The organism is Sporosarcina sp. QA0331 (genome assembly GCF_055808055.1).
This window is the reverse complement of sequence record NZ_CM147850.1, coordinates 4,057,501-4,115,171: the sequence shown is the minus strand read 5'-3', so window position 1 is coordinate 4,115,171 and position 57,671 is coordinate 4,057,501. Positions and strand designations below refer to the sequence as shown.

Here is a 57,671-nt window from a genome sequence, read left to right as displayed (position 1 = left end):
TGAAGTATCGGTCCTCTTTCGGCAACATAACCGCGTATCCACCGGCCTGGCCGCGAGGGACAATCGTCACCTTATGGACGATTTCTGCGTCATCCAACATGAGTCCGACAACGACGTGACCCGCTTCGTGGAATGCAACGATGTTCTTTTCCTTTTCAGAAATGACACGACTCGTTTTAGCTGGTCCCGCAATAACGCGGTCAGTCGCTTCATCGATATCTGCCATGTCGATTTTCGCTTTTCCACGTCTAGCTGCCACTAATGCAGCTTCGTTCAATAAGTTCTCCAAGTCAGCACCCGAGAATCCCGGAGTACGTTGCGCAAGAGCTTTCATATTGACTGATTCGTCAAGCGGCTTGTTACGCGCATGTACTTTCAGCACTGCTTCACGGCCTTTGACATCCGGACGACCGACTGTAATCTGACGGTCGAAACGTCCTGGGCGAAGAAGCGCTGGGTCAAGGATATCCGGGCGGTTCGTTGCAGCAACGATGATGATTCCTTCGTTACCATCGAATCCATCCATTTCGACTAAGAGTTGGTTCAATGTTTGTTCACGCTCATCATGTCCGCCTCCGAGACCAGCGCCCCGTTGACGTCCAACTGCGTCGATTTCATCGATAAAAATAATACACGGCGCATTCTTTTTCGCGTTCTCAAACAAGTCGCGGACACGGGATGCACCGACCCCGACAAACATTTCAACGAAATCCGAACCGGAGATCGAGAAGAACGGAACACCGGCTTCACCGGCAACCGCACGTGCCAAAAGCGTCTTACCTGTACCAGGAGGTCCAACCAAAAGGATCCCTTTCGGAATACGTGCTCCAAGTTCAGCAAATTTACGGGAATCTTTCAAGAAATCCACAACTTCTTCAAGCTCGGCTTTCTCTTCATCCGCTCCTGCAACGTCTGTGAATCTGACTTTTTTGCGGTCATCAGAATGGAGCTTCGCCTTACTTTTTCCGAAATTCATCACTCGGCCGCCACCGCCGCCTTGTGCTTGATTCAAGAGGAAGAAGAATAGGATGATGATGATGATGAAAGGAACTAATCCTGTGAAGAAGGCTACCCATGCACTTGTTTCTGGTGCAGGTAGAATTTGGATTTCAGGGTTATTCGTTTTACCGGTAGCTTCGATATTTTGAATCACTTCCATAACAGAAGTATCGTTCATCAAAACATTCGTCGTGAATTTCTCTCCCTCTTCATAGCCCTTCAACGTACCTTCAACGGTCAGAACGTTACGAACCGGCTGAAGCGACATGGATTCAACATCGCCTTTTTTCAATGCTTCATAAAATTGATCATACCGAATCTCTTTCGTTTTCGGGTTTGGATTATTTAGTGAACTGAAAATCCCCATAATTGCAAGGAAGATCAATCCGTATAGTAGAAAGTATCGAAGTATACGATTCATCCCAAGCCTCCTCATTTCTTTCAACAGAAAACTATTGTAAATCTTATCATATAACAGATTCAACCTACAAAGGAAAAGCCTTTCTTTCATGCTCAGAAAACGGAATTATCTTTCAACCGTGTAGGTTTAGGGCTTCACAATCGTAGATGATAGTATGCCAACTTCGATCGGAATATGGAAAAAGCTTTCCATCGCCCCTTGTAAAGGTTTGTTGAAAAGCTTTCAGAAAGAGTAGATTTCCTTTTTCAATACACCGATATAAGGCAAGTTCCTATATTTTTCTGCGTAATCAAGCCCATACCCGACAACAAATGCATCTGGCACAAGGAATCCGACATAGTCTGCTTTTAAATCCACTTTTCGACCCGTTGGTTTGTCAAGCAACGTTACGATTTTAATGGATTTTGCTTTCCGGTATTTGAAAAGATCAACTAAATAATTCAATGTCTTACCGCTATCGATAATGTCTTCAATGATCAATACGTCGCGGCCTTCAACGCTTGTATTCAAGTCCTTGACAATTTTCACTTCTCCAGATGATACTGTCGCATTTCCATAGCTTGATACATCCATGAAATCTAATTCGATATACGCATCGATTCGTTTGATCAAGTCGCTCATGAAAGGCAATGCCCCTTTTAGGACACCGATCGCAAGCGGGAATTTATCTTGGTAATCAGCTGTCAGGACAGCACCAAGCTCCGCAATTTTCTCCTGGATCTGTTCTTCTGTGATGAGCACTTCTTCAATATCGTTTTGCAACATCGAGTTCCCTCTCTTTTCCGTTAAAATTTTACTTTACTTTCATTTTGAATATGTACTTTTCCCGTTCTGTTTTCCGATTCTTGAACTGGATGCCATATCGTACGCCAGGAATGGCGCAAATTTCATCGTGTGCAGTTGTGACAATCGGCAGTTTTCGCCGTTTTTCGGCGCCGATTTTTTCGTCAATGAACAATCTGGACAAACGCTTCGGTTGTGTCATACCCGGAAGCAATATGCGATCCCCGTCTTTTCTGCCCCTCACATAAAGCGGCAACTCGGATTCAGGAAAATCGAAATACATCGATTCGGCAGCTTCCACGTCACAGGCGTCCACATCGTTCCAATACAACAGCACATCTCCCCAACTTATCCATTCACCTTTTTGCAGCATTTGAATCGAATTTCCCGAAGCTTCCACATTTTTCACAATCGAAACCGTACCGTATTCTCTTACAAATCGGTATCCTTTTGGAAGGTCAATCGTCATGTTTCCGGCACTTGTGGAAAGATGGTGATGCAATTGATTCAAAAGTGCCGTGTTATATTCTACCTGCGTGGTTTCCCCATGGTAAAGATAATTCAATAGTAGTGGAATGAAGCGCTTTTGTAAAGCAGTGTGCATGGATTTGAACAGATCGGAGGGAAAGGTCGGAAGTCCATCTTTGGTGAACGTCACAATGGATGCAAAACGCTCTTTCGCCAAGCTGTTCAACAGCATTTCATCCTCCTGCAAGCTTGTTGTCATTTTAACGACATTCAGTGCTGCAGAAGGATTTTCAGACAAAATGGCCGGCGCTACACGATGGCGAAGCCGGTTCCGTAAATAGGCGTCACTTTCATTGCTTGGGTCTTCCCTAAATTGCTCTCCATGTTGCTCTACATACATTCGAAGCTCTTCCTTCATTGCAGGAAGAAACGGTCTAATAACGTTCCCTCCATCGACTCTTCGGCTCACCTGGATGCCGAGAGGGGCGCTTCCCTTGGACAATTGCATTAGCACTGTCTCCAACTGGTCCTCGGCATGATGGGCGGTTGCCAGTACATCATAGCACTCCGCCATCATCACATTTTTAAAAAATTCATATCTTCCAGCCCTGCAGACGTCCTGCACATTTCCGCCTTCCTCATTCAAGATGGAGGGTACAGGCACATTCCCTCCGAAAAAAGGAATCCCAAGCTTATCACAAATTCCCTTCACAAACTTGCCGTCATCTGCTGACTCTTTCCCGCGAAGCATATGATCGACATGGACAGCAGCCACTTCAATCCCCAATTTTTCGCGGAATAAAGCCATGAAAAGCAATAGTGCAACAGAATCTACTCCTCCCGAGCAAGCAATAAGAACTCTTCGGCCAGGTGACAGCAAACTCTCTTTATGAATGAAATCAATGATTTTCCTTTCAAACGCCTGCATATTCCGACCCTCCATGATGTTGAACTTTTGTCTCCCCCTATTCTACCCCATAACTTTTTCCCGGGAAATAAATCGATTTGTAGGCTTTATTGTCGTCCACTTCGGTAAAACATGTTCTACTTTCATTGCCAATACTGTTCTGTCATCCGCTACAACGCCAAATCTCCTCTCCATTTCAGACATAATGCGGTCTGCTAGCGGCTCACAAGCCAGATGCTCATACTTTTCCAATATTCCATAGATCGCATCTTCCTGCTTTTCCATCGAAACCGATCCATTGAACACGCCATCCGTCAGCATGACGATAATATCGCCTGATTTTAACTCTTCATTTGTCGCTTCCACGGAAAATGACGGAAGGAATCCGACAGGTACCGATTTACTGTCAAGCCGGAGGAAATCTTGGCCACGCTTAATATACGTACTCATCGACCCCGCTTTCCAAGACCATAGCCGTCCATCCTGTAAGTCGATCAACGCCAAATCCAACGTCGCATACATATCATCAAGCCCATTCAACGACATCATATAATGCAATGTGTGCATCGCCGTTTCCGGATCCATTTTCCGGTCCAAGCATTCTCGCATGAGGCGGATCACTTTCCGGCTTTCCCGATATGCGTTCATATCATGCCCCATGCCGTCCGACAGTAGAACAGCGGTGAGACCATCGTGGATTGGGAACACTTCATAAGCATCTCCAGCATGGAATGTCCCTCCGCCAGCAGTCGCCATAACTCCATATTCCAAAGAAAAACGGACAGCTGAGCAAAGCACGATTTGAATATGCGGGAAAGGATCTTGCAGCACGACAGTCTTCTCCACTTTAAACGGTTCACGATAGACTTCCTCTAAAAGCGGCAAGATGAGACGTTCTGCCACTGTTGTATCTGTTTCGAAATCCGAACGCCTTTCGGGGATTGAAATGACAATTCGATAAGCTCCCTTCTCTTCGGATAAAATATCAATCTGATAATATTCGATTTCCTGTGACTGCAAATGCTTCCCCAATTCCTCCTCTGCAAGATGGTTAACTGACAAATCGCCCTTAATATCATTCATGATTTTCTCTAAATGATTGCTCATATCCCTCAATTGCAACGCTAACATTTTCCGCCCATGCTGAAGCTGCCCCATTAGAAGATGGTTGGAAGCCGATTCCTCCAGTTCGGTGATCAAACCCGCAGAGCGGACGCATTTATATTTAATCCTCTCTTCGACGCGGTGGCGTGCCGCTTTCTTAGTCGCGGAATAGGTCCCTTCCCACTCATAAAGCAGACGAGCCATCCCTTCCTCATTTCCCTCCCAGCATTTCGAATATCTAAAACAGGACTGACAGATCGACGGGATGTTCTGTGCAGCATGTCCGTCATCCGAAGAGAAACGATCATTAACAAGATTGGACATAAATTCGGCAAACTGCTGAAAATCGGATAATTGCTCATCTAGACGATCGGTCAGCCATTGTTGCCGCTTCACTGAAATATCCTGCTGACCGCTAGGTGTAATCATTCGACTAAGCGGCTCCACTTTTTTTGTCGGAATGAAGAAAAATAAAAGTGTAGCTAATCCAATCGTAAAGAAATGGGAATTATCAAGCGGCAATGTAAAATCATATAACAGGAAGAAAACGGATACTGCAAAGCCGCCTGTTGCAATGCCCAATTTCCCGAGCCGGCGTAAAGCACCCGCAAAAAAACCGGTCATTCCATACACAGCCATCATGCCGGTAAATGATAATTCCGCAATTCCAGCAATCGCCGCAATCATCATTGCAATCGATGTGGAAAAAGGAAGACCGCCGGCAAGTGCCGCGAGCAAAATGGTTAGATGCAAAAGTAACCCTGAAATCGATATGGGGCCGACCATAAGATTGCCCATTCCCGTCGTCGCCATAATCCCTACAATGCATACCGCCCCAAGGCGTTCCGGCGACCACTGGCCGAAAAAGATGCGCTCCCGGTGAGGGAAAGCGACGAACAGGAAAAACGTCATGAACAGCGCCAACACTGCTTCGAAGCCAATCGTCAACTGCACGTCGACCGGCGTATGTCCACTATTCATAACAAACTGCCAAAGAAACTGAATTACAATAATCGTCCCTGCAACTGTTAATGGAATGGACTTCCGCATAAAAGGATGCTTGCTCACTACATTGAACAACAGCAATTGCATAAGATGGATCACTGCTTGTCCCACCCCTAGGAAAGCCCCTCCTGCAATTCCCCCGATAAATACATAAATGAGATGATTCCTAAAGCGGATCTGCGCTAACGCCCAAATTGGCAAGAAAAAAGGAACTGCGGCGTCAAACAGAACAGCTTGCGACAAGAAAAATGTACTCAGTAAAAAGAACACTGCCATCAATACATACATCTTCCGCTTTCCCACCGTATCGAACACCTGACGAATCTGCTGGCCCACCGGTCTTTCAAGATTGCCTATCATCTTCATCTCCACATTCCCCCTATGTCTACTTGTCCCTGAGTATACATAGGCCAAGCCAAAGAATTTGTCTGTTCCTGGCAAGCGGCACAAAAAAACTTTCGACTCGTTCCGAAGTCTTTTTCTATTTTCCAACGAAAGGTTGACAGACACCGTCGACCCATGTATTATGATTATTGTCGTTCAGAAACAATTGAACAACATGGCGGCGTAGCTCAGCTGGCTAGAGCGTACGGTTCATACCCGTAAGGTCGTGGGTTCGACCCCCTCCGCCGCTATAATGAAATGCGTAGGCGGCCTGCTTAGATGCGACAGGCATAAGAAAATCCGGCGTGTGGCGCTTTTTGCCACTTAGCCGGGTTTTCTTATGACCCCGAGCATCTGACCGCCGGAGCTAGACAATAACTCAAAAAAGCGTCCAGTCTCATGACTGGACGCTTTTTTTATAGTAGAAGCGCATAAATCACTGGATTTACGCATAAAACGAAAAAACTACGCATAACTTCATCCAAAAACGCATAAACTCCTGCAATCACTCATAAATCCTCGCAGACGCGCATAAACTCTACCAATCACGCATAACTCAATAACGTACTTCCAAACTTATCGAATCGACTCGATTTGTTCCTTATGATGCGAATCATGCCAAACAAAATCCGAGAAATATTCCTTTAATGTCAGAACGTGTTCCCCGATGTTGAACGGCTTCGTCCATTCCACTTCATCCAAACCTTCAAGCCATTCTACAATTTGTTGACGATGCTGTTTCGCCAATGCGATCACTTCGTCAAAGGAGTATTCTTTTGAAAGTTTTGCAGCCCTGTCATTAAATGGCCCCCACTCCACATTCTCAAGCTTCTCTGATTCTTTCATTCGCTGAAGCCGATTCTCCAAAGTGAACCTGTCCCATTCCGCCATATGCATAAGAATCTCTTTCGGCGACCATTTCCCTTCCTGATAAGGCGTATTCGCCTGTTGTTCAGTCAATGAGTGCAATGAATCCGCCCATTCCAAATACTTTCGTAGATTGCTCATAATTTCGTTCATTCCAATTCAGCCCCCTTTTTCATTATGCATTATTCGGCAGCTGTAGATTGAAATCCTTGTGAAATTTGTAGAAGTTTTTATGCGTGAATAAATTCAGTTATGAGCCTTTCAATGGAGTTATGCGCGTTTACCAACATTTATGCGCAACTGGAGCAACTTATGCGCATTTTACGAGATTTATGCGTTTATAAATCAATTTATGCGTACTTTATCGCACTATTGCATTCCGTCCACAAAAAAACGATCTGGCATCTTAAATAGATGCCAGATCGCTTATAACAGATTCACATTTCCACTAATTGAAACAGCCAGCAAGTTACCCTCTTCTTGCGCCACGGCCACCGCGTTTAGATTCTGTTGCTCTTTTCAAAGTTGAAAGGCGTTCTTCACTGTCTTTCATGAATTTCGCCATCTTTTGCTCAAAATTCTCTGGACGGTCATTATGGCTAGGACGGCCACCGCTGTGACGAGGACGTTGAGGGCGTTGAGGACGTTCAGCTTCCGGTTTCGCTTTTCTAATCGATAACCCGATTTTTCCGTCAGTGCCGACATTCATCACTTTCACTTCAACCATATCGCCTACTTTTAGGTGGTCATTGATATCCTTAACATAATTGTCCGCTACTTCACTAATATGGACCAGACCAGTTGAACCGTTCGGCAGTTCGACGAACGCACCGAAGTTTGTGATCCCTGTAACTTTCCCCTGTAACTTGCTGCCTACTTCAATTGACATAAAAAAAATGCTCCTCCTTAAGATTTAAACGGCCCTTTTCAGAAGCCTTTTTACCATATGGCGAGTCCTGCAAGTGCAAGATCCTTACTTTCATTATAGCCAACAAAAAAAGAGTGTCAATAAGACTACTCTTTTCCGTCATCTTTTTCGCCTTTTTTCTTCTTGTTTTCAGGAACTGTAAAGATGATTTCATTTTTATCTGATAAGAAATATTCTTTCCGTGCAAGCTTGGCAATATAGTCATCATCGTCTAATTTCACAAGCTGTTTTTTCAGAAGATCTTGTTCTTCCTTCACTTCTTCCAACTTGGCGAGCGTTTCAACTTTTTGCTGTTCCTTTTCCTGCAGCGTCTGCTGTTGCTGAATATACATATTCGTCAATCCGCCGAGCACTACGATGGCGATCAATGCATAGAGGAACATTTTTCGTTGGAGCCGCTTTTTCTGCTTGTTTCTCCAAATTTCTTTTTTACGCAACGAGCGGATATATTCAGTTTCAATCGATGCAACGGTCGTGGATGATTTCCTTTTCCTTTGCTCCATGTCCTGCACTCCCTCTCATCACTTTACGAAATCCGATAAGTCTAGTAATTATACATCATTTCTCATCGGATTTAAAGAGAGATTCAGAGACTTTATTATAAAGATAGATAAATGGAGAAAGGAGAGTTCGCACAATTTTGACAAGCAGCTTGAACACTTGGCTAATAATTTTTGCCACGAAACTGATGATGAACCATATCGGTTTAATGATCAACATATTCAGGATTCTTCCAAGAAACCTGAAAGGCCGATGGAAAACCGATGCGTAGAGAAGCAAGCCGCAAATTTGTGCGACCGGATCGTACATCCTCCAAGCCCCATCCCGGACAATGAAAAGAACGTAGAACGATGCGCATCCGATCAGAATCCATCCGATTACTTCCAAAGGGACCGAGTACTTCCGGATGATCGATCTCTTGCCGGTCGCATCTACGCCCGTTCCGATCAAGTCCATGAAAACCCCGGCCCCGATGCCTGTCCCAATCATTGCAAGAAGACTAAGAAACTGGACGGAGAGGCTCATCCAAATAATTTATGGAGGAAACCACGCGAACTTGCATCTTCTTCGTCATATTGCATCGTGCTAATCGTGCCTTCTAAAGTAAGAAGCCCTTTATCTACATCCAAATGGACGATACGCAGCTCCTCCCCACGAATTACTAGTACTCCTTGTGATGTCCGGACGATGAACTCCTCTTGGTCGAACCGGTCGATCGTTTTTACAGATGTAAGATCCATTCTTTTTCGGTTCCTCATCGTGACGACATGATCGCCCGATGGGATTGCGTATGTTGGGTTATCCGTCTGGATTTGCATACTATTCCTCCCTTTGCTTGTACGTTCACTGCCATCTTATGCGGGCGCATAAAAAAACATGACAGGAAAAATTCCTGTCATGCTCTCAATCTTCATCATCAATAAACTCAGGTTCCACCTTGTCCAGCTTCTCTTCTTTCAAGATCGTAAACATCGAAGCCGCATCTTCTTTCTTCGTCGATTCCTTCAGCATCTCGACCTTTGCCGTAACAATTTTTTGGCCAAATCGGATAGCAAGTTCATCGCCCGGTTTTACGACCGACGAGGCTTTCGACACTTTGCCGTTAATCGTAATCCGACCTTGGTCGGCCACTTGTTTCGCCAATGTCCGCCGTTTGATCAGACGTGATACTTTTAAAAATTTATCTAATCTCATTTCTTTTCCCTCCCTTTCGCTTCCTGCCAGAACGAGTCCAATTCGTCGAGTGTATAAGCGGAGAATTCACCTCTCCCATCTATTACACTTTGCTCGACGAACGAAAAGCGCCGTTTGAATTTCTCGTTTGCATGCGCCATCGCTTCCTCTGGTGACAGTTTCAAGAACCTCGACAAGTTGACTAATGTAAATAGGACGTCGCCTAGCTCATCTGTCTGGCTCTGCTTCGTTCCATTCGCCACTTCATCTTTGAATTCCTGCCATTCTTCCTCGAATTTATCGAAAGCGCCTGTTATGTCCGGCCAATCGAACCCGACTTTTGCCGCTTCCTTTTGGTAATTAAACGAAGTAAGCAACGACGAGCTATGACGCGCTTGTCCATCTAAGAGCGACTCGACTTGCGGCTTCTCAGTTTTTTTGATTTCCTGCCAATTTTTCAAAACCTCATCCGAATTTTCTACGTCCCGATCACCGAACACATGCGGATGGCGGCGGATCATCTTATCTCCGACTGCTTGCAAGACGTCTTCCATTGCAAAATAACCGTCGTCCTCGCCGATTTGCGCATGCAAGAATACTTGCAGCAGCACATCTCCCAATTCCTCGATGATGCCTTCATCGTCCTCCTGGTCGATCGCTTCGAGCAACTCATGCGCTTCCTCGATCAAATACCGTTTCAGCGATTCATGAGTTTGCTCGCGGTCCCACGGGCAGCCGTCAGGGGCACGCAATGCAGCGATAATTTCCCGGAATGTCGACCATTCCTTCAGTCGCTCTTCACGCTCCATAACCGGAGGCACGTAAACGGTCGTCAAATTATCGATTTCCGTCTCACGGTCTAACTCGAATAATGGTACAGTCCGAAGCATTTCCAATGAAGAGCCTGCCGCTGTCACAATCGTCACCGGATGGTCGTACGCATACTTCTCCATAAGCGAAAGCTTTACTTCAGAAGCGATAAACGAATCATACACTTGGCCGATCAATACGTGCTGCGTCATCATCACATCATCACGTTTCATATCCGTGCCATCTAGCAGCTGGAACCCCTCGATCGGATCGATCCTAAGCGCTGCAAAAATCGGATCAAGGAAGCTGTTGCCGCCCGCGATTTCAAGCCGTACAATCCCTTCCCGCTCTTTTTCAATCAATAATTGCACCGTACGTTCCGCCACAAGCGGATGCCCTGGCACGACATACGTGACTGCCTTCTCTTTTGCCATCAAGACTACTTTCTCAACAATTTCCTCATACACTAGCTCAAATGAATCGTTTTCAATATAAATATCATCAAAGCTCTCAATTGCCAAGCCTTCCGCCCTTAATTCCACAATAGCTGGATGCTGATCCGTCCTCGCAACGACGAACTCCGCTTCCTTGAGCTTTCGGTACGTACCTAGAGATAGCTGGTCAAGATCTCCGGCACCAAGGCCGATAATCGTAATTGTATTCATCCATTCACCTTCTATTTTTAGTAAGACGTAATTGTACTCGGGCCAACCTTTTTCCGAACGGCAGCAAATACCATTCCTTCTCCGCCATTATACGTGATTTCATGACGACGACTAGGAAAACGCCCGCCCCTAATGCGACAGCTGTTAATGCAGTTAAGGTCGCTCCAATTCGTGACGATACGTTGTCGAATAAAATTTGGTCCGCAGCAAGCATCCATGGGAAAATGACTGCCGCCATCGCTACCGTCGCAAGGAAGACCCAACCGTAAAAACGGGAAGGAGCTAGCCTAATCGACCACACCGATTTGAAATAAAGCAACAGTCCAAACGCAATCGCCGCAAAACCAACATTGCCCGCAATCGCAGCGCCTGTTACATCTAAAACCGGCACTAGTAATTGATTCGAAATTATTTTGACGGCGAGGCCGCCGAGAAGCAGCAACGTCGGGATTTTCACTTTGCCGGCCCCTTGCAATATTGCGGTTAACGGCAAGATGAGCGACAGCCAAAAGATCTGAAATGCAAATATGATCAATGCGGCAGAGCCATCCCGCGTCTCAAACAGCATTTCATTCACATACGGCAACACGAACGCAAGACCGATCGCAGCCGCCCATCCAAATAAAACAGCCGTCCGGAACGTGAGCTGAATGAACGGTTCTGCGCCGCGCCCTTCCTTTTTTGCCGCATGATGCGCAATGAGTGGGACGATTGCAAGAGCCAATGTGGAAGCAATCAAAATTCCCATTTGGACGAGCGGCTGCCCACGGTCATACACACCTTTCAGTTCCATGGCAACATCAGACGTGAACCCTTCCGCAAGTAGAATATTGTAAACGGTAAACGAATCCGCCAGCTGGAATAAAAGTAGGATTAGTGAGCTCGCACTGACGCTTACACTGACGAACGTTAATTCCTTCACGACCCGCCATGTATCGACTTTCAAAAGCGGTCCTTTAAAGGCGTTCCTGTAATAGAGCGCAAGAATCACGACTCCTGCCGTCTCACCAACGACCGCACCCCACATCGCCACTTCACCGGCTGTGTAAAGGGAAGCGCCTGCCCTTACAGCGAGCCATGTGCCTATAAGGATGACCGCCACACGGAATAATTGCTCACCGACATTCGAAACGGCAACAGGCGTCATCTGCCCTTCCGATTGGAATGAACCTTTCAATACCGCAAGCATTGGCATCACAAGCACGATATAAGCGCCTGCACGCAGGAGTGAAACAAGTTCCGGATCTCCCATGGAATGTGCGAAAAACGGAGCAAACGTCATGAGAATGATAAAAAACGATACAGACAATCCGGCCAAATAGAGAAAGGCAACCCGCTTGATCGCTTTCGCCTCGCCATCGCTTGTGCTGCCCGCGAGCAGCTTCGAAACAGCCACTGCAAAGCCGTACGATGTCCATACGATGAAAATGCCGATGAACGGATACACTTGCTGGTAAATGAAAAACCCTTTATCTCCGACAAGGTTTTGGAACGGAATCCGGTATACGGCCGCCAGCAATTTGACGATGATGGCCGATATCGTCAAAATCGACGCACCTTTCATGAATGTTTTCATATTCCAATCCGTCTTGGACATAACTGCGCCTCTTTCGATGTTTACTTTGTTTCTAGTATAGCATTTTCGACAAAATCCGTTCCGCAGAATTGCAAGGCGATTGGACAAGGGCTCATTCTTTCACGATCAAGGTCCATTTATCCCCGGCAAGGCTCCATTCTTCCTCGAAGAATTCTCCATCCAAAAAACAGCCACACGCTCCGATGTAAATGAGCGTGTAGCTGTGTCATTTCATTTTCCTTAATAAATACAATAAATACGGCGTTCCAATCAATGCGACGACGAGACCGCTCGGGATGTCTTTCGGCGCAATCAATATGCGTCCAACAAAATCCGCCGTCACTAAGAGCAAACCGCCCAGCAAGCCCGAAACAATGAGCAGCGGCAAATGACGGAAACCTACTAATCTACGGGCGATATGAGGCGCGACAAGGCCGACAAAGCCGACTGTCCCGACAATCGCGACCCCTGCTGCACTGATCGTCACCCCAACGACAAGCGCCCAGACACGCGTCGATTTGACAGACAAGCCGAGACCCGCTGCCACATCATCCCCGAATGTCAACGCATCCAAGCTGCGTGTTAAATAGACGGCCGGACCAATAAGCAGAACGAAAAACAATAACGAGAGCTGCACATCCTCCCAGCCTTTTCCGTACGTACTTCCCGATAGCCAGACAAGCGCCGCTGCAACCGCCAACTTCGCCTTCACGACAAATACTTGCGTTGCGGCGGATCCAAATGCAGAAATCGCGATACCCATCAAAGCGACGAGCATCGGCTGAAAGTTGTTTTTCCACGCTGTCACCATAATGATGCCAAGAGCAACGGCGGCTCCTACTACCGCGCCAAGCGGCATATACTGAACAGGGATTGCCGGTATTGCAACCAATAGCAGCATTGCCCCTGCTCCACCCATAGAAGTGACGCCCAACACACTTGCATCTGCTAACGGATTTCGCAAGACCCCTTGCAATAAAACACCCGCAAGCGCAAGCAGCACCCCGATAATGAAAGCTGTGAGTACACGCGGCACACGGAAATTCCAGACGACCGGTTTCATCCAATCAAGCGACCAGGCCATCCCGTTATAGGAAAATGCCAATGCAAAGACAGCAACGATCAAAACCGCAACGATCGAAATGACGACCGGCAGTCTAACCGGCTTCAACGTGCCGCCCATTTGGCGATCACCTTTCGTATGCGACTTCGCCGTCTTCCAAGCTAAATAAAGCAGCCAAGGTCCGCCAGCCAATGCTGTCATCGCACCGACAGGCACCTCCTGTCCAGGCTGTATCAGCCGGCCGAGCACGTCCGCCCCGATCATCATGACAGCACCCCATAGGAATGACTGAAGAAAGATTTGCAAATGGCCGCGGACGCCTAACATCCGAACAATATGCGGAGCCATCAAACCGATGAACCCGATCGGACCGACGACACTGACCGTCGTTGCTGCAAGCAAAATCGCAGCTGCCCACGCCATCAATTTAACGAATCGAACATTTTGGCCAAGCGAAGAAGCAACATCCTCGCCTAACGATAAAATATCCATCGGCTTCGCAATCCCTAACGCGGCGATGAACAAAATGAGAATCATCGGGCCCGCAAATGTGACGCCGCTCCAATTCAACTGCACGAGCGTACCTGATCCCCATAAAAAGAGACCGTTCGTCTGATTCTCGAACAGAAGCTGCAATGAGCCTGTCATAGAAGAAAATAGCAAGGAGATAATCATCCCTGTTAAGGCAACGCGGACAGGTTCCATTTGCTTCCCTGCCAGAACGACGACGAGTACGGACGAAAGCACAGCGCCCGCAAGCGCAACGAGAAACGGAAAGTCGCCGAGCAACGATGGAAAGAAAATCATCGAAACGACGACAAAGAAATACGCGCCGGCATTGATGCCTAGTGTGCTTGCAGATGCCAACGGGTTATTCGTCAATGTCTGTAAGATGGCACCTGCCACAGCGAGCGCACCACCCGCTAAAATGCCGATTGCCAAACGCGGAAGCCGGAGGGAAAGCACGATATCCTGAATGCGCCCCTCCACCCAAACTTCCTTCAAAAGCTGGGAAACTGTGTAATCAGCTTGGCCTTGTGTTAAATGGATGAAGGATAAAACGACCAACAGGAAAAGACCGATGATCATAACGAACAACGATCTTTTCCCTGAAGCCTTTCCCGCCATTATTTATTTACCATCGTATCTACGATTTGATTCAACAATGTTTCAGCGGACAGCGGACCTCCATACAACCATGTATCCTCACCGAGGTTAAATAGACGGTCTTCTTTTACGAAATTCAAGTTTTTCCAAACAGCGTTATCTTTCAATTGCTTTTCGTATACATTGTCTTCTTCCTGCACCGTGTACAAATAGTTTGCATCCTCGTATTTCGTCAAACCTTCGACATTGAAAGTGCTTGAGCCAAATACTTCAAATTGATCCGGCACATGAACGTTTTTCAAACCGATCTTCTCAAGGATTTGGGAAGCCATGGAGTTCGGGGTGAAAACTCGAATTTCAGGAGCTTGTGGACCCGTGTAAGCGAGCGTCAAGATGACATCCTTTGTCTTCAGGCCAGCTTTCTCGATTTCAGCTTTTGCTTCTTCGTATTTCTCATCTAAGTGCGCCAACACTTTTTCAGCTTCATCCGTCTTGTCTACGGCCTTCGCGATTTCATTGAAGGTCGTCGTCATTTCTTTGTACAAATCAATGGACTCGTCTTCCGGATATGGATTGAAGATGACTGTCGGAGCGATTTTCTCCAAATCTGCCAGCATGGCATCATGACGGAAACTGACACCGATGATCAAATCCGGCTCAATTGCAGCGATCGCTTCCAAATTCGGCTCTTGCCTTCCACCGACATCAACGACATCATCACTCAATTCCGCGTCGATGTTCACCCAATTATGATATTCCTGGATGTCCGCCATACCCGCAGGCTGTATGCCAAGCGCTAGTAGGTCTTCCGCATACGTCCATTCAAGCACGACGACTTTCTTAGCAGGCTTATCAAGCGTCACTTCACCGTTCGAACCAGTGATCGTTACACTTTCCCCAGTTTCATTGACAGGCCCTTTATCTTCATTCTTCTTCGAAGAGCAGCCAACTAACAGAACTGCACTAAGTACTAACAAAAGTACGGTCTTCATGTATTTATTCATATATTCTCCTCCACACTGATAATCATTATCATTTAGTAGTGTAATCTGTCGGTTAGGTATTTGTAAAGTGATTTCATAGATTAATGATTATCATTCTCAATTGTACGAGAATATGGTATGCTACTTAGTAATAAGAGTCGGCTTTCTTTTGGATTACAAATGAAACGGAGGCATTCTATTATGCACCCTACGATAAATACGAAAAACCTGTCGATCGGCTATGAAGATCACCTTCTTTTTGAGAATTTGAATTTAACGATCCCTCGTGGTGAAATTACGGTATTCGTCGGAAGCAACGGTTGTGGGAAATCCACATTGCTTCGTTCGATCGCTCGTTTGTTGAAGCCTTCGGACGGCTCCGTCTTGCTAGAAGGGAAAGACATCCACTCGATGTCTTCCCGCAATGTTGCTAAGAAAATGGGCATCCTCCCACAAGGTCCCGTATCACCTGAAGGATTGACTGTTCATGACCTTGTTAAACAAGGCCGCTACCCTCATCAATCGTGGCTTTCCCGTTGGACGGAGGAAGATACGAAAAAGGTCGAGGCTGCGATGGAAGCGACAAAAATAAGCGATTTGCGCGACCAGGCAATCGATACATTATCTGGCGGCCAGCGCCAGCGTGCGTGGATTGCCATGACACTTGCGCAAGACACGGACGTCATTCTGTTGGATGAGCCTACGACATATCTTGACATGACGCACCAAATCGAAATTTTAGACCTTTTGTTTGAGTTGAATGAGCAAAAAGGCCGCACGATCGTCATGGTGCTCCATGATCTGAATTTGGCTTCTCGCTATGCCCATAATATTGTCGCCATTAAAGACGGAGGGGTATACGCACAAGGAAGACCAGAAGATATTATTACTTGCGATCTCGTCCGCGCAGTGTTCAGCATGGAATGCCAAGTATCGACGGATCCCCTTTTCGGAACGCCGCATTGTGTTCCTTTCGGCCGTGGACGCTGTGTCGTGCAGCAAGTAAGGAGCAATACAGGTGCCTAAGCCGAACGACGAGCAAATTGCATCATTGGAACGTTTCGGTGTCTTTCTGACCAGGCATCCCGATACATTTACAAACGCCAAAGCGATCTTGTCGGAAACAGTGACCGCTGCATTGTTTTCGGAAATTCGTGCATTAACTGGTGCTCCTACAGATGCCGTGGCGGCTTCCGTTTATATGAGGAGACACGGTTTCTTCCTGACGGGACTGTTCCATATGCTCAGCAAGTTCAATTTGCTTTTTACCGGCAAATTGGAGGATGTCTCTTTATATATCGAAAACGGGACGATCCAGTTTACCATTCTGACAGATTCTTTCGAAGACGTCCTTGACCGGCACGAAGCGCTCCATTACATTCTTGTACAATACGGGCATCCTGTCGTCGAATATATGAGCAAGCGCGCACATGTTTCCAAGCTGATCCTGTGGGAGAATGTTTGGGGCTATGTGCTCTGGATGTATTCCATGCTTCTCAACGAAGACTGCCACACTGCACAAAGCGACCTCGATTTTCTAGTGGAAGATGAAATCTGGAAGCCGCATATGAGGCGCTCACCCTTTAAACAGTATTTGCAGAATGAAGAACCGCTTGAAGCAATGGGAAACTACAAACGAACGACTTGCTGCTTAATGAAGGAACTGCCCGATACTGATAAATGTCCATATTGCCCGTTAAATAGAACATAAAACAGCCTACCACACCGATTTTTCAGGTACGTGAAGGCTGTTTTTTATCCTCTATGTGTATAGATTGATTAAACTAACTGATTGCACTGAGATATAGGTCGAAGGAATCTTCTACTTCCTGTTCTACAAGCGCAATAAAATCGCTGTAATCCTCCGTGATATTCCTTAGGGCTATACCTGTATCAATAAGAGGAAGTACCTCACCCGTCGCCTTTTTACTGAGCTCATCTTGAACTATTGTGTTTCGATAAAATAAACTGTCGACCGCAAGCAACAGAAGTAGGAAGATGACTAACAGCTTTTTTTGTCTATACGACTTCAGAATCTCAAACTTTGGCAACAATGCCCCCCTTACTTATTGTTAGAAGCTAGTTCACGATTTATTGCTGTTCCCAAGGATTCGGAATATCTTTCATCTCTGGATGTTCCCAGAATTCAGGACCAGGATAACCTATATACAAATAAAGGTCGTTGTTAGGAGTTTGTGTTGTTGCTTTTATTACTTGATACGTCTCCTCGGAGTAGATAAAACGATCGCTATCATCTTCATGCGATGAAGAAGCAAATTTAACTCCATCATAATCATTAAATAATTCATCAGCATAACTTTTATCTACTTTTCTCAATATAATTGAATTTACTTTATCGTTATAAAAACCGAAACTTGCAACCTCTCCATAATCTAGGTAGAAATCAGATTCACTTACATCAGCCTGCTCGATTATAAAATTATCACCTAATCGTTCAATTACGTTTGATGGTGAATCACCTATCGTCACGCCAAGTAGATATAAGTAACCTTCTTTTTCAGAGAATGTGGGTTTAGCGAAATCCACTTCCGTGTTGGTTGGAGAAGGGTGTTGATTTTTAAGATTCTGTTGCGTCCTATATAGATACTCTGCTTTTTGTTCCCAGTGATCCGGTCCAGCACGAAATAGGGATAAGTATAGATTCCCATCCATAGACATCGTTGATGCATGCAGTAGTTGAGAAGTCTCCTTGGAGTAGAATAAACGATTATCATTATCAAGATACCAATGAAATACAAATTTAAATCCACCATAGTCATTAAATAATTTGTCAAAGTAATCTTCATCTACATTCATGAATGTGATTGAATCTAATTCATCTTCAATAAAAAAGAACTTCGCCTGTCCCCTATAATTCATTACAACGTCTGCCTCACTGCCGTCCTCTTCACTGTCATCCTTTTGCACGATTGTAAAATTCTCACCAAAGACTTCGATTACTTTTGATTGGGAATCACCTAACGTTATTCCTTCGAGATAAAATACCTCTTGTTCTTCGGAGAATTTAGGTTTTGATAAATCTATGTCTACTTCCGCTGGAGACGGTTGGTCGGCTACAGATGGTTCATTTTCAGTCAATACTTCGGTTAATACAAAAAGCATTGCGCTCATTGTTACTACTGCGGCAATTACTGCATATCTCCAATTATGTTTTGGTCTTTTTGATCTGTTTTGGATCTCATTTTCAACGTTTCGCATAACCCTTTTTTTACTTTCCGTTACATCCTTCACTTCAGTAGGAATGAATTTATCCATTTAACAGTACCTCCCATTCAATTCCTATCAGCTGATTTTTTAACAATTCTCTACCGCGTCGCAAGCGGGTTTTGACTGTACTTTCTGGAATGGCCAAAAGACTTGCAATCGCAGCGATCGTCATTTCGTCAAAATAAAAGTAAATGAGGACCTCGCGTTGTTTCAACGGCAATTGAAGGATTGCTTCTCCAATTAGTGTTTCTTCATCTTTTCTAACCAATTCATCTGATTTCATTACAGTTTCTGTTTGGAATAATTTGTTTTGCAATTGTATCTTTCTATAAGTCCAGCTCTTCAAATAGTCTTTACTTTTATTAATGGTCATTTTCGTTAGGAAGGCCTTTACTTCGCCTCGTTCTTCATAATTGTTGCGACTATCGTAAAACTTTATAAATACTTCCTGTACGATATCTTCTGCTGTTTGGAGATTTTTCACGTAATAATAGGCAAGCCTAATTAAATACTCCGTGTATTGAAACATTAATTCTTTTATTTCATTAGTGCCTATCACAGCTTCAACCCCTTTCCCTATATAGTAAACGATTCTCAAACTGCGGTGGTTTGTTTTTTCGGAATTATATTAAAATTGATTGGCAAGTTGGTTTTTTCATGCTCGGCTCAAACCCCTTCAATCTTTAAAAAGTTGAATCGTTTTCGGTGATAGGATGCTCTAATAGATAGAATGATGAAAGGGGGTGCCGATTGGTCTTGAAAAAGAAATTGGTTGCACGCGCGAAAAAAGGGAATAAACAGGCTTTTGAGACGTTGATGCATGATGAGAAAGAAAAGTTGTATAAGATGGCAGTCATTTATATGAAAAATGAAAATGATGCATTGGAAGTATTTCAGGAGACGGTTCTCAAAGCGTTCACATCCATGCATTCACTAAAGGATGACCGTTATTTTTCCACTTGGATTACAAGGATTCTGATCAACACGGCGCTTCATATGCTGAAGAATAAAAAGAACATTGTGCAGATCCATCAGGGGATGATTGAGGAGACTGGACATGATGGACGTGTAGGAGTCGAAGTACAGATCGATTTAATGGATGCGCTTGAAGACATGGAAGAAAAGTATAAGACAGTTTTGTTATTGCGTTACTACGAGGATTTTACGGTAAAGCAGATTGCGGAATTTTTGGAATGCCCAGAAGGAACGGTGAAGACGAATATCCGCAGGGGGCTTGAACAGTTGAAGTCAAAACTGAAGGGAGTGTATATTGATGAACGACAAAATTTCATCATTTAAGAGGGAAGTCGATGAAATCCAAGTGCCTATTGAAAAGCTGGATGCCATTATAGAAAACGTATTGGATGGGGAGATGCCGAAGCGGAAAGGGACTGTGCGGCGAAGAATGGCAATTGGGACAAGTGCTGCCGTCCTGTCATTAGGCATTTTGGTCGGTTCGACGGCTGTTTCGCCTGCAATGGCCAATTTCGTATCACAAATACCACTCATCGGTTCAATCTTTAGCCAGTCTGATGATAAAGGGTTAGTACAAGTAAGCGAAGCGGGCTTAGCTCAAAAGATTGGTGAGACGAAAACGGTCAACGGAAAATCATTGACGATTGATGAGGTGTTCTATGACGGAACCCGGTTCACTTTTAGCTATTCATTTGCTTCGGATGTCCCGATTACTGACAATTACTTAAAGCCTTCCTGGACGATTGATAGGCAACAGTATGCTTCTGGCATGGGAGGAGATGAGGTAGTCATCAGTCCGACAGAAAGGACTGGAATTTACGAATTGGATCACTATCAAGAAGAGACGGCACCGTTAAAGGAAAAATTCGAATTAGGACTGTGGTTTGAAGGAGAAGGTGGAGAAAAATGGGACTTCCACATTCCGGTCGTCAAACAGGCAGTCCAAAGGCAGGTTGCAATCGATGAAGTGCAGCAGCTTGAAGATCTGAAATTGATTGTGAACTCAATCAACTCTGGTCCAGGTGGAATACTTCTTAATTACAAAGTCGAAAGTCCGTATGATCACCGTATAGCGAGCCTAATTCGTTTTGAAGTTTTTGACGAAAACGGAAATGAATATAAAATGAATTATGGTGGTTCAACCGGCGCACGTTATAAAAAAGGAACATTTTTATTCGATCCAATAAAGGACGATGTTACTCAATTGACCATCAAACCGGTTGTTGATATCCCTGAGGGTGAAACTGTTATTGATTATTCGGCATATAGGAAGAAAACATATCCTTTCAAAAGTTTCAAAGTGAACTTACTGAATTAATCAAAATGGTCCACAAATTCAAGCTACAAGTGCATTTCTGTAATAAAGATTAGCAACAATCGAGCCCAATTTTCTTTGATGATTGAGCTAAGAAAACTATATTGCAATAGCCTCAGTTACCGTAGGGTTATTGCGTTTCAGTGTCACGAATATGTTCGCAAAATAATTGATAACAAACAAAAACAGCCCACACGCACCGATTCTTCCGGTACGTGCAGGCTGTTTTTCATTGTTCCATTTGTTTCGCCAAAAAATGAGCTGCAGTTTCTGCTGCTTTTTGTTCGGCTTCTCCGATGAAATGGACTTTCGATAGTAAATAGACAGCGCCAATTGTGTCCCCGCCCGCTACGATTGGAGCGATGCAATAGGATTTCACTTGCTCGACTTGTCCGGGCACCCATTCCACTGCTTTTTCAAGCTTTTCCGTAACAATGGTGCGGCCCTTTAGGATGTCTTCCACGTCCGGAGCCAATTGGCGGTTCAAATAATCTTTTTTCGATAATCCGGATACGGCGATCATTTCGTCCCTGTCACTGATCAGGGCGGGTGTTCCGAGGGTTTCGTATAGTGTTTCTGCGTACTCTTTCGCAAATTGACCGAGCTCGGAAATAGGAGAATATTTCTTAAGGATAACCTCGCCATCCCTGTCGGTGAAGATTTCAAGCGGGTCCCCTTCGCGTATGCGAAGCGTCCGTCTGATCTCTTTCGGGATGACCACCCTCCCCAGATCATCAATTCTGCGCACGATTCCTGTTGCTTTCATGCATGATGCCTCACTTTCCAAAAATTAAAACCGTTTTCCGTTCGGATATAGTATGCATCATGTTTGGACATTTTATGCAACAGTTCCTTTAGACGGAATCTGTGGAAACAGACTCTTTGATGGACGAATGCAAAATTCTCATCATCTCCTCAAGAACGTCGAATTCCGTCTTTTTGCCTGTATGACGTTCATCCACCGTGATGATTAGCCTGCCATCTTCCATCGTAAAACCGACAGCACGTCCGAATTCCATTGAATCGGAAACGATTTTCGCTCCATCTGTTTTGGCTGTTCCTTCTTCGGTTAGACGGATTTCGATGACAGAACGCTGTTTTTTAATTGATTCGACACCCGCTATACGTCCCCATGCTTTTATCCGTCCAACACGCAGCAATAGATCTGCTTCCAATGGCAAATCGCCGAATCTGTCTGTCATCTCATCGACGAGCTCGGAGTAATCCTCTTCGCTTTCGATCGCTTTCACACGTTTGTACATTTGGATCTTCTGGAAGCCGTCTTTGATATATGAATCCGGCAAATACGCATTGACCGGCAAGGAAATCTCGACATCCGGGATTTCCGATTTCACGATACCTGTCTGTTTCTCCTCAATCGCTTCCTGTAGCATTTGCGAATATAGGTCAAATCCGACAGAATCGATGAAGCCATGCTGCTGGGATCCTAGCAAGTTCCCGGCTCCGCGGATCGACAAGTCACGCATCGCAATTTTGAATCCGGATCCGAGCTCCGTAAATTCCTTGATCGCCTGCAAACGGTTTTCCGCCACCTCTGTCAGTACTTTGTCCCTTTGATAGAGGAAATAACCGTACGCGACACGATTTGACCGTCCGACCCGTCCACGCAGCTGATACAGTTGGGATAAGCCCATCCGGTCTGCATCATGGACGATGAGCGTGTTAACATTCGGAATATCAATGCCTGTCTCGATGATCGTCGTCGTGACGAGGACGTCATATTCGCCTTCCAGGAAGCTTAAGATCACGGATTCGAGCGTCGATTCGGTCATTTGTCCGTGCGCAAAGGCAACGCGCGCTTCCGGGACGAGCTGTTTGATTTCATCGACTTTGCGTGTCATATCTTCTACGCGATTATATAGATAAAACACTTGGCCACCGCGCCCCAATTCCCGCTCGATCGCTTCCCTCACAAGAGCGAAGTTATGCTCCATGACGTACGTCTGGACCGGGAAACGGTTAGCCGGAGGCGTTTCGATGACGGATAAATCCCGTACACCAAGCATCGACATATGCAAAGTTCGCGGTATTGGCGTCGCCGTCAATGTAAGGACATCTACATTCGTTTTCAGCTGCTTCAGTTTCTCTTTATGTGTAACGCCGAATCGCTGTTCTTCGTCGACGATGAGCAGGCCTAGATCTTTATAGACAACGTCTTTAGATAGAAGACGATGAGTGCCGACGACGACATCGATCGTACCGGCTTTCAACCCTTTCAACGTTTCCGTCTGTTCTTTACGTGTGCGGAATCGGTTCAATAGCGACACTTCCACAGGGAATCCGGAGAACCGCTCCTTCATCGTCTCATAATGCTGCTGAGCAAGAATGGTTGTCGGGACGAGAAAAGCGACTTGCTTTCCGTCTGCGACCGCCTTGAATGCAGCACGGATCGCCACTTCGGTCTTCCCGTATCCGACATCTCCGCACAGAAGACGATCCATCGGTCGCTCTCTCTCCATATCGCGTTTCACTTCGACGATGGAACGGAGCTGGTCTTCCGTCTCGTCATATGGAAATGCATTTTCGAAAGATCGCTGCAAATCATCGTCTGCTGAGAATGCATACCCTTTTTCAGCTTCGCGCTTCGCATAGAGTTTGATCAGATCATCCGCGATGTCTTTGACGGCGGAAGACACTTTACTCTTCGTCTTCTTCCATTCCGCCCCGCCGAGCTTATGGAGTTTCGGCTCCTTCTCCCCGGAAGCGACATATTTCTGGATAAGATCGATTTGATCTGCGGGGACGAAAAGTTTGTCCTCTCCGCGATAACGGATATCGAGATAGTCTTTATGGACGCCGCCCACTTCGAGCGTTACGACGCCATAATACTTTCCGATTCCGTGGTGAACATGGACGATATAATCGCCAGGTTTGATTTCCGAGTAGCTTTTGATGCGCTCCGCATTCGTCATTTTCTGCGGCCGGGCTTTCCGCTTCGGCTTCCCTTTGAACAGTTCGGCGTCCGTAATGACCGCTAGGCGTTGGAACGGCAGTTCGAATCCTGCTGATAGGTCCCCTTCAATGATGGAGATTGTTCCCGCGTCTTTTGGCTTGCCGTTCAATGCCGCATCCATCTCGTAATCTCTTAGAATCGATTGGACTTTCTTCATCCGTTCTTCGCCATCAGCAACGATGAAGACATTGTATTTCCCTTGCTGCCAACGTTCCATTTCATTTTTCAACAAGTTCATCTGCCCATGAAATTCCTGCATCGGTTTGCAGGAGAACGAAACAGTTTTTTTCAAGACGATGCCAGGAACTGCCCGGACGAACAAGGATAGATAAGATTTCGGCTGATCGAGCATTTTATGCATCTCTTCGAATGAAAACGAGATTTTTGCATCATGGACGATCTTTCCATCTTCAAGAAGCGTCAGAAACCATTCCTTCTCTTCGCTTTCCAGAGAAGAAGAAACTTCAAGAATCCGTCCGATTTCATCGAATAGGACAATGCCGTTTTCCGGAAAATAGTCACCTAGATAGGATGGCACACGGTCTGAAAATGATACATACTTCATCATCCCTTCCGGAGTGATGCCGTCCCGCAAATGGCCAATGTCCCGGGAGATGTTTATTGTCAGGGATTCTTTTGCCTCTTCATTCTTCATCCGCTTCAAACTTGCACTGAGTGCGTCCTCTAAATTCGTGGCGATTTGTGATAGTTCGGCGGCGCTCCAAACATGTTCCGTCGCGGGAAGGATCGTCACCTCTGTCAGTTTGTCGGTCGAGCGCTGATCTTCTGCAGAAAATGTTCGAATGGAATCGACATCCGTGTCAAATAGTTCGATACGGATCGGATTTTCCATATTCAACGGATACACGTCCAAAATACCGCCCCGAAGAGCGAAATCGCCCGGCGCAGTTACCATTTGCTGTCTTCCATAGCCCATTTCCACAAGCTTCCGTGTCCATTCATCCACGTCGATACTGTCATCCAGATGGACGGACAAGGAATTATCGAGCCATCTTTCTTTTGGCGGAAGAAGTTTCTTCATTCCCGCAACCGGCGTAATATAAATTCCTTTCCCAACACGCGCCATATGGTCAAGCGTATCGATCCGGCTTGCTCGAAGTTCATAACTAGCCACAGAAAAATCGGCAGCAACCAATTCCTCTGCAGGATACAAGTGAACGAGTGATTCTCCAAGCATTTTCACAAGGTCTTCATATGTACGTTGTGCTTGCAGCATGTTGGGAGTGATGATCAGGATTGGCCTATCAGCGGACTGCTGGACAGTCTTAAAAAAGACGGCTTTTGCACCGCCCGATAGACCCGCCAAAAGTTGACGGTCCTGTCCTGTTTTCAGTTCCTCAATTACTTTAGTAATCTCTTTGTCTTGTAGAAATAAATCTATGAGCGCATCCAATGATCATTTTCCTCGCTTTGCAATAAATAAATTGAAGTGAAAAAAGCTTTGCGCGCGCAATACGCCAAAGCAGAAATTCTATTGTATCCATTTCCGTAATGCATAGTAATCGGGATTCATTCTCAGCGACTGTTCACATTGCTCACAAATGCAACGGACCGTCATCGAGCCATTTTCATCATACTCTATGAATTGCTGGTCATGCCCTTCTTCCATCCTTTTTAGTTCTCGGATGATTTCATCGGCAGATGAAAGTGGTATGCTGCCGACCTCCGTATTGCAATGTCTGCACGAATAACGAACGTCCTTCGGTTTCATCAGTATCATCGGCCCCTTTTTAACAAAGTATAGGCTAGGGAGTCGATGATTATTCCTTATGAACCATTATAGTTATTCATAACCTCTAAAAATGGGCTTTTAAGCCAGTCTAAGCAAGCAGAAGCGCTTTTTTCCACCATCTCTTCAATAAGCGGCTGTTCTTCCTTGCTGAATGGGGCCAGTACATAGTCTGGCACTTTCATGCCGCCTGTCGGACGTCCGATCCCGATGCGGATTCTGTTGAAGGCATCGGAGCCTAGATGGGCAATCAATGATTTCATGCCGTTATGGCCGCCAGCGCTTCCTTTTTGACGCAATCGAAGTTTGCCCGGAGCGAGGTCCAAGTCGTCGTATAGGACAACGATGTCTTCGAGCACTACATCATAATAATCCATGAGCGGTCCGACACATTCCCCTGAGAGATTCATATATGTCAAAGGTTTAACGAGCATCACTTTGCCTTCCGGACGGTGGATGATCGTATAGGCGCCGTTGAATTTCAGTTGCATAGCAGGGGCACCCAATCGATTAGCTAATTCATCGATTACATGGAAGCCGACGTTATGTCTCGTTTTTTCGTATTGCTTCCCCGGGTTTCCGAGGCCGATTATCATTTTCATTAGGCGTTCTTCCCTCTATCATTCATTATATACAAGCATCGCAAAAGCCCTTCTTCGTTACGGCTAGGGCAAAGATGTGCTCCTAACGCTTCGCTTTTACTCGCAAAAGCCGTTCTTCGTTACGGCTTTCATTATAAAAAGGGCGCACGCTTTGCACGTGCGCTCCAACTGTTGTTATTGGTCTTCCTCTTTTTCACCGATGACTTCCGGTTCCGCATCCGCAGCACCCGTATCGGCGTCAAGCTCTTCCAATTCCTCTTCGGAACGTGGAGCGGAGATGGTAACGAGTGCGTACTCATCATCCGTAATAATTTCAAACTTCGATTTCCCGCGCACGTCTGCGACTGTCAATGTGTCGCCGATTTGCATTTCGGAAATATCGACTTCAAACGACTCCGGAATATCCGAAGGTTTGACTTTGATCGTCACTTCACGGTTCGGCTGCTGTACGACGCCGCCTTCCTTCTCGCCGACGGATTCGCCGACAAGATGTACCGTCACATCGACTACAAGCTCTTCAGACATATCGATTGCGAGGAAGTCCGCATGGCGGATATCGCCTTTTAAAGCATCTTCCTGAAAATCGTTCAAGACGACATTCAATTCCTTGCCATTGACTTCGAGCTTGATAACTCCATTGCGCCCGACTTCACGCAATGTTTTCATTAGATCGCCCTCTTTTATGGCGATTGGTGTAGATTCTGTATTATATCCATAAACAACCGATGGGATAAACCCGTCATTTCGTAATGCTGTCAAAGCTGATCTCGTTTTTGTTTCTCTTGGTTTCGACTGAATTGCTGTACTCATTTGCGTAGTCACCTTTCCTAAAAAAGTATATTCTATCTCTTGAAATACCCAAAATCAGACGACATGAAACTAACTGACTTGCTTATTCAAACAATGTGCTGACAGATTTTTCTTCAAATACACGTTTAACTGCTTCACCCAAAAGTTTCGCAATCGACAATTGCTTGATTTTCGGTGATTTTTTGCTTTCCGGCAGTTCGATTGAATTCGTAATGACCAATTCTTTGATTTGTGAATTGTCGATCCGTTCGATTGCAGGGCCGGATAACACCGGATGCGTACAGCAAGCGTACACTTCCTTTGCGCCGCTCTCGATAATCGCGTTCGCTGCGATTGTAATCGTTCCGGCAGTATCAATGATGTCATCGATCAAAATTGCTGTTTTTCCTTCGACGTTTCCTACAATGCTCATTACTTCGGCAACGTTCGGACGTGGACGGCGCTTGTCGATGATTGCGATTGGCGCTTTCATGCGGTCTGCCATTTTACGTGCCCGTGTTACGCCGCCGTGATCCGGAGATACGATAACGAGTTCGTTGCCTTCCAAGCCTTTTCCTTTGAAATATTCCGTTAAGATCGGTTCTGCCACGAGATGGTCGATCGGAATGTCAAAGAAGCCTTGGATTTGCGGTGCATGCAAATCGATTGCGATGACACGGTCTGCACCCGCTTTTTCAAGCAAGTTCGCTACGAGCTTCGCCGTGATCGGTTCACGGGAGCGCGCTTTGCGGTCTTGGCGTGCATAGCCATAATAAGGCATAACAACATTGATTGTACGGGCTGATGCGCGCATCAATGCGTCAATCATGATAAGGAGCTCCATCAGGTTATCATTGACTGGGTTGGAGGTTGATTGGATGACAAAAACATCGCAACCTCGGATACTTTCTTCGATATTGATTTGAATTTCTCCGTCACTGAAACGTTTGACGGAGCACTTGCCGAGTGGGCGTCCGATTTCGTCCGCTACTTCTTGTGCAAGTGTTTCGTTAGAATTTAAAGAGAATATCTTCAGTTTATCATTAGGATAATGATTAGCCATCATGGTCCCCCTGGTTAGTTAAGATTTAATTTTGTTGCGTATCCTTCTTTATTCTCCTGGCGCGCACGCCCAATTGCAAGTGAACTTTCTGGTACATCTTTTGTAATGGTCGATCCAGCCGCTACATAAGCGCCTTTGCCAACTTTTACAGGTGCCACCAGATTTGAATTGCAGCCGACAAACGCATTATCTTCGATTGTTGTCTGGTACTTATTTTTACCGTCGTAATTCACTGTGATCGTTCCGCAGCCGATGTTGACATGTGTGCCGACTTCCGCATCACCGATATAGCTGAGGTGGGAAACCTTGCTTCCTTCTCCAAGACTTGACTTTTTAACTTCGACAAAATTGCCGATTTTTACATTGTCGCTGAGTTTGGATTCCGGACGGATATGTGCGAACGGGCCTACTGTCGTACCGGACCCGATGATGCTGTCCCGTACAACTGACGAATGGATGGTTGTATGATCGCCAATTTCACTATTGACGATATGACTGTTCGGTCCAATGTTACATTTATCCCCAATGACCGTCTGTCCTTCGATCATCGTGCCTGGTTGAAGAACTGCATCCTTGCCGATTTTTGCATCCGCGCTAATATACGTGCTGCCTGGGTCGATGATTGTAACGCCGTTTCGCATATGAGATTCTGCAATCCTCTGTCGCATCACTTTTTCTGCCTCAGACAGGATGACACGGTCGTTAATGCCGATCGTTTCGCTGAAGTCATCAGTTACGAAGGCTGAGATTAATGCTTGTTCAGACTTTAGGATGCCGATGACATCAGGCAGATAATATTCACCTTGTGCATTTTCGTTCTTCACTTTTTTCAAAGCTTCGAACAGTGCACGATTGTCAAAGCAGTATGTTCCCGTATTGATTTCGGTCACTTTCCGCTCTTCCGATGATGCATCTTTATGCTCAACATTGCGAAGGACGTTTCCTTGTTCATCCCGAATGATGCGGCCGTAGCCTGTAGGATCGTCGGCATGCGCGGTCAGGATTGTCGCTTTCGCCTTCGTGTCGGAGTGGTGTGCAATCAATGCTTGCATCGTTTCCGATTTAATAAGCGGTGTGTCTCCGCAGACGACGAGCGTAATCCCTTCGAGTTCGCCTAGCCGGTCCTCTGCATGCTGAACCGCATGTGCCGTACCGAGCTGTTCTGCCTGAAGGGCATATTCACTTTTGGCACCAAGCGTTTCTTCTACCATTTCTGCGCCGTGGCCGACAATCGTTACGATTTTATCCGCGCCGATTCCGAGGATATGGTCGACAACGTGTTCGACCATCGGTTTTCCACAGACAGGATGCAATACTTTATATAAATCGGACTTCATCCGCGTCCCTTGCCCTGCAGCTAGGACGATGGCATATGTATTCGTCATTTGCTGGCCTCCATCCATAATTTCATTATTGACTATAGCTGAAAATAATATAAATTTCAACTATCCCCTCTTGACAATGTAATGTAATTCTTTTAATATTGTTCGTTTCTTTTTTATTTGTGCATGAAAATGGGAATTTCCACTTTAAGCGGTTGAGTTCCGCCCAAATTCCTGCTGATCTTAGCAATAAAAAAGAAAAAAGCTGTCACAGAAAGTCATATGTACTGACTTCTGTACAGCCTCTTTGATGCTATTCTTAATAACTTACGCTCCAGCCTCTTCGAGCACTCCTTTTTCCTCAACCATATGATACGCGGTTAGGACGGCGTCTTGTACTTTCATCCTCGCCGAAGTGTTGATCGGGTGTGCGACGTCACGGAATTCTCCTTCCGGCGTGCGCTTGCTCGGCATCGCGACAAACAATCCGTCATTCCCCTCAATGACACGGATGTCATGTACGACAAACTCACCGTCTAAGGTAATCGATGCGATCGCCCTCATCCGGCCGTCCGTCTCAACTTTCCTCAGTCTTACGTCTGTTACCTCCATTATTTCCCCACTCCCTTTGTTGTTTCTCTAGCTTCGAACGTCGAGGCGTCCTGCGCTTTCGTTTTATGCTCAACGATTATATTCAACAAAAGTAAGCATTTCCCTTTTATTTTTGCAAACTTTTTCTAAAAAACTTTTTTATCAACTTTTTAGGCAATAAAATGATGCCGCTCGAGTATGAGAGAAATTCGATTCAGTAATGACCCCTTTTAGAAAAGTAGTAGAAGCTGGTCATGTAGAAAACACTGTGCTGTGACCGCCTGATTTGTTGGCCCAACCGCCTGAAACGGCTTTTCGATCGCCTGGAAGTGACACGCAACCGCCTGATAACTGACATAATTGCCTGAAGCAACACTAGAATCGCCTGATAGACTATCCAAACCGCCGGATGTAGTCCTGCCACCGCCTGAAAGCCCTATGACTATCTTGCAATAGACCTTACACACAGCTTCTTCCGTAAAAAACATAAAAACAGACGAAGGAAAATGTATGTTTCACTTCGTCTGTTCTAAAATATTGGTTTTTATTCCCCTGCAAGGGCGATGACTTCGATTTCGACGGATGCATCTTTCGGCAGTCTTGCCACTTCTACTGTTGAACGTGCAGGAGTGTGGGAACCGAAATGTTGTGCGTATACGTCATTCAATGCTGCGAATTGGTTCATGTCCTTGATGAATACGGTTGCCTTGATGACTTGATCAAGGGAAGATCCCGCTTCTTCCAAAACTGCTTTCAAGTTGGCGAAAACTTGGTTCGTCTGCTCTTCGATCGTTCCTTCGACGAGAAGCCCGTCCGGCGTCATTGGAAGTTGGCCAGATGTATAGACCAATCCATTCACTTTCACTGCTTGTGCATAAGGTCCAATTGCTTTTGGTGCATTTTCAGTAGCTACATAATTCATTCCGTTTTTCCACCCTTCTTAAAATAGTTTCCTTCTTCCAGTTCAATCGTACGATCCTTTTCATTCACCGCACGGAGCTTGACTAAGGACAAGTAATCGTCAACAAGCACTTCCTCGGTATGTTCCGCCTCTACTAAGACAGCGGTACCCGCAAGCTCGCAGTCGAATTCCTCCAATAAATTCTTCATGCCGGCCATCGTTCCGCCCGCTTTCATGAAGTCATCGGTGATCAAAACTCTTTTGCCGCTCTTCATACTTCTCTTCGATAATACCATTGTCTGGATACGGCGTGTAGAGCCGGACACGTAGTTAATGCTGACTGTCGAACCTTCCGTCACTTTACTATCCCTACGGACGATGACAACAGGGACATTCAAATGGCGTGCAATCGCATGGGCAATCGAAATGCCTTTCGTCGCAACCGTCATAATGACGTCGATCTCCGTATCGCCGAATGCGGAAGCGAATACTTTACCGATGCGATCCATCATTTTAGGATCCCCTAAAAAATCAGTCATATATAAATAACCGCCAGGCAATAAGCGATCCGATCGACCAAGATTTTCTTTAATAAGGGCGATCACTTCACGGACTTCCGTTTCGGAGACTTGCGGAATGTATTTCACTCCACCAGCAGCACCCGACACAGTCATCAGTTTGCCTGTCCCATTCTCCTCGAAAGTCTCCTTGATGATCGTCAAATCTTCACTTATGGATGACTTTGCGGCATGATAGCGCTCGGAGAAGAAAGTGAGCGGTATGAGTGTATGAGGATTTTCCAATAGATGACGCGTCATATCGACGAGTCTTCCGCTCCTTTTCCACTTCATGATTAACAACCCCTAAACCCGAATGTTTTATTCGTAGATTATCATAATTATACGTCTTTAATCAAGCGGAAAACGTTCTCCGACCATTCTTACAGCATGAACTTCCTTGCAGAAGCCCTTTAGTCCATTGTAAATCCTTGAGACTCTCGCTTCCTGCCGGACGAAACCGAAAACAGTCGGTCCGCTTCCGCTCATCAACACTGCATCTGCTCCAAATTGCTCCATCTTTTCTTTTAAGACGACGACTTGCGGATGTAATTTCATCGTCACCGGCTCCAGGACATTGCCTAACGATGCACACATTTTCTCGTAATTTCCCGAATGTAATGCTTCAAGCATACCTGCTGTGTCAGGATGCTTGATGGAATTGACATCGAGGTTACGATAAATATCCGCCGTAGAAACGGAGATTGAAGGTTTTGCAAGGATGACCCAACAATTAGGCGGTGCCGGCAAATGCTGGATCTTCTCCCCGCGCCCTTTCGCCAGCGCCGTCCCTCCGTGAACGCAGAACGACACATCCGATCCGATCTTTGCGCCGAGTTCCGCCAATTCATCCGCACTTAGATGCAGCTTCCAAAGCCGATTTAAACCGCGTAATGTCGCCGCGGCGTCGGAACTGCCTCCCGCAAGACCTGCGGCTACAGGTATTTTCTTGTCGAGCGTAATCTCGACCCCTTCGCGAATGCCGTATTTCCGTCTCAGCAAATCTGCTGCCTGATAGGCTAAATTTTTTCGGTCATTCGGGACGAACCGCTCGGAAACCCTAATATTGATATGCCCGTCATTCGATGGGCGAAGCCAGACACGGTCAGCCAAATCGACTGTCGTCATGATCATTTCCACTTCATGAAAACCGTCGGGGCGTTTATGTAGGACATCGAGTGTCAGGTTGATTTTTGCAGGTGCTTTCTCATATAACATCCAGCCCCCTCCATTCCAAGCTTGTCATTGTTCCCTATTTTACCATAGGGCGAATGGATTTCACCCTGAAAAATTACAAAAGTTGAGAGTGGTTGCTAAGAGGCGACAGGATTCTTACTGAAACAGCTAAGCCAAAGGTCCCGAAATGACAATATGACTTGGGAAATGATCGATAACTTTCAGGAAATGACCGATATCTTTCATAGTGGTCTTTTGCCACTACACGTTGACTCAAGTGAAAGAAAAGAGCTGCACGGCGTCTAGTACGACATCCATGCAGCTCTTCCTTTGTCAGTCGTTCATGAGATGGGTGGATCTTAGCTGTCGTTCCGTTTTTCCGCCAATCCACGCTCCGCCATCTGAATGGCGTACTTCACCATGTTTCCGGCGTCGCGCGATTTGATGCCTCCCCAACCTTCCCGCTGAACAACATCGTAAAAGCCAAGCTCTTTCGCAATTTCTTCCTTCAAGTGCTCAGACATTATACTACGTCTTCTCGCCATTAGGTTTTTCCTCCTTATCGACTGACAAAACTAGTATGAGCAATGGGCATAAAAAAACACCTATGCGCATCCGTAAAGGAAGACATAGGTATTTTTAATAAAAAACAATACATGATTGCTATAAAAACCTATTTGATGATGAACGCAGTGGCGTCCCCATCATCCAGAACTGTTATTTCGACTGCTTCAGTCAAAATATCCGCGTAGCTGTAAGATACCCTTTCAAAAGCATTTTCATCCTGGTCCAGTTCAACAACAAAAACTGCCCGATACGTCTCACGAAGGACTCCGGCACGTTCGATTGTTTTCTTACGGCCGCCGTTTGCTCTTAAGTGCAAACGTTTCCCCAAGTGAGCATCCAATGACTTCTTAATGTCCGCTAATGTTTTTGGCACGTCGCTTACACCTCACTGGATACTAGTATAACACTTTTAAAAAGTTCTGTCAATTAAAAGAAGAATTTTATCAGTAAAACCTTATTGATGTCAATTCTTTTTTCGTCCTATTCGACGAATTCACCCATTAATTCCCCTATTTGTCATGATTTTTTAAAATCTGCATGTAAAACATTCGACAAATCCCCGAACTCCTTAATGGATAATGTCTCACCTCTCCTGCCCGGATCCATGCCGATCCGCTCGAACGCCTCAAGAATTTGCTCCTTTTTTGCCTTTCCGTCAGGCAACGAGGATTGCAAATTGTTCAGCAACGTCTTCCTTCTTTGAACGAATGAACCCCTTGCCACCTCGAATAGAAAGTCTTCGTCTATTACTTCCACAGGTGGTTCTGCTTTTTTTGTGAGCTTCAGCACAGCTGATTCGACATTCGGCTGTGGAATGAAAACCGTTTTCGGCACAATCATCGATACTTCGGCATCCATGTAATATTGAACCGCGATTGATAATGATCCGTATGCTTTCGTACTTGGAGACGCAGTAATACGATCTGCCACTTCCTTTTGCATCATGATCACCATGCCACGAATGGGTACTTTTCCGAGCAAAAACTTCATTATGATTGGCGTCGTCACATAATAAGGGAGATTCGCTACAACGACAATATCGTCGTATTCGCTAAATTGCTCCTCGACGACTTTATTCAAATCTGCCTCGAGGACATCTTGGTTGATGATCGTGACATTGTTATACGGCGACAATGTATCTTCCAACACAGGCAGCAGACGTCCGTCGATTTCAAATGCAACAACCTTTCCTGCAGTACGTGCCAGATGCTCCGTCAATGCCCCGATGCCCGGTCCAATTTCGATGACGCCTGTTTTGTCCGTCAATTCAGCATGCGAAACGATGTTACGCAATATATTGGGATCGATCAAAAAGTTTTGCCCTAAGCTCTTTTTGAATGAAAACCCATGCTTCTCCAAAATTTCCTTTGTTCTAATGGGCGTTGCAATATCCCTATTCATGGCCATCCTCCTCATGCAGGACTTTCAATGCCTCCGTTAATTGATGTTGCCCAATCCGGAACATTTCCAGTCTTTTTTTCAATCCTTTGCCGTTCACTTGTCCGATTTGCAGTATTTCACTTAGCCGGTCGCGCCTTTTTTTCGCATCGGGATGACCAATAAGCCTTTCATCCAACAGCATCCGCAAAGGAATCTCCTCGATTGGTTGGACGTCGACTGAATAGACCGCTTCGAGTGCTTTTTGAATATCTTCATCCTTCGCATGCTCGATGCCAAGTCCTTGGCCGTTTTTCGCAATCGTTTTCGATTTATGCAAAAATGCGTGTTTGACTCCGGGAATCTGTTCTTCAATAATGGAGCGGATCCGCTTGCCCGGAAAATCGGGGTCTGTAAATACGATGACTCCACGTGTCTCCTGGGCGTGGCGAATTTTATCCAACGTCTTTTCGTCGATTGCCGATCCATTCGTTTCAATCGTGTCGGCCCCTGTTGCTCTTTTGATTGCAATTGTGTCAGATTTGCCTTCGACGACGATGATTTCTTTTATGTTCACAGTGACCCTCATTTCGTTAGGTTACGTTGGTTTAATTTTACGTGTTGAATAGGTTCTTGTACAGGCAATCGAACAGCGAAGGGTTCGATTTTCCGTATTTCTGCGCACTTTGCAGAAATTAAGGCAGCCATGGTCAAAATCATGAAAAAAACCGCGGGACTGGTTAGCCCCACGGATCGATGTGGAAATAAAATTTTTGCTATGAAATTAGTCGATCACTTTGACTTTCACTGTACGACGGCCGAAATTGTATGCTGCCGATTTTGTTGGTACATGAAGATCGATCTTCTTCCCTTTGATCGCGCCGCCAGTATCCCCAGCGATCGCGTATCCGTATCCTTCCACCCATACTTTGGAGCCGAGCGGAATGACGCTAGGATCTACGGCAATCACTTTGAGATTCGGATTGGCTCTTAGGTCGATGCCTGTTGCCGTTTTCCCTGTACATCCGTTACAGTGCGCTGTGTAGGCAGTGGCAGTTACGTAGAATTCCTTCCCGCCTGACGGTGCTGCTGAGCTGCCACGTGATACTGCGACATTGGATTTTTTATTGTAGGCACTTGCCACAACCACTTTGGAACCGACCGCAACAATTTTCTTTTGCGGTTCCTTAATGACTTTCTCATTCAATAACGTTCGAGATACTTCCTTGCCATTCTCTTTGACAATTTCAAACTTGCGTTCAACAGACCCCTTCTCACCTTCCTGGACAACTTTTTCGCGTCCTTTCAGCAATTTGGCGTCACTCTTCGTTACAACTGCAAAGTTTGTTGGTTCTTCCACTACATCGGTGACCTTTTCTACACGTACGACTTCCACTATTGAACCAGGCTTCACGTATCCGTCCGCCTTACGGTTCAGCTTGTCGTGTTCATTCAATTGAATGTTCTCTCTCTTTAAAAAGTCAGCGACCGTAGTCGAAGTTGACCACCTTTGTTTCTCATTTCCGCCATCGATAAGCGTCAATTGGAACGCTTTTTGAACATTGATTCGTAGATCTTCTTCTAGGTTTTCATCCAGATTCGGCATGACCTTATCATGTTCTGTAAGGTCGATTCCGGCAGCGGCCAAAATATCGCCGACTTTACGATCCGTCGTCCAAATCTTTTCGGTTTCCTTACCTGTTTGAATTTCTACTTGCTTTGCCTGTTCCCACCTGATCGATAACCCTTCCTCGACCGGGGTATTCACTGAGGGTGTTACTAAATCGTGTTCAGCAACTTCGATATCTTGACTTGCAAGAAGTTGCCCAACTGTATGTGCAGATGTTTTTATTTCAATTTGCTCATCGTTCACATGAAGCGTGACCGATTTCTTAGATCCTTCGTAAAGAACAAGTGAAATGATTGAAACGAATAGCGCCAATGCAACAGCAGCAGCTGCTATTTGTTTACTCCTCAATGACATCGAGAACAGATTTTTCATGGTGTTTTTTGTCATGAAAAAACTCCTCCTTTATCACTCGGCTGATTATAAAGCTTCCTTTTCAACGTGTCAACTCATTAGAACCTCAAGTCCTGCGACTATGTATCGTTGAATTCAGGCAGGAAGCTATACAATCAGCCTTCGCATTATTTCGAAATACGGAAGATCTTTAAAGCATTTTCGGTCGTTCGTTTTGCCACCTCTTCAACGGGAATTTCTTTCAATCGCGCGATTTCTTCCGCCACGAGCGTGACGAGAGCCGGCTCATTCCGTTTTCCACGATGAGGGTGGGGAGCAAGGTAAGGAGCATCTGTTTCAATCAATAAATGATCCAATGAGATGTCCGTTGCCACTTGCTTCGGCATCTTGGCGTTTTTGAAGGTGACGGGGCCGCCAAGGGAGATGAGGAAGTTCATATTTATGCATTCTTTCGCAGTTTCGACGCTCCCGCCATAACAGTGCATGATCCCGCCCGTAATGCCGGCATCCTCTTCTTTCAATATCCTGACGACATCCCCGGTAGCGTCACGATTATGAATGATAATTGGTAAATCGACTTTTTGTGCAAGCCGTATTTGCTTTCGGAACAATTCTTGCTGAACGTCTTTCGGAGATTTATCCCAATAATAATCCAAACCGGTTTCCCCGATGCCGACGACTTTCGGATGCGCTGCCAAGGACTCGATCCATTCCAAATCTTTTTCGGTACAATCAATGGCGTCAACTGGATGCCAGCCGACGACCGCGTAAATGAACGGGTATTCCTCAGCCAGTTCCATCGCCTTCTCAATCGTCACACGATCGAAGCCGACGACAACCATTGTGTTGACCTCTGCATCAATAGCGCGTTGAATGACTTCTTTAACATCTTCTTCATATTGTTCTGCATTCAAATGGACATGAGTATCGATATACATTTTGCGTCTCTCCTCACAAGCTTCATTCTATTTCAATGAAATATGACTTTCGTTACAGTATGGTGACAAATCGGTTAAAAGATAAAGACGGCGCCTCTATTAAGAAACGCCGTCCTTTTCAATTACTTCACTTTTGCACCGTTTTCCAAAGATGGATCAACGGTTGCCAATTTCAAAACGCCATTTGACTCGCCCGATAAAATCATACCTTCGGATAATTCGCCGCGTAATTTCACCGGCTTCAAATTGGCGACAACAATCACTTTTTCACCGATCAACTCTTCCGGTTCATAATGCTCCGCAATGCCGGAGACGACTTGGCGTTTTTCACTGCCCAAATCGAGTTGGAATTTCAATAGCTTGTCCGCTTTTGGAATCCTCTCACACGCAAGAACAGTCGCGACACGCAAATCAATTTTTGCAAAGTCATCGATCGTGATTTCTTCCGTTTCGTCTTCGACTTCAGCAGGCTTTTCCTCCAGCTTTTCTTTAGGCGCCGTAATGGCCATCTGATCACGGATATAGACGATTTCCACATCCGGATCTAGACGAGGGAAGATCGGAACTCCCTTTTCCACAACTTTCGTCCCTGCAGGAATAGCATCAAAATCACCTAATGTTTCCCACGCAAGCATTGTTTCATTCAACCCGAGCTGTTCAATGATTTGAATCGGTGCCTTCGTCATGAACGGCTGCAATAGAACCGCAATTTGGCGAAGTGATGCTGCTAGATGAGCCATGACGGATGCCAATTTCCCTTTATCCGCCTCTTCTTTTGCAAGCACCCACGGAGATGTTTCATCAATATATTTATTCGTCCGAGAAATGATCGTCCATAGCTCTGAAAGGACGACGCTGAATTGCATCTTTTCCATCGAAGCTTCATATTTCTCGACTGCATTCGTCGTGAAGTCACGCAGTACACTGTCGAATTCGGTCGGCTCAAGCCCCTCTGTAGGAATGACGCCTTCAAAATACTTATTGATCATAGAAACCGTCCGATTCAACAAGTTGCCAAGGTCATTGGCCAAATCGTAATTTGTCCGCTCGACGAATGATTCAGGAGAGAATGTTCCATCTTGTCCGAATGGCAATTCACGAAGAAGGAAATAGCGTGTCGCATCCAAGCCGTAACGCTCCACGAGCATTTCAGGGTAGACGACATTCCCCTTCGATTTCGACATTTTACCGTCCTTCATCATAATGAAACCGTGTGCAAACACTTTTTTCGGCAATGGCAGATCAAGTGCCATAAGGAAAATAGGCCAATAAATCGTATGGAAACGGACGATATCTTTTCCGACGACGTGGACGTCTGCAGGCCAGTATTTATTGAATAGCGTTTCATCATCAGAGCCATATCCGAGCGCTGTGATGTAATTCGTCAATGCATCGACCCACACGTAAATGACATGTTTTGGATCTCCTGGTACTTTAATGCCCCAATCGAATGACATACGGGAGACGGATAAATCTTCAAGTCCAGGTTTGATGAAATTATTGATCATTTCATTTTTCCGTGATTCCGGTTCAATGAAATGCGGATTGTCTTCGTAAAATTGTAGAAGTCTGTCCGCATACTTTTGCATGTTGAAGAAGTATGATTCCTCCGATACCCTTTGCACCGGACGATGACAGTCAGGACAGTTGCCATCTTCAAGCTGCGCCTCGGTGAAATAAGACTCACACGGGACACATTTCCATCCTTCATACTCGCCTTTGTAAATATCACCATTATCGAGGAACTTTTTAAAGATTTTTTCGACGGCCGCTTTATGACGATCCTCCGTTGTCCTAATTAGATCATCATACGAGATGTCCATCAACTTCCATAAATCAATAGCAATATCCGCGATACGATCAACGTATTGCTGTGGAGGAAGACCTTCCTCTTCCGCTTTCTCCTGGATCTTTTGTCCGTGCTCATCCATTCCCGTCAGGAAGTGGACGTCGAATCCACGCAGTCTTTTATAGCGAGCCATCGCATCAGATGCAACGGTCGTATAAGCAGTTCCTATATGAAATTTCCCACTCGGATAATAAATAGGAGTCGTAATGTAAAATGTTTTTCGCTGTTCAGCCACCAAAATACCTCCTGTGTTTCAATCTATACTAACCATTTTAGCTAAAATTCAACAAAAGCGCTATGTAGACACCTAGAAAATCGTTAATCCCCTCATAAACCTCTTTATACACGCATAAATCGTCTAAATTGCTCATAAACATACATAGCACACGCAAAACGCATGTTAAACACTCATAAACCGCTCCACTTACGTATAAACACCACAATAAATTCATTATTAAATTTCCTTAATAATGCTCAAACCGTCTTTCGCTTCCATTTCCCTAAATTACATCCTGAACGGTTACTTAATACCTCAATTTCAATAAAAAAACCAAATATCAATAGTCCTGTTTTCTTCAATCAATCTATTATTCTCCACATAATATTAAGCAGGAATTATTGACGTTAAATGGAAGAGTTGGTATGATATTTGATAGACAAGAGAAATATGTCGAATTTTGACGAAAATTTAATCGTTTAGGAGGAATTCTTGTCATGAAATCTACAGGAATCGTTAGAAAAGTCGACGAGCTAGGACGCGTCGTCATTCCGATCGAGCTTCGCCGTACACTTGGAATTGAGCAGAAAGATGCTTTAGAAATCTATGTCGATGATGACAAAATTATCTTGAAGAAATACATGCCAAATATGACTTGTTCTATTACTGGCGAGGTGTCCGACAATAACTTGCAACTTATTGACGGAAAGCTAATTTTAAGCCCGGATGGTGCTAGACAACTCATTAAAGAGATCGAAGAGAAGATAAAATAATATTATTGTTACAATAATAATTTGAATCCAGAACAATTTTCTGTTCTGGATTTTTATTATAATTTTTCGTTTACATGATACTCCTGATAGACATCCCTTTTAGATAGTCCTCTTTCAGATGCCACTAATTTGATCGCTTCCTTCGATGAAACCTTTTCCTTTTCCATCACCATTTCCACATGGGTTGGAATGCTTATATCCTTCCACCAATTTTCAGCCACTTCTTCTACATCGTCATTCCCTGCAATGACGATACAAAATTCCCCTCTTATTTCAGTTGATTCCACCCAAGAAACGGCTTCCTCAAGCGTTCCGCGGAGAAATTCCTCATACCGTTTCGTCAATTCCCTCGCTAGTACGACCTGGCGCGAACCGCCGAATGCTTCGGCAATTGCTTTGACCGTTTCCTTCAAGCGATGAGGCGCTTCATATAGGAGCAAAGTCTCCTCCTTCTGCTTCAGCTTTCGCAATTGCTCGTTGCGCTCCTTTTTCTGTCGCGGCAGAAATCCGAAGAATGTGAATGGCTGCGTTTGGAGCCCCGAAGCGACTAATGCACTGATGGCAGCATTGGCTCCAGGAACTGGAACGACATCGAATCCCTCTTCAATTGCTTTCGTAGCAATATCATTACCGGGATCGGATATGCACGGCATTCCTGCGTCACTCACTAAGGCGACAGTCTTCCCTTCCGCCAGTAACGACAGGATTTTTTCCCCGCCCTTCTCGAGATTATGCTCATGGTAGCTCATAAGCGGTGTCTTAATGTCGAAGTGATTGCAAAGCCTGATCGTATTCCTCGTATCTTCCGCCGCTATCATATCCGCTTCCTCAAGAATCCGAATTGCTCGGAAAGTCATGTCCTCCAAATTACCAATCGGCGTCCCAACAAGAAATAGCTTCGCATCTCCCGCTTCAGCGCTTTTCTGTGATTTCATCGATACGTTGCCCCTTCCTTATATATCGTTCCTTTGCAGGCCTCGTTAATTGTTTGAACTGATATTCAGCCCGCATCGCATCCTGCTTCGTTTCATAGCTTTCCTGGTAAATGAGACGAACCGGAAGTTTGGCACGCGTATATTTTGCACCTTTTCCTTCATTATGGGTGCGGATGCGCTTCTCCAAATCATTTGTATAGCCGGCATAATAGGAGCCGTCATTGCATTCAAGGACATAGAACAGATGCTCATTCGTCTTGTCCATGTAATAAAAGCCTCACTTCTTCTGTATACTCCCCATCTTCTCCATAGACATAGAGTGGCGGCAATATTTTCAAATCGGGCTTGCCGTCTTTTATTCCTTCTATTAGCAACGTATTGGCTTCTTTGCCTTCCTTCGGGTACACGAAACGGATCCTTTTCGGTTCCAACCTGTTCGCACGCATCGCTGTCACAATATCTAACAGCCTTCCGGGTCTATGAACAAATGCTGCCTTCCCGCCCTGTTTCAACAACTCACTCGCGGACTTTACAGCTTGTTCAAGCGTCAAACGGATTTCATGTCTCGCGATGGCGACATGCTCCTTCAAGTTTTTCTCGCTCGCTTCAATCGCAGGGAAATAAGGAGGATTACAAGTAACCGTATCAAATTTTTCATAGCCAATCTTCCCTGCAATTCCAATCACGTCGTCATTTATAATGGAAATCCGTTCATCTAATCCATTATAGCCAACACTTCGCCGTGCCATATCAGCAAGTCTCTCCTGCAGTTCAACTGCAATAATATCTGCATTCGTCCGGGAACTTAAGAAAAGTGGGATTGCTCCGTTACCCGCACATAAATCGACAATTTTTCCCGAACGGATCGGCACATACGCAAATTTTGCTAGTAGGACGGCATCGAGTGAAAATGAAAAGACGGACGGACTCTGAATGATCCGCAAGTTTTCCGCCAATAGATAATCCAGTCGTTCATCGTCCTTCAATAAATTCTCCATATCTTCTCCTCCGGTTGAATTAAATCTTCTTTCTAAAAAAGCTTCGCTATATAAGATGAACAAAAGAAACAGACATTCTTTAGACGCCGTTGCTTTCCGTTTCAGGCGGACGCTTTCCGCGGGCACGGCTTCAATCTCCTCGGACGTTGCTTCCAAAGCTATCGCTTTTGGTCGCAAAAGCCGTTCTTCGTAACGGCTTTGCCTGCGGGGCTTTCAGCTCGCGCTGTTCCCGCTGGAGTCGCCGCCTTCCACTCCAATCAACTGTAATCCCTGAGTACCAATTATTTATTCAGATTATATAGTTCCATTCAAAATGATTAAGATCTAAATAATTGCATATTTTTGTTTTGTGATTATGAGGTGATCCTTTCATACTTTATCATTAGAGAAGCAGCAGTTTCTTGAAGTGCAAACACGAGACTCCTCGAAAATGCTACGCATTTCCTTCGTGTGATGTAGATTCGAGGAGGGTTATTCAGTGTCCTGCGGAAAAAGCGTTAGGTGGAGACCCCGCAGGAGTACCGGTTGTGGCAACGCCCGTGGAAAGGGAGTGGCGGAACGGAAAGAAATTGCCATGTTATAGACAGAAAAGAGCCGATGCCTACATAATTATAGGATCGGCTCATCTCAAGCATTCTGTTTGCTCAGGAAGGATAGGCAGAACAAACAATCTTCCCCTTTACGGCTGCTTCCATAATGGACATTGCAGACGTGATATCCTTCATTATATAACCTGGCCAAGTTGTCCACCCCTTCGCCAATATCGACTTTATGGGGCTTAACAGGCGGCCTTTGTTCATCTATCAATTGGGTTTTGTCAGTCAGTTCTTCAAGCCGTGTCCGGAGATGATGGTTTTCCAGTTGAAGTGAGTGGTTCTCTTCCGTCATCTTCGCCACAAATCCAATAAGTTCCCGGAATTGCTCATGCATGGCTTCGAGCTGCTGCTCAAACTCCATTACTCTGTCGAGAAAGTTCCCTTCTTTCAACTATTTCACCCCATCATTTCGTCAATTGAGCTACTGAGTTTTTTCGACTCTCTATTTCTTCCCATGAATATTCCAAGACCTGTTCTTGGTCCGCTAAATTCACTTGCAAAATTCTCTCAAGCAAATTCAAGCCAACCACTTTTCCTGGTCCTTCAGGCGTCTGCACCCGCTCGCCAATATCAGGCATAAGGGCTTTTGCCTCTTCATATTCATCGTTTTCGTATTTTAGGCAACACATGAGGCGGCCGCATAATCCGGAAATTTTTGATGGGTTGAGCGATAGGTTTTGATCCTTAGCCATCTTGATGGATACAGGTTCAAAGTCGCCCAAGAATGTCGAACAGCAGAGCATCCTTCCGCACGGTCCGATTCCTCCAAGCATTTTTGCCTCATCACGGACACCGATTTGACGCAACTCGATGCGTGTACGGAAAATCGCGGCAAGATCTTTTACGAGATTCCGGAAATCGACTCGTCCTTCCGCTGTGAAATAAAAGACGATCTTATTACGATCAAACGTGTATTCCACATCGACAAGCTTCATATCCAGTTCATGCTCCCGTATTTTTTCGACACATTTACCGTAAGCTTGCTCGGCATCTGCCCGGTTTTCATCCACTTGGAGTTGGTCTTCCACAAGCGCCTTGCGGATAATTTTCTTAAGTGGCAAGACGACGTCATTTTCATCGACTTCCCTCACAGGACTAGCAACTTTTCCGTATTCGATCCCACGGGCTGTTTCCACGATGACATAGTCACCGACAGTAAGCGGATAATCGAGCGGATCAAAATAATATATTTTACCCGCTTTTTTAAAGCGGACACCTACAACATTATACAAGCGTTAACCCCTCCTGCAAATTGAGCACCAGCTGTTCCATTAAAAGCGTTCGGTTCATATTGCCGTACAGCTTTTTCTTCGCTTGTAGAACCGCTTCCATATTGGATGATAGGCGGCTGTATGTCATCTTCATTGAAAGACCACGGAAAATCTGTTGCTGATCGGGATACGTCAATTCCGATTGCAGTCCGGCTTTCATTGAGACGATATCACGGTATGCATAGAGAAGCAAGTCGAGACCACGTTCTACGTCTTCCTTCTCTTTCATTGCCGGCAACCATTCTGATTGGATGAATAGAAGCGCTTCGTTTACATTGCGATCTGATGCTTCAATCAATTTTAACACTGTTTTTCGCATGTGTGCAAATTGATCATTTTCCGCAAGCTCTTTCGCTTGCCCGATATCCGCTGTCATCATCGTAACCGTCGCAGCCATCGATGCGGTAATTCCTGCATCGGTCAATTTTGCAATCAACTCTTCCCGCTGAGGCGGAAGAAAACTGACGCGCTGGCATCTAGATTGAATCGTCGGAAGAATTGACTGATAAGAATCAGTCAGAAGAATCGCAGTCACTTCCCCTTCTGGTTCCTCTAAAAACTTCAACAATGTATTAGCAGCCGACACATTCATCCGATCCGCGCGGGAGATAATATACATTTTACGCCCTGGCTCGTATCCTTTTCTTGTCATTTTCATGATCAAAGAAGACATTTGCTCTTTTTTGATGTCTTGTCCATCCGGTTCGATTTTCGTCACATTCGGGTGATTTCCTGATGCTACCCGTTTACAATTGCGACATGTTTCACATGGAACAGCATTTTCGGGATTTTCACAAAGTAATAACTTTGCAAAATGGATGGCTGCCTCTTCTTTCCCAGTGCCCGGCTCGCCATCGAAAAGATAGGCGTGGCCAATCCGGTTATTCCGAAATGTCGCCTCAAGTCTGTCGATGACGGCCTTTTGCCTCCGCTTGATGCTATTTTCCATGCCTTCCATGCTTGTACCTCCTTGCTACAAAAAAACGTGTAAAACACACACTCATCTATATAGATTAATGAGAAGCCCTTTGATTTCTCCAATTTTCCCTAGCAACTCGACAGACGTCTGCTCATCATTTAATAAAGCTTCCGCCAATTCAATGAGCTTCTCGTCAATTGTCTGGACTGTTTTCAATCTTCTTCCTTCGCCGAATTGATTCCACGTATGTGATTGTTTCAATCCCATCCCGGATTCAACCGACTCTTTCAGGAAACGACGGACGAGCATCTTGAATTTTGCCATATCCCTTAAATTCCGTGAACGGGCAAGACGGTCCCCTGCCGAAGAAATGTCTCCAAGAAGTCTTGTAATCTGTTCCCCGTGCAAGCGTTCTTCCTGTTTCAGAACCATTTGACCAAACCGGGCGTTCCCTTGCGTCGTACGCAAGGGATCATTTCTGAATTTATCAGGCCCGGTCCGGTACTCTCCATTCACTTTCATTACTATATCACCTCATTTCATCAGAAGTGATGAAATTGTTCAATCGGCAAGACGAACACCGTAGCGCCGCCCACTTCCACCTCTACAGGATAGGGAATATAGGAGTCGGCATTGCCGCCCATCGGTGAAACAGGGGCAACCATCTGATCGCGCGAACGGCAATTTTCACGGATTAGTTCTAAAGCTTTCGGCACGAGGCTGTCATCCGTTCCGATGAGGAAAGTTGTATTTCCTGAACGTAGAAACCCTCCTGTACTGGCTAGTTTCGTAGCGCGAAAATCATTTTTCGTTAAAGCCGCAGACAAACGGTTGCTATCTTGGTCCTGTACAACTGCCACAATCAATTTCACGGTACCCTCTCCTTTTAGCTTTTTTATATTATATTGCCAACGCTGTTGATTGCCGCTACGGGCGGATGCTTTCCGTGGGCGTCGCTTCAGCCAATCGAACCACGAAGAGTTCGATTGGCCGTATTTCTGCGTTCTTTGCAGAAATTAAGGCATCCCTTAGTTGTGCTCGCAAAAGCCGTTCTTCGTTACGGCTTTCGTTGTGGGGTCTTCAGCTGACGCTTTTCTCACAGGAGTCGCCGCCCTTCGCTTCAATCAACGGAACTAACTTTACAAAGATCCATCTTCCTACACTAAATGCTAGAAGCTCTATAGTTTATTATATCATGAAACCTGTTTTTAAATGAGTTGAGAACTTATAATTTTCCAAACATTTTCAGTTACTTCAGATAATGGTTTGCTGGCGTCGGTTTTGATGATGCGGTTTGGGTATTTTTGCAGCAGCAATTCATATCCTTCGTATACTTTTTGATGGAATTGCAATGTTTCATTGTCGAGACGGTTTTGTTCGCGTTCGCCACTGTTGGAAATCCGATTAATTCCTTCTTCCGGTGAGATATCGAAGAAGATGGTTACGTCGGGCATCTTTTCTCCGATGGCAAATGAGTTGATCGTCATGACTTCCTCCATGCCAAGTCCTCTTGCATAGCCTTGGTAGGCGAGTGAGCTGTCGATGAAACGGTCGCAGAGGACAATTTTCCCCTCATTTATTGAAGGGATGATTCTTTCGACGAGATGTTGTCTGCGTGCCGCGGCATACAGGAGCGCCTCTGTCATGCTGTCCATTTCCTGATGTTCATTGTCATGGATGATTTCCCGGATTTTTTCGGATATGCGGATGCCACCCGGTTCACGGGTAAGGATGGCTTTTTTGCCTTCTTGCTCTAATCTCTTATATATTTCTGCAATAACTGTTGTTTTTCCTGCACCTTCAGGACCTTCAAATGTAATAAATTTTCCTTTTGACATGTTTGATTCCTCCGACCTTCATTTCAATACAAATAGCTCTTTTTCGGCAAGACGAACAGTTCCTTGGAATCTTGCTCCCACCTTCATCAATGCCAATAATGCTTGGATGTGGCTTTCCTTGATCTCCTCGCCTTTAATCAATAATGGTATGCCTGGCGGATATGGGATAACAGATGCCGCTGCGATGCGTCCTTCTGCTTCATTCATTGATATCCATTCAGTTTCCATGTCTGTTATAACAAATGGAGGGTATGCAAGCGTGGAGATGCCATCAGGCCAATCAGCTACACTTATTGAAATAGGGGTATCTTCTACTTTACCCAAGTTAGTAACTGCTGCAACCATTTTTTCCTTCCAAGCTTGTAATGGAGGAGTGGATTGTTCATCCCATAGCGGTAATATGAATAATACTTGGTAAGGATCCGCGAGTTCCGCGTACATCCCTTCCGCTTCAAGGGCTGCTTGCAATGCGAAGCCGGAATGCCCTTCAGCGCGGATCAGCAGCTTTAATGGATCGTCCGTCTCCACGATATCTAGTTGATCGATTTCCTTCAGCTCCTGAATGAATGAGGAGCGCAATTCCATGAATTTGCGTTTGTCGTTCCCCTTATAGGAAGCAACGTATGCCCTCGCATCATCTAAGGAGGCCATAATTACATACGATGGACTGCTGGATTGCAGCATCTGTAAATAATGGGCGACCTTTTTTTCAGAAATGAGCTTTGACCGGACGTGCAGGAAAGATCCCATCGTCATGGCTGGCAACGTCTTATGGGCGGAATGCACGACGACATCCGCCCCCATTTCGATCGCAGAGCGTGGAAACGGCTCACCGATGATGAAATGCGCTCCATGCGCTTCATCGACCAAGACAGGGACGGAACGAGAATGGCATAGTTCGATGATCTCTCTAAGCCCCTCCCCCGTAGTACCATAATATGTCGGGTACGTTAGGATGATGGCTTTCGCATCCGGATGTGCAGCGAGTGCTCGTTCCACCTGATCTGGAGTTAATACGCCAGGTGTTCGTGTATGCGAATCCCACGGAGGGCTGATCAGTACTGGACGGGCCCCCGTTAGTTCGATCGCATGGAAGACTGATTTATGGGCGTTGCGCTGAACGATTATCGTGTCGTCCGCCTGGCAAGCAGCATAGATCATCGCCAAATTGCCAACCGTTGAGCCATTGACGAGGAAAAAGCTCCTGTTTGACTTGTAAAGAGAGGATAAAAGGCTTTCAGCTTCCCGAATAACCCCTTCCGCTTCATGGAGATCGTCTAATCCAGTAAGCTCGGTAAAGTCGTATGACAGAGCTTGCCTCATTTTATGGGGCAAGCCGGATAAAAGTCCATGCTTATGCCCCGGCACGTGAAATGAAACCGGGGTCTGTTCGTTGAAATATTGTAACGCCTGCACAAGCGGGCGGTCATTTTGATTCATTTAACGTCCCACTCCCTTTATCTGATTCTATTATAAAGGAAGTCTGTCAACGAAGGGTGAACTCTTTATCAGGAATTGAAAAAAGCCGGATTTCTCCGGCCCAGCCTCTTGAAAAACGCTCGCATCCGTTGTTGAGGCCTACAGGAAGTAGGTCATGCATCCGTTGCCAATCGAACGGCGAAGGGTTCGATTTGCCGTATTTCTGCGCTCTTAGCAGAAATTAAGACACCTTTAGGACGCGGCGTCCTTAGGATGCCTTCCCTACTCGCTCGTCCGCTCATGAACTTTAGTTCTATTCGCGTCTTCGCTCAACTTCGCGCGGGCTCGCAGGAAGTGAATCATGCAACCGTCGCCAATCGAACGGCGAAGGGTTCCATTTGCCTTAATTTCTGCGCTCTTAGCAGAAATTAAGGCACCTTTAGGACGTGGCGATCTTAGGTTGCCTTCCTTGACAAGCGTTTTCAATCAGGCTGGGGAAGTTCCTGGCAATTGCTACTTGTCTTAAAAAGCATGTTTTATTCTCGACAAACCGATGGAAAGGAAGACAATGGCAAACCCGAACAATACAATGAGCGGCGTGACGATATCTCCAATAGTGCCGCTTTCCGAAATGAGTGTCGTAAATCCTTCCATCGCCCATGTCTGCGGAACGAAATTGGCGATTTTCTGCATAACGTCCGGCACCATGTTGATTGGCCAATAGACGCCGCCGAGCATGCAAGTCGAAATGATCACCAATGTGCCGATAGCGTTTTGCTGCTCCACCGTCTTCACAAAGCTTGCAATCGCCATTCCAAGGCCAACGACACAAAAGAGCAAGGCTGTGACGAGAAGAAGCAAAGCTATTGGTGACCCCCAGTTGACATCAAACAGCGTGGAAGAAAGTAAAATTAGAAGGAAAAACTGTATCCATCCGACAATGAAGAAAGATAGAAAATAGCCAAGCAGTACTTGGAAACGGGTGACTGGTGTCGTAAACAATCTCGACCAAATTCCCGTCTGTTTTGCCTCCAGCAGTATACCTGTCATCGAAAGCATCATAATCATAACGAACATAATTGAAAATCCTGCGGAGCTATAGGATATTCCCGTATTCGGGTTTCCAGTGGAACTGCTTGTTTTTCGTTCAGTCCATACTTGGATCTGGCCTTCATTTTCCGTGAGCTTCTCGTAAACAGCTTCCCAGATTTCATCAAAATAAGAGCTTGCCACCTGTGACGTGGCAACGTAAACGCCTACGCCTTGCATCACCTGATTCACTTGTTGTTTGACGAGAGGCGCGGTTGCCATGCCGGGTGAAGGTTGAAAGCTGATGGCCGGCTCTTCATTGCGCAGCTTAGATGCAATTCCTTTTTCCAATCTTACAATGCCTTGCACCTCTTTACTCGCCAATAACTCCTCTGCCTCGCTAGCTGCAACAAGCTCATACGTGATCATTTCATCAAGCATTAGTTTCTGAATGATGTTCGTAGAAAGCGCCGTCTGTTCCTCGTCGACCAATGCGATGCGGAACGAACTATCCGCACCCTTTCCAAAAATGCTTCCGAATAGAAACGTGAATAACAACGGCATCCCGAACATTAAGACAAACGCCGATTTTTTCTTGAATGTCCGTTTGATTTCAAACAGGCAAATCGATAAGATTTTCTTCATCCCGCATACCTCCTATGCAATCCGGCGCTTAAGCCGGAGGGAACTAATGAAAATGGATGCAACCCCTATGCCGAATAAAACAACTGCCGGCAGCCATAACGTAGACCATGCAGTTCCTGTCATGATCGAAGTGTAGCTCGTCAATGCCCATGAATTTGGCATAGCCATGGCAATTTTTCGCATGATTTCAGGGAATAAAGAGAGGGGCAGCATTGAACCGCCAAGCAGTGCCATTACTTGAACGCCTATTGTTCCGACGATATCCGCCATCTTCTCGTTCGTCGTGAATGCTGCTACTACCATCGCCAATCCAGCTACCGAAAAGATATAAAAGAACGTGATAAAAAGGATTTGCAAGATGGACGTACCCCAATCGACCTTCAACAGGAAATGAGTTGCCCCTATGAAGATTAAAAATTGAATCCACGCAAATAGGAATGCGCCGATGAATTTTCCCGCCAGGATCGAACGGACGGAAGTCGGTGTCATCATTAAACGCGACAGCGTTTCACTCCGCCTCTCCTGGTGAAACGACTTTCCGCCCGCCATCGCGTTGAATAAAAGGAACATCGCCGCCATGGCCGCGGCATAGTACTGCATGGAGCTCACCGATTCTTCTTCGGGCGGGTCATTTACATAGGACCGTTGTTCACTCAAGACTTTCTCTATCGAAGTGGTAAGCTCATATTGGATAGCCTCCCTATCTTCCGATGACAAGACTGCCGCCTGCGTCATAATGGCAGTTGTCGAATTTGTAATCGCATGCGACATTTGAGCGAACGTTTCGATCAACTGCTGAATGACGATGGCTTCGGTTTCTTTTCCGGATATTGGTAGGACGACGGCACGGTCTTCCGTTCCAGTACCCCATCCATCAGGCAATAGCAAGCCGACATGCACTTCCTGTTCATCCATCCAATCCATAAGTTGCTTCTCCGACTCCGCCCGTTTGCCTGTGATGGCAAGCCCGTCTTCTTCGAGTGTCCGGATGACGCTGTCGGACATTGCGTTCGCTCCGGGTGTGTAGACGCCTAAAATCGTTTCGGGCATACTACCGCCTCCCATCATCCCTCTCAAGGCGGAACCTAAAATGACTGTTAACAAAATCGGCATAAGGATCATCATCAGAATGGCTTTGCTGTCTTTCAAGTGGATCTTCGCATCTTTAACGGCTATCAAAAAGCTCTTCATTTCAGTCCCTCCTATTCACGCAAAGAGCGGCCCGTCAATTGCAAAAACAACGTTTCCAAATTAGCTTCTTTAAGCTGCATATTGTGTATCGCCACGCCCGATCGACTGGCTAGCAGAATGATATCCGAAACTATTTCCATTTTCGACTGCAAATGCACATCGATTTCTTCGGCAGGTCGGACAATAACCTTCTCCACCCCATTCAGTTTTTTTACCTGTTCGATAAATGTGGGGGGCAATGAATCGACTGTAAGCTTCAACACAGTCCCTCCCGCTAAACGATTGCTCAAATCCCTTTTCGTGCCGCTTACGATAAGCTTTCCTTCATCAATGATCGCAATCCGCTTGCAAAGAAACTCGACTTCTTCCATATAGTGACTCGTGTAAATGACCGTCATTCCTTGTTCATTCAATGCTTTCACCGTCTCCAAAATATGATTCCTAGATTGTGGATCAATTCCGACTGTCGGTTCATCCATAATGACCAGCTGCGGCTCATGCATGAGAGCGGCCCCGATATTGATGCGCCTCTTCATCCCGCCTGAAAAGGTTTCGATACGTCCTTTCGCCCGTTCGGTGAGCCCTACGATTTCAAGCACTTCCTTCGCACGGGCTTTCGTCTTTTTGCTGGATAACCCGTACATCTTACCCCAAAACATTAAGTTATCGAGCGCTGACATCGTCGGATAAAGTGCGATGTCTTGTGGAACAACTCCTATCAACTGTTTCGTTTCCTTCAGATGTTTGCCTACAAGCTTTCCATTCATCCGGATTTCACCGGCTTCATACGGAATCAGTCCGCATATCATCGAAATGAGCGTTGACTTGCCCGCACCATTCGGACCGAGCAAGCCGAATGATTCTCCTTTTTCAACCTGAAATGATACCCCTTTGATGACCTCGTCTGCATTAAAACTCTTTTTCACATTCGAAAGTGTAAGCAATTTCCGCAGCCCCCTTCTTTACTTTCATCTTAAGAAGGAAACCCTTTTTTTGCATCGAGCGTGCGATAGACTTTGAAGGCATGAAAAAAACGGCATCGATATGCCGTTTATCATGTACGTATGCAAAAAGTAATTTTAGAACGTCGTTATCCCATAACGGACGGCGTAAATAGCCGCTTGCGTCCGATCGCGGAGCCCAAGCTTTTGAATAACATTGGAAACATGGTTCTTGACCGTCCCTTCGGTAATAAACAACATATCCGCTATTTCCTTATTGTTCATCCCTTCGCCAAGGTAAGTTAGAACTTCCACTTCCCGGTCAGATAAATCTTCTATACTCTCCGGCATTTTAACGGGACTGCTATGATTTTTCATTCTAAGCTCTGCCAATACTTGCGAAGTGAACTCCTTCGGCAGTACGACACCGCCATGATGGACGGTAAGAATCGCTTGGACAATCGTATCTGTCGGCATATCCTTCAGCAAATACCCGCTCGCCCCTTCTTCAAGCGCATCAAAAATATATTCACTGTCGTTAAAAGTCGTCAAAATCAGCACTTTCACATCGGGCAGGCTGTCTTTTAGTAATCTTGTCCCTTCAACGCCGTTCACGCCGGGCATCCGAATATCCATTAACACGATATCCGGAAGAAGCGTCACCGCTTTTTGCAACGCATCGTTACCATCCGTCGCCGTCCCGACGACTTCAATCTCTGGCCGTAAGCCGAGCAATGTGCCGAGCCCTTCTCTTACTAACGGTTGGTCATCGACGATCATGATCTTGATCATACTTGTACCCCCACTTCCTTCTGTTGAAATGGCAACGCAATATAAATCCCAAAGCCTTCCCCCTCCACGCTTTCGATTGCAAATGAACCCCCATGCTCCGCAACCCGTTCCTTCATATTAATCAACCCAAAATTCGGATGAATATTCTTCTGTCCGATTCCATTGTCCTTAATCGTCAAATGGACTTCCTTTTCCGTTACAAGAATCTCCACGAGGCAAATGCCTGCATTTCCGTGCTTCTTTGCATTCGTTAGACCTTCCTGTATAACCCTTTTAATCGTCGGCTCCAACGACTTGGGAATTGAAGAGGGTTCACCTTTCATTAAAAGGCTTGTTTCCATTTGCGTCATCGCGGAAAACTCATCGAGCAGCACTTGCAACACCTTGTGGAATGAAATTCCCCGATCGTCCTCTTTCAATGTCCTGACCGACACTCGGAGTTCATGAAGAGAATCCCGCGTCAACTGTTCGCAGAGAGCAATCACTTCTTTCGCTCTTTCTGCATCTCTTTCTGCCATCTCCCGAGCCACTTGCAACTGGACAACCAATGCCGTCATTTTATGACCGACTGTATCGTGGATTTCCCGCGCTATCTCATTCCGCTCCCGAATGGCCGTCAACTGCTCCACTTGTTCAGCATACTCCCCCAATTGCTTGTGCGCGGCCTGCAAAGCTTCATGTGATTCATTCAACTGCCCATATTGAATTGAAATCGTCTCTTTCGCATGATGGAAATTTCGAATTAGGCTCCCGACGAAAGCGCCATAGAAGACGAACATTCCATTGACGATATTACTTGAAAGGGAGAATTCCCCAGTCTGTACATAGATCCGCAAGCTAATCATTATCCATACTGCGATAAACAGACCTGAAAAAAGACTAAGAAGCCTTTTTTGATCGTATAGTATAAAAACCGTCGTAGATAAGACGCCGAAAAAGATTAAATACAAGTATCCACTCTCGGCAAATAAAAAACCGAATCCCGTAATGACAATAAAGTCAATTGAAGAACAAAGAATCCTCGTCTTCTCCCGGACGTTTGCCATTTGAATAAAATGACTGCTGATGAATATCGGAATAGCAACAATTATATAGATCGTCCGTATATCCTCAATTCCACTCGTCATTTGAAGAAAATAAGCACTCATAATGACGAGCATTATGACTCTCACTAATGAGAATAAAAACAATGAAAAACTTTTCATACCCACTCCCCCAAACCAAAGAAGCATAAACTTCGATATTCTCGCATAATGTTTCAAAAGCGCGCATAAAACCTTCTAAATAAGCATAATTACAAGTAGACGCTCATAAAACCACATATTCGCGCATAAGCGGTTGTGCTCAAAAGGATATTAGAAGAAACATTATCCTCAGCCTTTATTGGATAAAAACTTAAAAGTGTTCTATAATCATTCAAATTCATTTAATCCTCCTTCAGATAATTCTTCTAACTCATTGGTCCGTATATCATTATGTATTCACCCGTAATGGCATCTATGATTACCGTAGGTTCCTTGCCATTGTATCGGAAGGTCACTTCCCATGATCGGCGGTTTTACCATTTCATAGTAGAAACCATGCCTCACTTTTAAGCTTGTATTAATGGGCCACATTTCTTCTAGATCTTTTTTGGGTATCAAGTCGTCCCCAAACCCTTCTGGGGGACTCAATAAATATTCATACGCCTGCACAATCGCTTCTTGCGTAGTTAGAATTGGCTTTTGATATTGATAAGCAAATAGAATTGTAATAGCAATAACCATGGCTAGAACAATAGTAGTTCCCCGTTTCATACAATACACCTCGTTCGATGTCTATTCTCTTAATCATGAACTACTCATATTTTTTAAGCAATAGGGATAGAAGATTTATGTGTATTACCTGAAAGCTAGTATTATTTATACTGGAATACATTTAATTTGGGAGGGAAGTTTTTTGAAACTGAAAACCTTGGGATGTATTTTTTTGAGCATGCTTATTCTAGTTATTGGTTGCTCCGATAATGAAACATTTGAAAGTAAATTCAACTTACCCGAAAATATACCTGGCTTTGTAGCAAAGAGTGATTTTAAAAGAATTAATTGGGAAAGTAAAGCCGTTACATTCAATGGAAATATAATCGGTAATGAAAATAAATCAGGCGTAATTGGTGCCGACATGCCAAGCATTACTACGAAACAAAAGTGGATGTGGCATCTTTGGGGGATTGAGGATCCTGCAGCAACCAATCTAACGGTCGTTGGTCTCCACAGAGATTCGAGCACTATCCATCCAATTTTAACATCAGGTTGGATGACAGGCCTGGGAGGAGCGAATAATGGAGCAGATGCACACGCACCTTCTAATGTGCTCATTCCTAAGCGAGGAGAATGGGCAATATTGCTTTACACCGATGAAGAATTATTTGATGTATTGATCTATGAGATTAATGAATGATGAATGATGAGTCTGCTTAATTGTAAACACAAAAAAACCACCCCCACAGGGATGGTCTTTGCCCGGCGACGTCCTACTCTCACAGGGGGAAGCCCCCTACTACCATCGGCGCTGAAGAGCTTAACTTCCGTGTTCGGTATGGGAACGGGTGTGACCTCTTCGCCTTCGTCACCAGACTATGTATGAACGATGCTTGTTCGTTCAAAACCGGATAAAACCAACATTGTTGCCGAACTCAAGTTCAACCGTATTTCTTAACTGATAAGGTTAAGTCCTCGATCGATTAGTATCCGTCAGCTGCACGTGTCGCCACGCTTCCACCCCGGACCTATCCACCTCATCTTCTTTGAGGGATCTTACTTACAAATGTAATGGGAAATCTCATCTTGAGGGGGGCTTCATGCTTAGATGCTTTCAGCATTTATCCCGTCCACACATAGCTACCCAGCGATGCCTTTGGCAAGACAACTGGTACACCAGCGGTGTGTCCATCCCGGTCCTCTCGTACTAAGGACAGCTCCTCTCAAATTTCCTGCGCCCGCGACGGATAGGGACCGAACTGTCTCACGACGTTCTGAACCCAGCTCGCGTACCGCTTTAATGGGCGAACAGCCCAACCCTTGGGACCGACTACAGCCCCAGGATGCGATGAGCCGACATCGAGGTGCCAAACCTCCCCGTCGATGTGGACTCTTGGGGGAGATAAGCCTGTTATCCCCGGGGTAGCTTTTATCCGTTGAGCGATGGCCCTTCCATGCGGAACCACCGGATCACTAAGCCCGTCTTTCGACCCTGCTCGACTTGTAGGTCTCGCAGTCAAGCTCCCTTATGCCTTTGCACTCTACGAATGATGTCCAACCATTCTGAGGGAACCTTTGGGCGCCTCCGTTACACTTTAGGAGGCGACCGCCCCAGTCAAACTGCCCACCTGACACTGTCTCCTGCCCGGATCACGGGCAAGGGTTAGAAGTCCAATACAGCCAGGGTAGTATCCCACCATTGCCTCCTCCGAAGCTGGCGCTCCGGATTCCAAGGCTCCTACCTATCCTGTACAGGCTGCACCGGAATTCAATATCAGGCTACAGTAAAGCTCCACGGGGTCTTTCCGTCCTGTCGCGGGTAATGCGCATCTTCACGCATATTATAATTTCACCGAGTCTCTCGTTGAGACAGTGCCCAGATCGTTACGCCTTTCGTGCGGGTCGGAACTTACCCGACAAGGAATTTCGCTACCTTAGGACCGTTATAGTTACGGCCGCCGTTTACTGGGGCTTCAATTCGAAGCTTCGCTTGCGCTGACCTCTCCTCTTAACCTTCCAGCACCGGGCAGGCGTCAGCCCCTATACGTCACCTTACGGTTTTGCAGAGACCTGTGTTTTTGCTAAACAGTCGCCTGGGCCTATTCACTGCGGCTCTCTCGGGCTTTAACACCCTACCAGAGCACCCCTTCTCCCGAAGTTACGGGGTCATTTTGCCGAGTTCCTTAACGAGAGTTCTCTCGATCACCTTAGGATTCTCTCCTCGCCTACCTGTGTCGGTTTGCGGTACGGGCACCTCCCGCCTCGCTAGAGGCTTTTCTTGGCAGTGTGAAATCAGGGACTCCGGGGACAATTCCCCTTGCCATCACAGCTCAATGTTATAGGAACGGGATTTGCCTCGTTCCACACCTCACTGCTTGGACGCGCATGACCAACAGCGCGCTCACCCTATCCTTCTGCGTCCCCCCATTGCTGATAACGGCGGGGAGGTGGTACAGGAATATCAACCTGTTATCCATCGTCTACGCCTTTCGGCCTCGACTTAGGTCCCGACTAACCCTGAGCGGACGAGCCTTCCTCAGGAAACCTTAGGCATTCGGTGGAAGGGATTCTCACCCTTCTTTCGCTACTCATACCGGCATTCTCACTTCCAAGCGCTCCACCAGTCCTTACGATCTGGCTTCGACGCCCTTGGAACGCTCTCCTACCAC

Annotated in this window: 57 protein-coding genes, 1 tRNA gene and 2 rRNA genes (2 of these 60 only partly in view); 7 read left to right on the top strand and 53 right to left on the bottom strand. The window is 45.6% G+C overall.

Translation table 11 applies throughout. From position 1 onward, the window contains the following. The 4 genes from ftsH to AC0L13_RS20880 all read right to left on the bottom strand — a co-directional run. Positions 1 to 1,420 carry the 5' portion of an ATP-dependent zinc metalloprotease FtsH gene (gene ftsH, locus AC0L13_RS20895; protein WP_473642650.1) on the bottom strand. The gene continues 614 nt to the left of window position 1, outside the view, so only the first 1,420 of its 2,034 coding nucleotides appear in the window; the start codon lies at positions 1,418 to 1,420; its stop codon lies off the left edge, out of view. A 222-nt stretch (positions 1,421 to 1,642) separates the two neighbouring features. Further along, positions 1,643 to 2,185: a hypoxanthine phosphoribosyltransferase gene (hpt, locus tag AC0L13_RS20890; protein WP_440502294.1), complete on the bottom strand. Its 543-nt coding sequence runs from the start codon at positions 2,183 to 2,185 to the stop codon at positions 1,643 to 1,645. A gap of 28 nt (positions 2,186 to 2,213) precedes the next feature. Next, the gene (gene tilS / locus AC0L13_RS20885; protein WP_473642648.1) at positions 2,214 to 3,599 is read right to left on the bottom strand and encodes a tRNA lysidine(34) synthetase TilS; all 1,386 of its coding nucleotides are present in this window, start codon (positions 3,597 to 3,599) and stop codon (positions 2,214 to 2,216) included. 42 nt (positions 3,600 to 3,641) lie between these two features. Next, a complete protein-coding gene (locus tag AC0L13_RS20880) occupies positions 3,642 to 6,053 on the bottom strand; it encodes a SpoIIE family protein phosphatase (RefSeq protein WP_473642646.1) in 2,412 nt (803 codons plus the stop codon). A 195-nt stretch (positions 6,054 to 6,248) separates the two neighbouring features. Between AC0L13_RS20880 and AC0L13_RS20875 the strand changes: the two genes are divergently transcribed. Next, positions 6,249 to 6,322, top strand: a tRNA-Met gene (locus AC0L13_RS20875). Positions 6,323 to 6,647: 325 nt separating this feature from the next. Here the strand turns inward: AC0L13_RS20875 and AC0L13_RS20870 are convergent. The 10 genes from AC0L13_RS20870 to AC0L13_RS20825 all read right to left on the bottom strand — a co-directional run bounded on the left by AC0L13_RS20870 (position 6,648) and on the right by AC0L13_RS20825 (position 15,765). Further along, on the bottom strand, positions 6,648 to 7,091 hold the full coding sequence (locus AC0L13_RS20870) for a DinB family protein (protein WP_473642645.1): 444 nt from the start codon (positions 7,089 to 7,091) through the stop codon (positions 6,648 to 6,650). 316 nt (positions 7,092 to 7,407) lie between these two features. Then, positions 7,408 to 7,827 carry a S1 domain-containing RNA-binding protein gene (locus AC0L13_RS20865; protein ID WP_239433347.1) on the bottom strand — a complete coding sequence of 140 codons (420 nt, stop codon included), beginning with the start codon at positions 7,825 to 7,827 and terminating at the stop codon, positions 7,408 to 7,410. A 125-nt stretch (positions 7,828 to 7,952) separates the two neighbouring features. Continuing rightward, positions 7,953 to 8,369, bottom strand: a complete 417-nt coding sequence (locus tag AC0L13_RS20860) for an FtsB family cell division protein (RefSeq protein ID WP_473642643.1) — start codon at positions 8,367 to 8,369, stop codon at positions 7,953 to 7,955. 55 nt (positions 8,370 to 8,424) lie between these two features. Then, positions 8,425 to 8,892, bottom strand: coding sequence for a spore cortex biosynthesis protein YabQ (gene yabQ, locus AC0L13_RS20855; protein ID WP_473642641.1), 468 nt, complete (start codon positions 8,890 to 8,892; stop codon positions 8,425 to 8,427). After that, positions 8,889 to 9,185, bottom strand: a complete 297-nt coding sequence (yabP, locus tag AC0L13_RS20850) for a sporulation protein YabP (protein WP_473642639.1) — start codon at positions 9,183 to 9,185, stop codon at positions 8,889 to 8,891. Before yabP ends, yabQ begins: the two co-directional genes overlap by 4 nt. A gap of 85 nt (positions 9,186 to 9,270) precedes the next feature. Further along, a complete protein-coding gene (locus tag AC0L13_RS20845; protein WP_473642637.1) occupies positions 9,271 to 9,561 on the bottom strand; it encodes an RNA-binding S4 domain-containing protein in 291 nt (96 codons plus the stop codon). Then, positions 9,558 to 11,015 carry a bifunctional methyltransferase/pyrophosphohydrolase YabN gene (gene yabN, locus AC0L13_RS20840; protein WP_473642635.1) on the bottom strand — a complete coding sequence of 486 codons (1,458 nt, stop codon included), beginning with the start codon at positions 11,013 to 11,015 and terminating at the stop codon, positions 9,558 to 9,560. The genes AC0L13_RS20845 and yabN overlap by 4 nt, the downstream gene beginning before the upstream one ends. A gap of 4 nt (positions 11,016 to 11,019) precedes the next feature. After that, positions 11,020 to 12,612, bottom strand: a complete 1,593-nt coding sequence (locus AC0L13_RS20835; protein ID WP_473642633.1) for a putative polysaccharide biosynthesis protein — start codon at positions 12,610 to 12,612, stop codon at positions 11,020 to 11,022. 205 nt (positions 12,613 to 12,817) lie between these two features. Further along, positions 12,818 to 14,743 (bottom strand): iron ABC transporter permease, encoded by a 1,926-nt coding sequence (locus tag AC0L13_RS20830; RefSeq protein ID WP_473647193.1) that lies wholly within the window; start codon positions 14,741 to 14,743, stop codon positions 12,818 to 12,820. 38 nt (positions 14,744 to 14,781) lie between these two features. Further along, positions 14,782 to 15,765: an ABC transporter substrate-binding protein gene (locus AC0L13_RS20825; RefSeq protein WP_473642631.1), complete on the bottom strand. Its 984-nt coding sequence runs from the start codon at positions 15,763 to 15,765 to the stop codon at positions 14,782 to 14,784. Positions 15,766 to 15,945: 180 nt separating this feature from the next. Here AC0L13_RS20825 and AC0L13_RS20820 point away from each other — a divergent pair, with 180 nt between their 5' ends. Together AC0L13_RS20820 and AC0L13_RS20815 are read left to right on the top strand one after the other, a co-directional pair. After that, complete coding sequence (locus tag AC0L13_RS20820) at positions 15,946 to 16,770, top strand: ABC transporter ATP-binding protein (protein ID WP_473642629.1); 825 nt, start codon at positions 15,946 to 15,948, stop codon at positions 16,768 to 16,770. Continuing rightward, positions 16,763 to 17,455 (top strand): hypothetical protein, encoded by a 693-nt coding sequence (locus AC0L13_RS20815; protein WP_473642627.1) that lies wholly within the window; start codon positions 16,763 to 16,765, stop codon positions 17,453 to 17,455. Before AC0L13_RS20820 ends, AC0L13_RS20815 begins: the two co-directional genes overlap by 8 nt. A gap of 73 nt (positions 17,456 to 17,528) precedes the next feature. On the opposite strand, the gene AC0L13_RS20810 is transcribed toward AC0L13_RS20815, so the two are convergent. Genes AC0L13_RS20810 through AC0L13_RS20800 form a run of 3 tightly spaced genes read right to left on the bottom strand, consistent with a single transcriptional unit; the run spans position 17,529 to position 19,531 of the window. Next, positions 17,529 to 17,795, bottom strand: coding sequence for a hypothetical protein (locus AC0L13_RS20810; protein WP_473642625.1), 267 nt, complete (start codon positions 17,793 to 17,795; stop codon positions 17,529 to 17,531). Between the two features lie 40 nt (positions 17,796 to 17,835). Beyond that, complete coding sequence (locus tag AC0L13_RS20805) at positions 17,836 to 19,020, bottom strand: hypothetical protein (protein WP_473642623.1); 1,185 nt, start codon at positions 19,018 to 19,020, stop codon at positions 17,836 to 17,838. Continuing rightward, positions 19,013 to 19,531, bottom strand: coding sequence for a sigma-70 family RNA polymerase sigma factor (locus tag AC0L13_RS20800; protein ID WP_473642621.1), 519 nt, complete (start codon positions 19,529 to 19,531; stop codon positions 19,013 to 19,015). The genes AC0L13_RS20805 and AC0L13_RS20800 overlap by 8 nt, the downstream gene beginning before the upstream one ends. Before the next feature lie 197 nt (positions 19,532 to 19,728). On the opposite strand from AC0L13_RS20800, the gene AC0L13_RS20795 reads away from it, so the two are divergent. Together AC0L13_RS20795 and AC0L13_RS20790 are read left to right on the top strand one after the other, a co-directional pair. Then, positions 19,729 to 20,271, top strand: coding sequence for a sigma-70 family RNA polymerase sigma factor (locus AC0L13_RS20795; protein WP_473642619.1), 543 nt, complete (start codon positions 19,729 to 19,731; stop codon positions 20,269 to 20,271). After that, positions 20,246 to 21,265: a DUF4179 domain-containing protein gene (locus AC0L13_RS20790; RefSeq protein WP_473642617.1), complete on the top strand. Its 1,020-nt coding sequence runs from the start codon at positions 20,246 to 20,248 to the stop codon at positions 21,263 to 21,265. Before AC0L13_RS20795 ends, AC0L13_RS20790 begins: the two co-directional genes overlap by 26 nt. Before the next feature lie 226 nt (positions 21,266 to 21,491). Here AC0L13_RS20790 and spoVT read toward each other — a convergent pair whose 3' ends face one another. The 18 genes from spoVT to metG form a co-directional block, all read right to left on the bottom strand. Next, positions 21,492 to 22,028 (bottom strand): stage V sporulation protein T, encoded by a 537-nt coding sequence (gene spoVT, locus AC0L13_RS20785; protein WP_060205952.1) that lies wholly within the window; start codon positions 22,026 to 22,028, stop codon positions 21,492 to 21,494. 88 nt (positions 22,029 to 22,116) lie between these two features. Next, entirely contained in the window at positions 22,117 to 25,650 is a 3,534-nt protein-coding gene (gene mfd, locus AC0L13_RS20780) for a transcription-repair coupling factor (protein ID WP_473642614.1), read from the bottom strand. A gap of 78 nt (positions 25,651 to 25,728) precedes the next feature. Beyond that, entirely contained in the window at positions 25,729 to 25,968 is a 240-nt protein-coding gene (locus AC0L13_RS20775; RefSeq protein WP_473642612.1) for an anti-sigma-F factor Fin, read from the bottom strand. 56 nt (positions 25,969 to 26,024) lie between these two features. Then, a complete protein-coding gene (gene pth / locus AC0L13_RS20770) occupies positions 26,025 to 26,588 on the bottom strand; it encodes an aminoacyl-tRNA hydrolase (RefSeq protein WP_473642610.1) in 564 nt (187 codons plus the stop codon). A gap of 174 nt (positions 26,589 to 26,762) precedes the next feature. Further along, complete coding sequence (locus tag AC0L13_RS20765) at positions 26,763 to 27,398, bottom strand: 50S ribosomal protein L25/general stress protein Ctc (RefSeq protein ID WP_473642608.1); 636 nt, start codon at positions 27,396 to 27,398, stop codon at positions 26,763 to 26,765. An 82-nt stretch (positions 27,399 to 27,480) separates the two neighbouring features. Then, complete coding sequence (locus AC0L13_RS20760) at positions 27,481 to 28,440, bottom strand: ribose-phosphate diphosphokinase (protein WP_473642606.1); 960 nt, start codon at positions 28,438 to 28,440, stop codon at positions 27,481 to 27,483. Positions 28,441 to 28,454: 14 nt separating this feature from the next. Beyond that, entirely contained in the window at positions 28,455 to 29,825 is a 1,371-nt protein-coding gene (gene glmU / locus AC0L13_RS20755) for a bifunctional UDP-N-acetylglucosamine diphosphorylase/glucosamine-1-phosphate N-acetyltransferase GlmU (protein WP_473642604.1), read from the bottom strand. A gap of 264 nt (positions 29,826 to 30,089) precedes the next feature. Beyond that, entirely contained in the window at positions 30,090 to 30,374 is a 285-nt protein-coding gene (spoVG, locus tag AC0L13_RS20750; protein WP_440502169.1) for a septation regulator SpoVG, read from the bottom strand. A gap of 523 nt (positions 30,375 to 30,897) precedes the next feature. Then, the gene (locus AC0L13_RS20745; protein ID WP_251629951.1) at positions 30,898 to 31,275 is read right to left on the bottom strand and encodes a RidA family protein; all 378 of its coding nucleotides are present in this window, start codon (positions 31,273 to 31,275) and stop codon (positions 30,898 to 30,900) included. Further along, positions 31,272 to 32,105, bottom strand: a complete 834-nt coding sequence (gene purR, locus AC0L13_RS20740) for a pur operon repressor (protein WP_440502172.1) — start codon at positions 32,103 to 32,105, stop codon at positions 31,272 to 31,274. Before purR ends, AC0L13_RS20745 begins: the two co-directional genes overlap by 4 nt. 57 nt (positions 32,106 to 32,162) lie before the next feature. Further along, positions 32,163 to 33,029: a 4-(cytidine 5'-diphospho)-2-C-methyl-D-erythritol kinase gene (gene ispE, locus AC0L13_RS20735; RefSeq protein ID WP_473642601.1), complete on the bottom strand. Its 867-nt coding sequence runs from the start codon at positions 33,027 to 33,029 to the stop codon at positions 32,163 to 32,165. Positions 33,030 to 33,346: 317 nt separating this feature from the next. Then, positions 33,347 to 33,532, bottom strand: coding sequence for a small, acid-soluble spore protein, alpha/beta type (locus AC0L13_RS20730; RefSeq protein WP_440502175.1), 186 nt, complete (start codon positions 33,530 to 33,532; stop codon positions 33,347 to 33,349). A gap of 128 nt (positions 33,533 to 33,660) precedes the next feature. Further along, positions 33,661 to 33,927 (bottom strand): biofilm formation stimulator Veg, encoded by a 267-nt coding sequence (veg, locus tag AC0L13_RS20725; protein WP_473642599.1) that lies wholly within the window; start codon positions 33,925 to 33,927, stop codon positions 33,661 to 33,663. 143 nt (positions 33,928 to 34,070) lie between these two features. Next, on the bottom strand, positions 34,071 to 34,955 hold the full coding sequence (rsmA, locus tag AC0L13_RS20720) for a 16S rRNA (adenine(1518)-N(6)/adenine(1519)-N(6))-dimethyltransferase RsmA (protein ID WP_473642597.1): 885 nt from the start codon (positions 34,953 to 34,955) through the stop codon (positions 34,071 to 34,073). Then, positions 34,948 to 35,508, bottom strand: coding sequence for a ribonuclease M5 (gene rnmV / locus AC0L13_RS20715; protein ID WP_473642595.1), 561 nt, complete (start codon positions 35,506 to 35,508; stop codon positions 34,948 to 34,950). The genes rsmA and rnmV overlap by 8 nt, the downstream gene beginning before the upstream one ends. A gap of 207 nt (positions 35,509 to 35,715) precedes the next feature. Beyond that, positions 35,716 to 36,948: a ubiquitin-like domain-containing protein gene (locus AC0L13_RS20710; RefSeq protein WP_473642593.1), complete on the bottom strand. Its 1,233-nt coding sequence runs from the start codon at positions 36,946 to 36,948 to the stop codon at positions 35,716 to 35,718. A gap of 131 nt (positions 36,949 to 37,079) precedes the next feature. Continuing rightward, positions 37,080 to 37,850, bottom strand: a complete 771-nt coding sequence (locus AC0L13_RS20705; protein WP_473642591.1) for a TatD family hydrolase — start codon at positions 37,848 to 37,850, stop codon at positions 37,080 to 37,082. Positions 37,851 to 37,972: 122 nt separating this feature from the next. Continuing rightward, entirely contained in the window at positions 37,973 to 39,934 is a 1,962-nt protein-coding gene (gene metG / locus AC0L13_RS20700; protein ID WP_473642589.1) for a methionine--tRNA ligase, read from the bottom strand. Between the two features lie 479 nt (positions 39,935 to 40,413). Between metG and AC0L13_RS20695 the strand changes: the two genes are divergently transcribed. Beyond that, a complete protein-coding gene (locus tag AC0L13_RS20695) occupies positions 40,414 to 40,689 on the top strand; it encodes an AbrB/MazE/SpoVT family DNA-binding domain-containing protein (RefSeq protein WP_239433317.1) in 276 nt (91 codons plus the stop codon). 56 nt (positions 40,690 to 40,745) lie between these two features. Here the strand turns inward: AC0L13_RS20695 and rsmI are convergent, their stop codons facing one another. The 16 genes from rsmI to AC0L13_RS20615 all read right to left on the bottom strand — a co-directional run bounded on the left by rsmI (position 40,746) and on the right by AC0L13_RS20615 (position 55,059). After that, complete coding sequence (gene rsmI / locus AC0L13_RS20690; protein ID WP_473642587.1) at positions 40,746 to 41,624, bottom strand: 16S rRNA (cytidine(1402)-2'-O)-methyltransferase; 879 nt, start codon at positions 41,622 to 41,624, stop codon at positions 40,746 to 40,748. Beyond that, positions 41,602 to 41,889: a GIY-YIG nuclease family protein gene (locus tag AC0L13_RS20685; protein ID WP_473642586.1), complete on the bottom strand. Its 288-nt coding sequence runs from the start codon at positions 41,887 to 41,889 to the stop codon at positions 41,602 to 41,604. The genes rsmI and AC0L13_RS20685 overlap by 23 nt, the downstream gene beginning before the upstream one ends. After that, positions 41,873 to 42,622 carry a tRNA1(Val) (adenine(37)-N6)-methyltransferase gene (locus AC0L13_RS20680; protein ID WP_473642585.1) on the bottom strand — a complete coding sequence of 250 codons (750 nt, stop codon included), beginning with the start codon at positions 42,620 to 42,622 and terminating at the stop codon, positions 41,873 to 41,875. Before AC0L13_RS20680 ends, AC0L13_RS20685 begins: the two co-directional genes overlap by 17 nt. A gap of 627 nt (positions 42,623 to 43,249) precedes the next feature. Then, positions 43,250 to 43,609, bottom strand: coding sequence for a DNA replication initiation control protein YabA (gene yabA, locus AC0L13_RS20675; RefSeq protein WP_440502195.1), 360 nt, complete (start codon positions 43,607 to 43,609; stop codon positions 43,250 to 43,252). Positions 43,610 to 43,622: 13 nt separating this feature from the next. Next, positions 43,623 to 44,450, bottom strand: coding sequence for a PSP1 domain-containing protein (locus tag AC0L13_RS20670; RefSeq protein WP_473642584.1), 828 nt, complete (start codon positions 44,448 to 44,450; stop codon positions 43,623 to 43,625). Further along, complete coding sequence (gene holB, locus AC0L13_RS20665; RefSeq protein WP_473642583.1) at positions 44,443 to 45,447, bottom strand: DNA polymerase III subunit delta'; 1,005 nt, start codon at positions 45,445 to 45,447, stop codon at positions 44,443 to 44,445. The genes AC0L13_RS20670 and holB overlap by 8 nt, the downstream gene beginning before the upstream one ends. A gap of 42 nt (positions 45,448 to 45,489) precedes the next feature. Then, positions 45,490 to 45,930, bottom strand: coding sequence for a YaaR family protein (locus tag AC0L13_RS20660; RefSeq protein ID WP_473642582.1), 441 nt, complete (start codon positions 45,928 to 45,930; stop codon positions 45,490 to 45,492). Between the two features lie 20 nt (positions 45,931 to 45,950). Next, entirely contained in the window at positions 45,951 to 46,280 is a 330-nt protein-coding gene (locus AC0L13_RS20655; protein WP_060206001.1) for a cyclic-di-AMP receptor, read from the bottom strand. A 336-nt stretch (positions 46,281 to 46,616) separates the two neighbouring features. Further along, positions 46,617 to 47,246, bottom strand: coding sequence for a dTMP kinase (gene tmk, locus AC0L13_RS20650; RefSeq protein ID WP_473642581.1), 630 nt, complete (start codon positions 47,244 to 47,246; stop codon positions 46,617 to 46,619). An 18-nt stretch (positions 47,247 to 47,264) separates the two neighbouring features. Then, positions 47,265 to 48,686 (bottom strand): aminotransferase class I/II-fold pyridoxal phosphate-dependent enzyme, encoded by a 1,422-nt coding sequence (locus tag AC0L13_RS20645; RefSeq protein WP_473642580.1) that lies wholly within the window; start codon positions 48,684 to 48,686, stop codon positions 47,265 to 47,267. Between the two features lie 501 nt (positions 48,687 to 49,187). Next, on the bottom strand, positions 49,188 to 50,339 hold the full coding sequence (locus AC0L13_RS20640) for an ABC transporter permease (RefSeq protein WP_473642579.1): 1,152 nt from the start codon (positions 50,337 to 50,339) through the stop codon (positions 49,188 to 49,190). Between the two features lie 12 nt (positions 50,340 to 50,351). Then, positions 50,352 to 51,530: an ABC transporter permease gene (locus AC0L13_RS20635; RefSeq protein ID WP_473642578.1), complete on the bottom strand. Its 1,179-nt coding sequence runs from the start codon at positions 51,528 to 51,530 to the stop codon at positions 50,352 to 50,354. Between the two features lie 11 nt (positions 51,531 to 51,541). Further along, positions 51,542 to 52,474: an ABC transporter ATP-binding protein gene (locus AC0L13_RS20630; protein ID WP_473642577.1), complete on the bottom strand. Its 933-nt coding sequence runs from the start codon at positions 52,472 to 52,474 to the stop codon at positions 51,542 to 51,544. Between the two features lie 135 nt (positions 52,475 to 52,609). Next, positions 52,610 to 53,263: a response regulator gene (locus AC0L13_RS20625; RefSeq protein WP_473642576.1), complete on the bottom strand. Its 654-nt coding sequence runs from the start codon at positions 53,261 to 53,263 to the stop codon at positions 52,610 to 52,612. Beyond that, the gene (locus AC0L13_RS20620) at positions 53,260 to 54,468 is read right to left on the bottom strand and encodes a sensor histidine kinase (protein WP_473642575.1); all 1,209 of its coding nucleotides are present in this window, start codon (positions 54,466 to 54,468) and stop codon (positions 53,260 to 53,262) included. The genes AC0L13_RS20625 and AC0L13_RS20620 overlap by 4 nt, the downstream gene beginning before the upstream one ends. A gap of 276 nt (positions 54,469 to 54,744) precedes the next feature. Continuing rightward, a complete protein-coding gene (locus tag AC0L13_RS20615) occupies positions 54,745 to 55,059 on the bottom strand; it encodes a hypothetical protein (protein ID WP_473642574.1) in 315 nt (104 codons plus the stop codon). A 142-nt stretch (positions 55,060 to 55,201) separates the two neighbouring features. Between AC0L13_RS20615 and AC0L13_RS20610 the strand changes: the two genes are divergently transcribed. Continuing rightward, positions 55,202 to 55,702: a hypothetical protein gene (locus AC0L13_RS20610; RefSeq protein WP_473642573.1), complete on the top strand. Its 501-nt coding sequence runs from the start codon at positions 55,202 to 55,204 to the stop codon at positions 55,700 to 55,702. Positions 55,703 to 55,762: 60 nt separating this feature from the next. Here AC0L13_RS20610 and rrf read toward each other — a convergent pair. Beyond that, positions 55,763 to 55,878 (bottom strand): 5S ribosomal RNA (gene rrf, locus AC0L13_RS20605). 87 nt (positions 55,879 to 55,965) lie between these two features. Then, positions 55,966 to 57,671 (bottom strand): 23S ribosomal RNA (locus AC0L13_RS20600); it runs 1,228 nt beyond the window's last position.

Coding starts and splice junctions, on each gene's coding strand:
- hpt (WP_440502294.1), bottom strand. CDS start 2,185: ATGTTGCAAAACGATATTGAAGAAGTGCTCATCACAGAAGAACAGATC.
- tilS (WP_473642648.1), bottom strand. CDS start 3,599: ATGCAGGCGTTTGAAAGGAAAATCATTGATTTCATTCATAAAGAGAGT.
- AC0L13_RS20880 (WP_473642646.1), bottom strand. CDS start 6,053: ATGAAGATGATAGGCAATCTTGAAAGACCGGTGGGCCAGCAGATTCGT.
- AC0L13_RS20870 (WP_473642645.1), bottom strand. CDS start 7,091: ATGAACGAAATTATGAGCAATCTACGAAAGTATTTGGAATGGGCGGAT.
- AC0L13_RS20865 (WP_239433347.1), bottom strand. CDS start 7,827: ATGTCAATTGAAGTAGGCAGCAAGTTACAGGGGAAAGTTACAGGGATC.
- AC0L13_RS20860 (WP_473642643.1), bottom strand. CDS start 8,369: ATGGAGCAAAGGAAAAGGAAATCATCCACGACCGTTGCATCGATTGAA.
- yabQ (WP_473642641.1), bottom strand. CDS start 8,892: ATGAGCCTCTCCGTCCAGTTTCTTAGTCTTCTTGCAATGATTGGGACA.
- yabP (WP_473642639.1), bottom strand. CDS start 9,185: ATGCAAATCCAGACGGATAACCCAACATACGCAATCCCATCGGGCGAT.
- AC0L13_RS20845 (WP_473642637.1), bottom strand. CDS start 9,561: ATGAGATTAGATAAATTTTTAAAAGTATCACGTCTGATCAAACGGCGG.
- yabN (WP_473642635.1), bottom strand. CDS start 11,015: ATGAATACAATTACGATTATCGGCCTTGGTGCCGGAGATCTTGACCAG.
- AC0L13_RS20835 (WP_473642633.1), bottom strand. CDS start 12,612: ATGTCCAAGACGGATTGGAATATGAAAACATTCATGAAAGGTGCGTCG.
- AC0L13_RS20830 (WP_473647193.1), bottom strand. CDS start 14,743: ATGATCATCGGTCTTTTCCTGTTGGTCGTTTTATCCTTCATCCATTTA.
- AC0L13_RS20825 (WP_473642631.1), bottom strand. CDS start 15,765: ATGAATAAATACATGAAGACCGTACTTTTGTTAGTACTTAGTGCAGTT.
- AC0L13_RS20820 (WP_473642629.1), top strand. CDS start 15,946: ATGCACCCTACGATAAATACGAAAAACCTGTCGATCGGCTATGAAGAT.
- AC0L13_RS20805 (WP_473642623.1), bottom strand. CDS start 19,020: ATGGATAAATTCATTCCTACTGAAGTGAAGGATGTAACGGAAAGTAAA.
- AC0L13_RS20790 (WP_473642617.1), top strand. CDS start 20,246: ATGAACGACAAAATTTCATCATTTAAGAGGGAAGTCGATGAAATCCAA.
- spoVT (WP_060205952.1), bottom strand. CDS start 22,028: ATGAAAGCAACAGGAATCGTGCGCAGAATTGATGATCTGGGGAGGGTG.
- AC0L13_RS20775 (WP_473642612.1), bottom strand. CDS start 25,968: ATGAAACCGAAGGACGTTCGTTATTCGTGCAGACATTGCAATACGGAG.
- pth (WP_473642610.1), bottom strand. CDS start 26,588: ATGAAAATGATAATCGGCCTCGGAAACCCGGGGAAGCAATACGAAAAA.
- AC0L13_RS20765 (WP_473642608.1), bottom strand. CDS start 27,398: ATGAGTACAGCAATTCAGTCGAAACCAAGAGAAACAAAAACGAGATCA.
- AC0L13_RS20760 (WP_473642606.1), bottom strand. CDS start 28,440: ATGGCTAATCATTATCCTAATGATAAACTGAAGATATTCTCTTTAAAT.
- glmU (WP_473642604.1), bottom strand. CDS start 29,825: ATGACGAATACATATGCCATCGTCCTAGCTGCAGGGCAAGGGACGCGG.
- spoVG (WP_440502169.1), bottom strand. CDS start 30,374: ATGGAGGTAACAGACGTAAGACTGAGGAAAGTTGAGACGGACGGCCGG.
- AC0L13_RS20745 (WP_251629951.1), bottom strand. CDS start 31,275: ATGAATTATGTAGCTACTGAAAATGCACCAAAAGCAATTGGACCTTAT.
- purR (WP_440502172.1), bottom strand. CDS start 32,105: ATGAAGTGGAAAAGGAGCGGAAGACTCGTCGATATGACGCGTCATCTA.
- ispE (WP_473642601.1), bottom strand. CDS start 33,029: ATGTTATATGAGAAAGCACCTGCAAAAATCAACCTGACACTCGATGTC.
- AC0L13_RS20730 (WP_440502175.1), bottom strand. CDS start 33,532: ATGGCGAGAAGACGTAGTATAATGTCTGAGCACTTGAAGGAAGAAATT.
- rsmA (WP_473642597.1), bottom strand. CDS start 34,955: ATGAATAGGGATATTGCAACGCCCATTAGAACAAAGGAAATTTTGGAG.
- AC0L13_RS20710 (WP_473642593.1), bottom strand. CDS start 36,948: ATGACAAAAAACACCATGAAAAATCTGTTCTCGATGTCATTGAGGAGT.
- AC0L13_RS20705 (WP_473642591.1), bottom strand. CDS start 37,850: ATGTATATCGATACTCATGTCCATTTGAATGCAGAACAATATGAAGAA.
- AC0L13_RS20695 (WP_239433317.1), top strand. CDS start 40,414: ATGAAATCTACAGGAATCGTTAGAAAAGTCGACGAGCTAGGACGCGTC.
- rsmI (WP_473642587.1), bottom strand. CDS start 41,624: ATGAAATCACAGAAAAGCGCTGAAGCGGGAGATGCGAAGCTATTTCTT.
- AC0L13_RS20685 (WP_473642586.1), bottom strand. CDS start 41,889: ATGGACAAGACGAATGAGCATCTGTTCTATGTCCTTGAATGCAATGAC.
- AC0L13_RS20680 (WP_473642585.1), bottom strand. CDS start 42,622: ATGGAGAATTTATTGAAGGACGATGAACGACTGGATTATCTATTGGCG.
- holB (WP_473642583.1), bottom strand. CDS start 45,447: ATGGAAGGCATGGAAAATAGCATCAAGCGGAGGCAAAAGGCCGTCATC.
- AC0L13_RS20660 (WP_473642582.1), bottom strand. CDS start 45,930: ATGAAAGTGAATGGAGAGTACCGGACCGGGCCTGATAAATTCAGAAAT.
- tmk (WP_473642581.1), bottom strand. CDS start 47,246: ATGTCAAAAGGAAAATTTATTACATTTGAAGGTCCTGAAGGTGCAGGA.
- AC0L13_RS20645 (WP_473642580.1), bottom strand. CDS start 48,686: ATGAATCAAAATGACCGCCCGCTTGTGCAGGCGTTACAATATTTCAAC.
- AC0L13_RS20640 (WP_473642579.1), bottom strand. CDS start 50,339: ATGAAGAAAATCTTATCGATTTGCCTGTTTGAAATCAAACGGACATTC.
- AC0L13_RS20635 (WP_473642578.1), bottom strand. CDS start 51,530: ATGAAGAGCTTTTTGATAGCCGTTAAAGATGCGAAGATCCACTTGAAA.
- AC0L13_RS20625 (WP_473642576.1), bottom strand. CDS start 53,263: ATGATCAAGATCATGATCGTCGATGACCAACCGTTAGTAAGAGAAGGG.
- AC0L13_RS20620 (WP_473642575.1), bottom strand. CDS start 54,468: ATGAAAAGTTTTTCATTGTTTTTATTCTCATTAGTGAGAGTCATAATG.
- AC0L13_RS20615 (WP_473642574.1), bottom strand. CDS start 55,059: ATGAAACGGGGAACTACTATTGTTCTAGCCATGGTTATTGCTATTACA.